The sequence below is a fragment of the Streptomyces sp. NPDC034670 genome, from assembly GCF_055574875.1.
This window is the reverse complement of the sequence record NZ_JBVITR010000005.1, coordinates 38679-94743: the sequence shown is the minus strand read 5'-3', so window position 1 is coordinate 94743 and position 56065 is coordinate 38679. Positions and strand designations below refer to the sequence as shown.

Genomic DNA, 56065 nt, shown 5'->3' with positions numbered 1-56065 from the left:
GCACCGGCCACGGGGACCGCGGGCTCACCCTCGCCGTCCCGTCGGACGGCTCGGGCCCGGACCGGGTGATCGACGAGGCGGCCGAGTCCGGCTGGGGCCTGCTGGAGCTGCCCGCCCGGCACACCCCGCGCACGGATCCGGAGGCGGTGCGGGCGGTGGCGGCGGTGGTGCGCAGGCTGCTGGACCGCGGCGGCGCGACGACGTCCGAGCGGTCGGCGGACCCCGCCCCGCTGACCGCCGGCCGGATCGCCGTCGGCACCGCGCACCGGGACCAGGCGGCGGCGGTGCGGGCGGCGCTCGCGGAGCTGGGCGTGAGGGACGTCACGGTCGACACGGCGAACCGTCTCCAGGGCCGGGAGTACGACGTCACGGTGGTCCTGCACCCGCTCTCCGGCCGCCCCGACGCCACCGCCTTCCACCTGGAGACGGGCCGGCTGTGCGTGCTCGCCTCCCGGCACCGGCACGCGTGCATCGTGGTGTGCCGGGCGGGGGTGGGCGACCTGCTGGACGACTACCCGTCCACGGAACCGGTCCGGCTCGGCACCCTCGTGAAGTTCCCGGACGGCTGGGAGGCCAACCACGCGGTCCTCGCGCACCTCGCCGAACACCGCGTGCGGTGGCGGCCCTGACCGGCGCCGCGGCCGCCGGGCGGGACGCACCGGCCCTCCCCCGCCCCTCGCCGGGCACCGCGTGCGGCCCCGGCCCCGGCCGGGGGACGAGGCCCTCTTGCGCGGGCGCGGGACAATGGACGGTGGCCCGCCTCCCCGGGTGACCCCCGCTCGCGGGGGAGGACCGCCCCGGCGGGCCGACCGAGACGCACGAGAAGGAGAGATCATGGCGGAGCCCACGCCGCGTCGGGACGAACCGCGGCTACGCCCCGCGCCCCTGCTGTTCGAGCCCGCGGCGGCCGCCGCCGATCCGGAGCACTTCTTCGACCTGGAGTCGATCGACGATCCGCGCGCGCTGCTGGAGCGGGCGACCGAGCTGACGCTCGCGTTCCGGGCCGCGGCGGACCGGGCGATGGAGTTCCAGGCGGTGGCGGCGGCCCAGCTGGCCGACCCCCGGCGCTTCGACCGGCTGACGACGGCCGACATCGCGGAGCGCGCCGAGTGGACCGAGGACTACGCGAAGAAGATGGTGGAGTTCGGGCGGGGCCTCATGCGCGACGGCGAGGGCCCGGGGGACACCGGCCCGGCGTGAGCCCCGCGGCCCCGCGGCTTCCGGGGCCCGCGCGCCCGGCCCGAGCCGGGCCTGGCATATGCCAGGCGGGCACGATACCCCCTCCCCCGGCGCCGCGTCCCGGGTTTCGGCAACCCGGGGAAACCGTTCCCTCACGGCGGGTAGACCTGTGCGTCATGAGCAGCACACGGAATGCCTCCGACATCAGCGGCGTCACCCCGGACGGCGCCGCCTGGCTCGCCTCGGCGGGGACGTCCGCGCGCAGCACGCTCTCGCACTGGGCGGAGCGTGCGGCCGCCCCGGTCGTCCTGCCCTGCGGCACGGCCTTCGACGTGGTGAGCGTGCCCGCGGTCTTCGGGCGCCGGATGCTGGACCGGCTGTGGGAGGAGGGGCCGGGTTCCGGGCCGGTGGCGGAGTTCCGGGGCCGGATGCTGCTGTTCGCGTCGCCGGGGACGGCCCAGCGGCTGCCGGCCCTGCTGGAGTGGGAGGAGTGGGACGCGCACGACCGCGGGCCCGGCCGCACCGGCGGTGTCCCGCCGCTGCTGTGCCACGGCGCCGGCGACGCGGTGACGGTGCCGGCCCCCCTCGGCGCCACGGCCGCCGCGGACCGCTCCGGCTCGCGCTGGCTGGTCGCCCCGGACACGCGTCGTCCCTGGTTGCCGGGCCCGGAGGTGCTGCTCTGGGCGGCCGTACGGGCGGCCCGCGCGGCCGTGCGGATATCGATTTTTCCTCCCGCCGACCAGGGTGCTAATGTCTACGACGTCAGCAGGCGCCGCTAGCTCAGTTGGTTAGAGCAGCTGACTCTTAATCAGCGGGTCCGGGGTTCGAGTCCCTGGCGGCGCACGACACGCAGAAGGCCTCCTGTGAGAGCAGGGGGCCTTTCGCGTGTGCGCCCCGCCGGCGGTCAGCCCGTGGTGATCTTCACCGTCCACGCCCCCGAGGCCGTGCGTCCCTCCACCTCCACCCGTACGGACTCCCCGGGCACCGTGAAGCTCTCGCCGAGGGCGACCGGGGCGTCGGCGAGGGGCGGGTAGACCGAGTCCGTCGGGCAGGCCTCGGTGTGCGGGTGGGCGTCGACGACCTCGATGGGGCCGTCGCCGGACTGGGTGCCGCTGCGCACCCGGTAGACCAGCACTCCCTGCCGGCAGGCCGCCGCGTCGTTGCCGACCGGGCCGCGGGCCTCGAAGGCGAGCACGCTGTCGGTGCCGGTCCGCACGACCGCGAGCTTGGTGCCCCGGCCGAGCCCGAAGGACGGCGTCCCGGCCGCGCCCGTCACCGGCACCCCCGGCCCCGCCCCCAGCGGCTCCAGCGTCAGCCGCACCGGGCCCGGGCCCCGCACGCACCGCACCTGCCGCGGGTCCAGCCAGCCCAGTTTCCACTTGTGCCAGCCGAACAGGTCGGGCGCCAGGGCGAACTGGCTGCCCATCAGGTCCCAGTCGCCGACGTGGGTGTCCCAGTCGCCCTTGCCGTCCACGGGCCGGTGGTAGAGGTCGGGCAGGTCGAAGACGTGCCCGGTCTCGTGGGCGAGGACCAGCCGGTCCGGGGGGTGGTTCTCGAAGACCGTGACGACCCGGCGGATGTCGGTGCCGTCGGCCCGCAGCGGGGTGTCGAGGTTGACGACCTTGGTGGCGTCGGAGTCCACGCCCGGGGCGTCCGGGTCGGCGACGAGGTAGACGACGTCGTACCGCGAGAAGTCGACCTGCCCGTCGGTCACGGCGAGCGCGTCGCGCAGGTAGGCCGCCCGGTGGGGGACGGCCCAGTCGCGCCGTATGGCGTACGCGGTGGACGGGCGCGGCATCCGGATCCAGTGCCGCAGGGCGTGCGGGCGCAGGGTGAACCTGCCGTAGGAGGACCGCTGGAAGAAGTGGCTCGTGGCCGGGAAGTGGTCGGCGGCGAGTTCCTCGGGCGTGGTCAGCGGGTGCGAGTCCGGGAAGGACAGGAACACCATCACCGCGTCCAGGCTGCGGGACGGACGGGGATAGGCCCTGTTCCAGGTGTCCAGGCCCTCGGAGTGGTGCGCGTCGGTGCGGGTCAGGGCGCAGGGCGCCGGGGAGAAGGGCCCGGCGGAGGAGGGGACGGACACCATCGAGGTCGCCGCGAGCGCCGACATGGTGGTGCACATCGCCGCCGTGCTGCGCAGCCGGGGCCGTACACCCGGACGGCGCAGCGCCCGGAGGGTTTCCCGGCCGGGTCCTCGTCCTCTCAGGGGGAACTGGCGCGGCACGGAGACCTCCGGGAGACGGTTCACGGAACACCGCACCCAGAGTGTGTGCGTTTGTCGTATTGCGCCCTGTTCAACTGCACCGGACGGGTGAGGGAGCCGGGCCCTTCCGCCGGGCCCGGGTCCGGGGCGCCCCGGACCCGGGCGCCGCATACGGAGCGTCACAACCGTGCGGAGGCCTGTCGAAGCCGTCCATCGAACGGACGGAAACGGTCGGGAAGAGATGCGGGACCGCCCCGGAGACCGGACAGTGGCGAAAAGGGCCCGATGTCGGCCTCTATGATCGACAGACTTTCCTGTGCGGACAGCGATCGAGTGCACTGCGGGAGCGAGAGGTGAGCGGAACGTCCGAAGGGCCGGCGCCCGCAACGGATCTCGACCGACCAGTCGTCACGGGGAGTGAGACCGTCACGTCCTCCCGTACCGGGTCCCCGCCGCCCCCGCCGCCCCTCCCGCCCGCCCCGCCCCCTTCGTCCCCGGCCTCCCCGGCTCCCCCGGCCCCTCCGCCGTACCGTGCCGCCTTCGCGGCCGCGCCGCTCGCCATGGCCGTGGTCGACCGCGCGGGCACGGTGGTCAGCGCCAACGGCAGCCTCGCCGCCCTGCTGGGCAGCGACCCGGACGCCCTGACCGGCGCCGTCGCCGCCGATCTGGTGGACCTCTCCTCCGACGCCCGCGTCTGGCACGCCTACCGCGAGGTGCTGCGCGGACGGCGGGCGAAGCTGCGCTGCACGCGCCGGCTGAAGCACCCCGAGGGGCGCGTGCTGTGGGTACGGGTGACGGTCGCCCCGCTGCCCGCCGACGGCGAGGGCGTCCTGCTCTCGGTCACCGACATCAGCGCCCGCCGCGAGCTCCAGGCGCGGCTGCGGCACGCGCGGATGCACGACCCGGTGACCCGGCTGCCCAACCGCGCCCTGTTCCTCGAACGGCTGACGGCGGCCCTGGACGCGGAGTCCTGCGAGCGGAGCGGCACCGGCCGGATCGGTCTGTGCCACCTGGACCTGGACGGGTTCAAGGCCGTCAACGACACCCTCGGCCACCGCGTGGGCGACCGGCTGCTGGCCGCCGTCGCCGAGCGCCTGACGCGCTGCGCGCAGGAGGCCGGACGCACCAGGAACGGCGCCCCGCTGGTCGCCCGGCTCGGCGGGGACGAGTTCGCCCTGCTGGTGGAGGACTCCACCGGCACCGAACAGCTCGCCGACCTCGCCGAGTCGGTGCTCGAGGCGGTCCAGGCCCCCTTCGACCTCTGCGGCCGGCGGCTGTCGGTCTCCGCCTCCATCGGGGTGGTCGAGCGGCACGCCGCCGGGACCACGCCCACCGCGCTGATGCAGGCCGCCGACACCACGCTGTACTGGGCGAAGGCCGACGGCAAGGCCCGCTGGACCCTGTTCGACCCGGAGCGCAACGCCCACCGGGTGACCCGCCAGGCCCTCGCCTCCACCCTCCGCCCGGCCATCGAGCGGGGCGAGTTCGCGCTGGAGTACCAGCCGCTGGTCGGCATGGAGGACGACCGGGTGCACGGCGTGGAGGCCCTGGTGCGCTGGAACCACCCCCGGTTCGGCACCCTGACGCCGAATCGATTCATCGGGCTCGCGGAGGAGGACGGCTCGATCGTGCCGCTCGGCCGCTGGGTGCTGCGCACCGCCTGCCGCCAGGCCCGCCGCTGGCAGCAGGAGCACCCCGGGGAGCCGCCGATCTTCGTCAGCGTGAACGTGGCGGTGCGCCAGATCTGGGACTCCGACCTGGTGGCGGACGTCGCCGGGGTCCTGGCGGACACCGGTCTCGCGCCGCGGCTGCTGCAGCTGGAGCTGACGGAGTCGGCGGTGATGGGCTCGGCCGGCCGGCCGCTGCGGGTCCTGCAGGAGCTCAGCGCGATGGGCGTGCGCATCGCCATCGACGACTTCGGCACCGGCTACTCGAACCTGGCGTACCTGAGCCGGCTGCCGGTGTCCGTCCTCAAGCTGGACGGTGCCTTCGTCCGGGGCTTCCCCTACGAGGAGCGCGGCGCCGCCCCGCCGAACCCGGCCGACGAGGTGATCGTCGAGGCGATGGTCCAGCTCGCCCACCGGCTCGGCCTCACGGTCACCGCGGAGTGCGTGGAGACCGCGGCGCAGGCCACCCGGCTGCGCCGGATCGGGTGCGACACCGGTCAGGGCTGGCTGTACTCCCGTCCGGTGCCGCCGGACCGCATCTCCGAGCTGCTGGGCGCGCCCGGGGTTCAGGCGGGGAGCGGCAACCCGTAGGAGTCGGCGATGAGTTCGTAGGAGCGCAGCCGCGCCCCGCCGCTGTGCGCGTTGGCCGTGAGCATCAGCTCGTCGGCGCCGGTGCGCTTGTGCAGGTCGTCCAGTCCGGCGCGGACCTCGTCCGGGGTGCCGTGGACGACGTTGGCGTTCCAGGAGTCGACGAACTCCCGCTCCATGGGGGTGAAGGGGTACGCCTCCGCCTCCTCGGGGGTGGGGACCAGGCCCGGGCGGCCGGTGCGCAGCCGGACCATGTTCAGGGCGGCGGCCAGCACCTGCCGGCGGGCCTCCTTCTCGTCGTCGGCCGCGAGCGCGGAGACGCCGATCAGGGCGTAGGGCGCGTCGAGGACCTCGCTGGGCCGGAAGCTCTCGCGGTACAGGTCTAGGGCGGGGAGGGTGTTCTGCGCCGAGAAGTGGTGGGCGAAGGCGAACGGCAGGCCGAGCAGGCCGGCCAGCCGGGCGCTGAAGCCGGAGGAGCCGAGCAGCCAGACCGGCGGGCGGTGCGGGGACTGCACCCCGCCGGGCGAGGTGCCCTGCACCGGACCGGGCACGGCGTGGATCCGGCGGTAGGGGTGCCCGTCGGGGAAGTCGTCGTCCAGGAAGCGGGTCAGCTCGGCGAGCTGCTGGGGGAAGTCGTCGGCGCCCTCGTTCAGCCGCTCGGCGCGGCGCAGGGCCGCCGCCGTGGCGCCGTCGGTGCCGGGGGCGCGGCCGAGGCCGAGGTCGATCCGCCCGGGGGCCATGGCCTCCAGGGTGCCGAACTGCTCGGCGATGACGAGCGGCGCGTGGTTGGGGAGCATGACGCCGCCGGAGCCGAGCCGTATGCGCTCGGTGCGGGCGGCGAGGTGGGCCAGGATCACGGCGGGGGACGAGGAGGCCACGCCCGGCATCGAGTGGTGCTCGGCGACCCAGTAGCGGTGGTAGCCGCGCGCCTCGGCGAGGCGCGCGATGTCCACGCTGGTCCGCAGGGCGTCGCTCGCCGTGCTGCCGGCGCCCACGGTGACCAGGTCGAGCACCGACAGCGGGACGGGGGCGGTGCCCCGGGCCGTGCCTCGGATCTCGTCGGCTGCGGTGTCGTCTGCGGCCACGGTGCGGTGCCTCCTGTGTGTCGCCGTGCGTGGTCGGCGCGCCGTCCGCGCGCCCTCACTCCGGCCGACAACAGGGGGCGGCCCCCGCTTATTCCTCCGGTGCGGGGGCCCGCCGCGCGCCCCGGCGCGGGGTGCTCACACCTGCACGACCGGCTCCCGGGTGAACAGCGCGCCCAGTTCCGGGGCGTTCACCCGGCGGTCGGCCAGGCGCAGCCCTTCCCAGACCGTGACCTGGTTGGCGGTGAGGACCGGCTTGCCCAGCTCCTCCTCCAGGGCCGGGATGTGGGCGACCGTGTGCAGCGCCGTGTCCGGCAGGAGCAGCGCCCGGGCGTCCGGGGTGTCGGCCGCGCGGGCCAGGGCGAACAGCTCGGTCCCGCCCCAGGCGCCCGCCTCCTCCGCCGTGGTCATCCCGCAGGCGCGCACCCGGGTCACCTCCGCCCCGCCGGCCCGCAGGAAGTCGGCGAAGAGCCCGGCCACGTCGTCCGGGTAGGTGGCCCCGACGGCGACCCGCCGCACCCCGATCTCCCGCAGCGCGTGCACGAAGGCGAAGGACGTGGACGAGGCGGGCATGCCGGCCGCCAGGGCGAGGCCGCGCACCTGCTCGTGGGCGCCGTCCCAGCCGTGCGCGAAGCTGCCCCTGGTGCTGGCCCACACCACGGCCTCGGCGCCCGAGAGCCGCAGGTCCTGCAGCCCGGCCGCCAGCCGCTCCGGCGAGCCCGTCTCCCGCAGCGCGTCCACGCCGCTGTCGGTGTGCACCAGGTCCACCCGGATGTCGCTGCCCAGCAACTGCTCCATGCGTGGGTAGTCGTCCTCCGCGGAGTGGCCCGGATAGAGGAATCCCAGTGCGGTCATGTCCAGCCTTCCTGCTGCTTCTCCTCCTCCGGCACCACCGCGCCGGACCCCCTGGCCCGGCGGCGCGGTCCCGGAGCGCGCCGTCACGTCGGCCGGCGCCCGATACGGTCCCACCGCCCGGGTACCCCGTCGGCGCAACGCCGCTCCCGTGATCACCCGGTCGACCGGGATGCCCGGTATGCGAAGTCCCGCCTCCGGCGGGGGATCACGTCGCGGGCCGGTGCGTCGCGGGCCGGTGCACGGCGGGAGCGGCGCGCCGGGGCGGCGATCGCCGGTGCCGCGCCCGCCCGGCTGCCCGCCCCGCGCCCCGCGCGCCCGCCCGCGACGCCGCCGACGGAGCCGCCCGGCGTCGCGGGCGGGGGCGACGGCCCCGGGAACGGCCGTGTTGACGACGGCGGGTCCGGGTGCGAGCGTGGTCGGTCCGCGTGTCCCGGAGCATCCGGAACCACGAAGACTCCCGGCCATCCTGGAGGACCGGCGGCCCATGACCCCTCCCACGCTGCTCGTCCTGGACGCCGACCCGCTCCCCCGTCTCGGCCGGCTCACCGGCCGGGTCCGGATCGAGCACGCCGACGCCTCGACGCTCGCCGAGCGCCTCCCGCACGCGGACGTGCTGCTGGTGTGGGACTTCACCTCCCACGCGGTCCGCGAGGCGTGGCCCGGCGAGGGCCCCCGTCCGCGCTGGGTGCACGCGGCGAGCGCCGGCGTGGACCACCTGCTCGGTCCGGAACTGGCCGCCTCCGACACGGTGGTCACCAACGCGCGCGGGGTCTTCGACCGGCCGGTCGCCGAGTACGTCGCGGCCCTCGTCCTCGCCTTCGCCAAGGACCTGCCGCGGACGCTGGAGTTGCAGCGGGAGCGGACCTGGCGGCACCGGGAGACGCGCCGGGTCGCCGGGACCCGGGCCGTCGTGGTCGGCTCCGGGCCGATCGGCCGGGCGATCGCCGGCACGCTCACGGCGCTCGGCGTCACCACCGCCCTGGTCGGCCGCACCGGGCGCACGGGCGTGCACGGCCCCGAGCACCTGGACCGGCTGATCGCCGGCGCGGACTGGGTGATCGCCGCCGCGCCCCTGACGGACCGGACGCGGGGCATGTTCGACGCCCGCCGCTTCGGCGTGATGCAGCCCTCCGCCCACTTCGTCAACGTCGGCCGCGGGCAGCTGGTCGTGGAGGAGGCGCTCGCCGAGGCGCTGCGGCGGCGCTGGATCGCGGGCGCGGCGCTGGACGTGTTCGCGTCCGAGCCGCTCGCCCCCGACAGCCCGCTGTGGCGGGTGCCGGGGCTGGTCGTGTCACCGCACATGAGCGGCGACACGGTGGGCTGGCGGGACGAACTCGCCGCTCAGTTCGTGGAGTTGTACGAGCTGTGGGCGGCGGGCAAGCCACTGGTGAACGTGGTCGACAAACGGCGCGGATACGTCCCCGGGCCCTGACGCCCCGTGCGGGGCCCCCGGCGCCGCACGGGGCGGGGGCGGGCCTCGCGTCCGCCGGAAGCCGAGCGCCTCCCCGGCCCCTCCCGCGCGCCCCGGCCCCGCCCGAGCACCACGGGCCGTCGCAGCCCTCGGCCACGGCCTCCGGGCCCTCCGCCGCCTGCCCCGGGGGGCGGGGCCCGGTACCCGGCCGACGTCGCCGTCCGGCAGCGGATCGTTCCGCTCGCGGAAGCGGGCCGGGTCCGCGCGGGTGGTGCCGGGGCGGACCTCGCGGTCGTGACCGTGGGCCGTGGCGCCGTGGACCGTGGAGCCGGGGCCGTGGGGCCGTGGCCCGGTTCGGCGCCCGGAGGGGGAACAGCGGAGATCTCCGGCAAGGGGCGTGACGGCCGGATCCTCCGGCGGCGGCCCGGATGCCGCGAAGGGTGGGAACAGGGGCGTGCATCCCGTTGCGCGCGTGCGGCGTGATGGACGTCACCGGACGGCGGGAGGGAGTTCCGGACCGCGGCGCGGGTGACGGGCGCCCGGTCGCCGGACCGTCGGGCCGTGCGGGTGATTCCGCGTTTGACCAGCGCGAGCTCGAGATACCGGTCAGCCATGCGTCCCCTGTTCCCGCGCCGGTCGGGACGGCCCGACCGCCGAGCGGGGCCGGAACCGGCCGGAATAACTCGCATCGCATCGGGTAGCGGCGCCGCCATGGCTCCACCACTGCATCCATTCCGACATCGGAGAACCTCCGGGCCCTCCCGCCGGTCGCTGCTCGCGGGGGTCGCGGCGCTCGGCGCGCTGGGCGCCGCGGGCTGTTCCCGCGTCCCCACCGAGGCGAGCACGAACGGCGGTGACCTGCTGGACCGCCTCAGGGCGGCGGGCGTCGTCCGCCTGGGCATCGCCGGGGAGATACCCTTCGGCTACATCGACAAGGACGGCGAGCTCACCGGCGAGGCGCCGGAACTGGCCAAGGTCATCTTCAAGCGGCTGGGCGTGGACCGGGTCCAGCCCGTGCCGACCGAGTTCGGCTCGCTGATCCCGGGGCTGAACTCCCAGCAGTTCGACGTCGTGGCCGCCGGGATGTACATCAACCCCGACCGCTGCGAGCAGGTCATCTTCTCCGACCCCGACTACCAGATGCTCGACTCCTTCATCGTGCGCAAGGGCAACCCGCTGGGACTGCGCGACTACCGGGACGTCGTCGAGAAGAAGGCGAGGTTCGCCACCGGCACCGGGTACGCGGAGATCGCGTACGCCGTGGAGGCCGGGTACGCGGAGAGCGACATCCTCATCGTCCCCGACCAGGTCGCCGGGCTGAACGCCGTGGAGGCCGGGCGCGTGGACGTCTTCGCCGGCACCGCGCTCACCACCCGCGAGGTGGTGAAGAAGTCGCGCAAGGCCGAGGTCACGGAGCCGTTCAAGCCGATCGTCGGCGGCAAGCCGCACGTGGACGGCGGCGGCTTCGCCTTCCGGCCGACCGAGACGAGGCTGCGGGACGCCTTCAACGTCGAGCTGCGGGGACTCAAGGAGAGCGGCGAGCTGCTGCGCATCCTGAAGCCGTTCGGGTTCACCGAGGACGAGATGACGGATCTGACCGCGAAGGAGCTGTGCGGCGGATGACCCCGGGACTCTGGGAACTCGTACTCGAAGGCGCCTGGGTCACGGTCCAGCTCCTCGTCCTCAGCGCGCTGCTGGCGACGGCGGTGTCCTTCGTGGTCGGCGTGGCGCGCACCCACCACCGGTGGATCGTCCGCTTCCTCGCGGGCCTCTACACCGAGGTGTTCCGCGGGACCTCGGCCCTGGTGATGATCTTCTGGGTGTTCTTCGTGCTGCCCCCGGCCTTCGGCTGGCAGCTGGTGCCGCTGTGGGCGGGCACGCTGGCGCTCGGCCTGACCTACGGGGCGTACGGCTCGGAGATCGTGCGCGGCGCCCTCGCCGCGGTCGACCCGGCCCAGCGCGAGGGCGGCATCGCGCTGAGCTTCACGCCCTGGCAGCGGATGCGGCTGATCCTGCTGCCGCAGGCGGTGCCGGAGATGATCCCGCCGTTCTCCAACCTGCTGGTCGAGCTGCTCAAGGGCACCGCCCTGGTGTCGATCATGGGCATGGGCGACCTGGCGTTCAGCGGCAACCTGGTGCGCCTCGCCCTCCAGGAGAGCGCGGAGATCTACACGTACATCCTGCTGATCTACTTCGTGATCGCCTTCCTGCTGACCCGCCTGATGCGCGGCCTGGAGAAGAAGCTGAAGGCGGGCGTCGGCAAGAGGCAGCAGGCGGCCCCGGCCCGCGTGCCCGAGGGGAGTGGTGTCTCGTGACGTGGGACTGGAGCGCGGTCGCCGACTTCATGCCGCACTTCTGGGAAGGCCTGCTGGTCACCCTGCAGATCCTGGTCCTCGGCTCGCTGATCTCGTTCGTGCTGGGCCTGGTGTGGGCGCTGCTGATGCGGGTGCCGACGCGCTGGGTGACCTGGCCGGTCGGGGCGCTGACGGAGTTCGTCCGCAACACCCCGCTGCTGGTGCAGCTGTTCTTCCTCTTCTACGTGCTGCCCGAGTGGGGGTTCACCTTCTCGGCGCTGACCACCGGCGTCTTCGCCATCGGCCTGCACTACTCGACGTACACGATGCAGGTCTACCGGGCCGGCATCGAGGCCGTGCCGGCGGGCCAGTGGGAGGCGGCGACGGCGCTGAACCTGCCGCTGCGCCGGACGTGGACCGCGGTGATCCTGCCGCAGGCCGTGCGCAGGGTGGTGCCCGCGCTCGGCAACTACGTCATCTCGATGCTGAAGGACACCCCGATGCTGATGGCGATCACCGTGCTGGAGATGCTCGGCGAGGCGCGGCTGTTCGCCCAGCAGAACTTCCAGTTCACCGAGCCCCTGACGGTGATCGGTCTCGCCTTCATCGTCATCTCCTACCTGGCCTCCCTTGCCCTGCGAGCCCTGGAGCGACGCCTTGTCCACTGACACCCACGCCCCGTTCGGGAAGAAGCCCGGCAGTCCGAGGAGCACCGGCGAGCTGATCCGTCTGGAGCGGGTCACCAAGCGGTTCGGGGACCACACGGTCCTGGACCACCTGGACTTCTCCGTGGACGCCGGCCGGCACGTCACCCTGATCGGCCCGTCCGGATCGGGCAAGACCACGATCCTGCGGCTGCTGATGACGCTGCTGAAGCCGGACGAGGGCACCATCACCGTCGACGGGGACCGGCTGTTCCCCGCGCCCGAGAAGCAGGTCCGCGAGGTCCGCAAGAAGATCGGGATGGTGTTCCAGCAGTTCAACCTGTTCCCGAACATGACGGTGCTGAGGAACATCACCGAGGCCCCGGTCACCGTGCTCGGCCTGTCCAGGGACGAGGCCGAGGAGCGGGCGCGGGAGCTGCTGGAGCTGGTCGGCCTGTCGAGCCACGTCGACAAGCACCCCGCGCAGCTGTCCGGCGGCCAGCAGCAGCGGGTGGCGATCGCGCGGGCGCTGGCGATGCGGCCGCAGGTGCTGCTGCTGGACGAGGTGACCTCGGCGCTGGACCCGGAGCTGGTCGCGGGCGTCCTGGACGTGCTGCGGGACATCGCCCGCTCCACCGACATCACCATGCTCTGCGTGACCCACGAGATGAACTTCGCCCGGGACATCTCGGACCAGGTGCTGATGTTCGACTCCGGCCGGGTCATCGAGGCGGGCGCGCCGGAGAAGATCTTCAACGAGCCGGAGCACGACCGGACGCGGGAGTTCCTCAGCGCGGTCCTGTGACCACGGGGCGGGTGCGGGCGAACGTCCCGGCTCCCCGCTCCGGCGCATACCTCTGGCATGTGTCAAGGGGCCTGCCGTGCAGTTGGGAGGGGTCGCGGTCTTGTCAAGCCCCGCTTCCGCGGAGCCGTTCGACGGCTATCGTGGAGGGGATGCTCCGACCGGATCGCGGCCCCGGAAGCGCCCGAGGGGGGAACCGCGGCGCCGCTGCGCCGTCCCGGGGGACGGCCACCGGGTCTCCGGCCGAACCCGCTCATACCCTGCACGACCACGCGAGGTGAGCCGTCATGAGGTGGGAGCCGACCGCCCCGCGCCACTCGGTCCAGGACGCGCTGCGCGTCCTGGAGACGGTGGCCCGGCGCACCGCAGGAGTCACCGACACCGAACTCGCCCGCCAGACCGGCCTCGGCACGGAGCGGCTGACCACGCTCCTGCGGATGCTGCGCCGCGAGGCCTACGTCGAGCAGACCGCCGACGGCGCCTACGCCACCGGGCCGGCCTTCGCCCGCCTCGGCGCGGCCCAGGGCCGTGAGGAGGCCCAGCGCGACACGCTCCAGCGCACCCTGGACCGGCTGCGCGACTCCGTGGGGGCCGCCGTCTACCTGAGCCGGTACGTGGACGGCGAGGTCAGGGTCACGCAGTACGCCGACAGCCCGGCCACCCCGAAGGTGAACGAGTGGGTGGACTTCCGCTGCTCGGCGCACGCCACCGCGCTCGGCAAGAGCCTGCTCACCCAGCTCGACCACGACGGCCGCCGCGACCACCTCGCCCGGTACCGGATGGCCCGGCTCACCTCGCGCACCATCACCAGCGACAAGCTGCTGCTCTCCCGGCTGGAGGCGCAGCCGCCCACCGTCCCGGTCCTGGACCTCCAGGAGTACGCGGTCGGCACGGTCTGCGCGGCCGTCCCGATCACGGCCGGCTCCTCGGTGGGCTGCCTGGCCCTGTCCCTGCCGGTCCGGCACGCCCACCGGCTGCGCCGGGCCGCGGACGCCCTGAACCGCAACGCGGCCCCGGTGCTGCTCTCGCTGACGATCTAGGTGTGCTGTCCCGGGACGCCCGTGTCGCGTGGTCGGGAGCACCCCGCGGGGCGGGTACTATTTACTCCGTCGCCGCCCGCGCAAGCGGACGGCGGGAGTCATGCGCCGCTAGCTCAGTTGGTTAGAGCAGCTGACTCTTAATCAGCGGGTCCGGGGTTCGAGTCCCTGGCGGCGCACAGCGAAGGGCCTCTCGCGGGAGCGGGAGGCCCTTGTGCGTTGCCCTCCGGCGCCGGAGGGGGCGGGGCGTGCCTCAGAACGTGACGTCCGAGCAGGCGTAGAACGCGTTGCCCGTGTCGTGGACCGTCCACACCGCGAGGATCACGTGGTGTCCGCTCAGCCCGGAGGGCAGCCGGCCGCTGTGCGAGAGCGTCTGCGGCGGCTGCTGGCCGTTGTAGGGCACGGTCAGGAACGGGGTGAGGTTGAGGGCGGAACGGGACAGCTTCTGGTTCTGGTTCCAGCCCGGCTTGGTGACGTAGTACCGGAAGTCGGTGGTGGCGTGCCGGGCCGTGAACTGCCACCGGAAGGTGTAGTTCTGTCCGCCGGTCACCCGGGTGGTGGGCCAGTCCGCGCCCGACGGCGTCTTCGGGCTGTCGAGCTGCGCGAACCGCGTGTTGTTGGCCGAGCAGAGCTGCCCGTCGGCGGGGCCGGAGGCGGGGAAGCCCTTCGGGCCCTCGACGCTCTGCGGCTCCCACTGGATGGAGCCGCAGTTGGCCACCGCGCCGTTCTGGCAGAGCTTCTGCCGGCTGACCGGGAGATCGGTGTAGCCGTGGCCGCTGGCACCGCCGGAGGAGAGCACGAGCGCTCCGGTCGTGGCCAGTCCCACCGCGGCTGAGTACAGCTTGGTCCGTGTGCGCATGCTGCCGCTCCTGGAGGACGTGGGGAGGGTGAGGCGTGCAGGTAGGTCTAGACCAAGTCACAGAGTAGGGGCAGGGATTGAGCATGTCCATACCAATCACACAAGTCCGTGCCCCGGCCGTTCACCCCTCCGCCTCCCCCCGTCCCGCGCAGAACGCCACCGTCAGGTCCTTCACCAGCGCCTTGCGTTCGCAGTCGTCCAGCTCCACCAGCCCCCGCATGGTCAGCCGGGTCACCGTGTCCTCCACCGAGTCCACGACCGAGGTCAGCACGCTCGCCCGGTGCTCGGCGTCCAGCGCGGCGATCCGGCGCCGGTGCATCGCGGCGGCCACCTCGGGCGCGTACTCCACCCGGACCGGCCGCACCGCGAACACCTCGAGCCCCACCGGCGCGGCGTCCTGGGCCACCAGCCGGGTCAGCGCGTCCTCCGTCAGGTCCGTCGCGGCCTGCCCCGCGCCGGGCGCCGCCACCGGCACCCGGAGCAGCGCCGCCTCGACGCACGCGCGCAGGTACCCCTCGTGGTCCTCGACCACCAGCGTCGCCCGCGCGGTGTCCCGCACCCGCCACACCACCAGGACGGCCGCCCGCAGCGCCACCCCGCCCCGGTCGGCCGCCTGCACCGGCTCGCTGCGCCAGTGCCGCAGCCGCACGTCCGCCCGGCGGCGCAGCAGCACCGGGTTGACCCACAGCAGCCCGGTCCGCCGGACCGTCCCCCGGTAGCGGCCGAACAGGCCGAGCACCCAGGCCTGCCCGGTCCGCCCGCGGGCCAGCCCGCCGAACCCGAACAGTCCGAGGGTCCCGGCCGCCGCGTACGCCGCCCACTGCGCGGGGCCGAGCCCGGCCGCGCCGCCGTGCGCCGGGCCCGCGAGCGCCCCGGCGGTGAACGGCGGCAGCACCCCCGCCCACCAGGAGGTGGCCACGCAGCCCGCCGCCCCGCACATCCCGGCGAGCACCCCCGCGAGACCGGGCAGCACCCGGGCCGGCCGCTCCACCAGCCCGGGGTCCACCCGGGGCACGGACCTCCGGGGCCGTACGGCGCCCGGGCGCCGCGGATACGGCCGCTCCCCCGGCCGCTTCCCGAAACGCTCCTCCGTCCGTTCCCCCGTCCGTTCCCCCGCTCGCTCCTCCGTCCGCTCCGCCGCCTGCTCCCCCGCGCGCTCCCCCCTCCGCTCCGCCGCGCCCGGCCGGCGGCCGGCGGCCGCGGGCCGCAGCCGCACCGGCACCGGGCCGGAGTCGTCGCGGAACAGCAGGTGGGCGGGGATCTCGGTGGTGGAGTCGGTGTGGATGAGCCGGACCGGACGGGGCGCCGGGGCGCCGTCCGGCGGCCGCCCGGACTCGGGGACGGGGGAAGTGGTCGTGGTCATGCGTGCCTCCAGCCTCCGCGCCAGACGCGTCACATCGGGAGTGCCCCGGGTCCGGGCCCGGGGGGCCGCGAGCCCGAGGGCCCGGCGGGGCGCGGGCCCGGAGGTCCGGTGGGCCGCGGCCCCGTGGGTCCGTGGATCATGAGAAGAGCCGCCGCCAGGTCTCCGGGCCCACACGGCCGTCCGCCGCGCCGCCGCGCCAGCCCTGGGCGCGCTGGAAGGCCTCCACGCCGCGGCGGTGCCCCTCGCTCCAGCGCGGCCCCGGCCCCCCGGTGAGGTAGCGGCCGAACCCCTTCTCCACCAGCCGCCTCCCCAGCCGGGCGACGTGGGCGTTGTCGGCGCCGGGTCCGAACGGCGCCCGGCCCGGGTAGCCCGGCACCCCGTGCGAGGAGGGTGCGGTGCCGCCCGGCCGGAATCCGCCCCCGGTGTCCTCCCCGCTCCCCCCGCTCCCCCCGGTGCTTTCCCGGCTCTCCCCCGCGCGTCTTGCGGGACTTCCGGCCCCTTCGTCCCCGGGTGGCCCCCACACCGTCGGGGCACCGCCCGGACGGCCTCGCCGGCCACCGCCGGACCGGTGCGCGGTCGTGCCGTACGGGACCCTCTCGGTGACCCAGGTCCGGGCCCGCTCGAGGAGGGCCGCCCGGCCACCGGGACCGGGCGGCACAGCACGCGGCCCCCGCGGAACCGCAGGGGCCTCGCCCGCAAGGACACGGGAAGCGGCCGGGGCCCGGTGCGCCGCCGGACGACCGGGAGGGCGTCCGTCCGGGGCGTGCGGCGGGACCCGCCGCCGGCGGACGCAGCCGGGGCAGTCGCACTCGCCCTCCGGGTCGAATTCCTCGCATACCGGTGACCCCATGCGTCACCCCTCACCCTGTGGTCGAAAAACTCCGCTCCTGTGCACGACGGCAGTTTCACCACCGTTCTCGCCCCGCGCATGCCGGACGGTCCGGACGACGTACGCCCGGTGCGCCGTCCGGGGGACGGGGCCGTCCTCCCGGAAGACGTCGGCGGCCGGTGGTCGGGAGCACCCCCCGGCGTCCTGTAGAGTTGATCCGTCAGCGCGCGCCGCTAGCTCAGTTGGTTAGAGCAGCTGACTCTTAATCAGCGGGTCCGGGGTTCGAGTCCCTGGCGGCGCACCGACAGGACGGGCTCCTCGTGCAGACGAGGGGCCCGTCGGTTTTTGGCCGGATCCCCTCTCGCGCCCGCTGAACGGGACCCGCTCGTCCCACGTATGGAACATGGGCCCCACGGGCTTCCCCCAGAGGTCACCATGGGCGCCTATGACCGGTGAACACCGTGTTTCGCACCTTGCGATCATGATGGACACCGGACACCCTGGTTTCTTCACAAAGCCGCCGATGTGCGGCTGGTGGGGGGGGCGGGGAACCGGTTGCCGCGGCACGGGGCGAGGGGCCTCGTCCGCGGGGGATGCCGAGGGGGCATCATGCAACCGGAAGACGGCTGTTCCATGTCTATAAGGTGTGGATGACGTGGAGGCGGCGGTCTGCCACTGATGACGTCCGTGGAGGTCGTGGGGCCCTGCGCGGACGGAAGGAAGCGAGACGACACACGGCGTCGCCGTGTGCGGGGGGATGACTCATGACGTCGACACCGACGGGCGCCCGGGGGGACGACGACCCGTCCCGGACCACCCAGCTCAGGGTGCCTTCGCACCGGAACTGGAACACGGGCGCGTTCCGCCGGATCAAGAAGACGCTGCCGAGGTACGACTACGAGCACTACAGCCGGCTCGCGGGTCCCCTCACCCAGCCCGATCCGAACAAGCCGTACAAGGTCCAGTACCGCTCGCTGATCTCGCAGGAGCCGCACCGCATCCGCATCGCGCTGATGCTGGCCGCGGCCCCGGTGCTGTCGCTGGTGCTGCTGGTGTGGCTGCTGCAGCCCGCGCACTGGACCGAGCGCGACTACCCGGCGTTCGAGTGGCTGCCCGCCCTCGACGTCGTCATGCTCGTCTCGATCGGTCTGATCGAGTTCTTCCGCTGCATGAACGTGCTGTCGAACGCGCACGCCACGCTGGTCGCCCGCGACCCGGTCCCGGTGGTGCCGGAGACCGGCACCCGCGTGGCCTTCCTCACCTCCTTCGTGCCCGGCAAGGAGCCGCTGGAGATGGTGACGAAGACCCTGGAGGCGGCCGTCAGGATCCGCCACCGGGGCGTCATGCACGTCTGGCTGCTCGACGAGGGCGACGACCCCGAGGTGAAGGAGGTCTGCGCCCGGCTCGGCGTGCGCCACTTCTCCCGCAAGGGCGTCGCGAAGTGGAACCAGGCCAAGGGCCCGCACCGCGCCAAGACCAAGCACGGCAACTACAACGCCTGGCTCGACGCGCACGGCGACGACTACGACTTCTTCGCCTCGGTCGACACCGACCACGTGCCGCTGCCGAACTACCTGGAGCGGATGCTCGGCTTCTTCCGCGACCCGGACGTCGGCTTCGTCATCGGCCCGCAGGTGTACGGCAACTACGACAACTTCGTCACCAAGGCCGCCGAGTCGCAGCAGTTCCTCTTCCACGCACTGATCCAGCGGGCCGGCAACCGCTACGGCTCGCCCATGTTCGTGGGCACCTCCAACGCCGTGCGCATCAAGGCGCTCAAGCAGATCGGCGGGCTGTACGACTCGATCACCGAGGACATGGCGACCGGGTTCGAGATGCACCGCGCCAAGAACCCGGAGACGGGCCGGAAGTGGCGCTCGGTCTACACCCCGGACGTGCTCGCGGTCGGTGAGGGCCCCAACGCCTGGACCGACTTCTTCACCCAGCAGATGCGCTGGTCGCGGGGCACGTACGAGACGATCCTCAAGCAGTACTGGAAGGGCTGGTACTCGCTCCCGCCGAGCAAGCTCTTCAACTACACGATGATGATCATCTTCTACCCGATGTCCGCCCTGAACTGGATCCTCGCGGCGCTGAGCTGCGCGCTGTTCCTGGGCCTGGGCGCCTCGGGCGTGAACATCGACCCGGCCGTCTGGCTGATGCTCTACGGCAACGCCTCCGCGCTGCAGATCGGCCTGTACGTCTGGAACCGCCGCCACAACGTCTCGCCGCACGAGCCGGAGGGCTCCGGCGGCGTGGCCGGCATGGTGATGTCCGCGCTGTCGGCACCGCTCTACGCGAAGGCGCTGATCGACTCCGTCCTGCGCAGGAAGAGCAAGTTCGTGGTCACCCCCAAGGGCGACTCGGCCAGCCCGGACACCTGGTTCGGAACCTTCCGGTACCACTGGTACTTCATCCTGATCTTCGGTGGCTCCATCGTCGCCGGCTTCGTCTACGGCCACTCGCACCCGGCCATGGTCATCTGGGCCACCTTCGCCCTGCTGATCACCGCGGCGCCGATGTTCGCCTGGCGCCACGAGATGCGCCAGGACAAGAAGAAGCCGCCGGGCGCCCACGCCGCGGGACAGCGGCAGGACGCCGCCGAGGCGCCCCGGACGCAGCCGCTGCCGCAGATGCCGCAGCCGCACGCCCCGCAGGACCGGCCCGGCTGGGCCGACCCGCACGGCGGACCGGGAGGAACCGGGCACGCCCCGGGCAACGACCAGACCATGCAGATCGCCCTTGGTGGACTTGGGGGACGTAAGGAATGACTGACCGTGCAGGCCGCCGTCGGGCCCGTCGGTTCGCGATAGGCACGGCGGTGGTACTCGCGCTGGCCGGGATGAACGGGCCGTGGCTGTACCGCTTCGGGACCGAGAAGTACCACGCGTACAAGATCGACCGACCCGAGTACAAGGCCGCCAACGGCAAGTGGGAGATCATCGAGTTCCCCGAGGAGTACCGGCAGAACACCATCCACGCGGCGCTGCTGCGCACCGGCAAGGTGCTGCTCGTCGCGGGCTCGGGCAACGACAAGGACAACTTCGACGCCAAGAAGTACGACACCCGGGTCTGGGACCCGGTCAAGGGCACCATCAAGAAGGTCCCGACGCCGAGCGACCTGTTCTGCACCGGCCACACCCAGCTCGCCAACGGCAACCTGCTGATCGCGGGCGGCACCAAGCGGTACGAGAAGCTCAAGGGCGACGTGAAGAAGGCCGGCGGCCTGATGATCGTCCACAACGAGAACCCGGACAAGCCGATGACCCTGCCCGCGGGGACGAGGTTCACGGGCAAGGAGAACGGCAAGACCTTCGTCTCGAAGGACCCGGTGCTCGTCCCGCGGGCGAAGAAGAACTTCGACAAGGCCACCGGCAGGTTCCTGGGCAACACCCCGGGCTACGGCCGCGTCTACGTCGAGGCGCAGAAGGAGGGCGCCGAGTACGAGACCGGCACGCAGGACAACTACACCGTGCAGGGCCTCACCGGCGACGACGCGCGCAACACGTACGGCATCGCCGAGAAGCTCGCCCTGGACAAGAAGGACTTCCAGGGCATCGACGACGCCTTCGAGTTCGACCCGGTCGCCGAGAAGTACATCAAGGTCGACCCGATGAAGGAGTCCCGCTGGTACCCGACGCTCACCACCCTGAGCGACGGCAGGATCCTCAGCGTCTCCGGCCTCGACGACATCGGCCAGCTGGTCCCGGGCAAGAACGAGATCTACGACCCGCAGACCAGGAAGTGGACCTACACGGACAAGGTCCGCCAGTTCCCGACCTACCCGGCGCTGTTCCTGATGCAGAACGGCAAGGTCTTCTACTCGGGTTCGAACGCGGGCTACGGACCGGCCGACGAGGGCCGCGACCCGGGCGTCTGGGACGTGGAGACCAACGAGTTCACCGAGGTCCCCGGGCTGAGCGACCCGGACCTGATGGAGACGTCCGCCACGGTGCTGCTGCCCCCGGCGCAGGACGAGAAGTACATGGTGATCGGCGGCGGCGGGGTCGGCGAGTCCCGGAAGTCCAGCGAGAAGACCCGGATCGTCGACCTCAAGGCCGACGACCCGAAGTTCGTCGACGGCCCCTCGCTGGACAAGGGCACCCGCTACCCGCAGGCGTCGATCCTGCCGAACGACGACATCCTGGTCTCCGGCGGTTCGGAGGACTACCGCGGCCGCAGCGACTCCAACATCCTCGAGGCGCGGATCTACGACACGGAGAAGAACGAGTTCCGGCGGGTCGCCGACCCGCTGGTGGGCCGCAACTACCACGCGGGCTCGATCCTGCTGCCCGACGGCCGCGTGATGTTCTTCGGCTCGGACTCGCTCTACGGCGACAAGGCCAACACCAAGCCGGGCGAGTTCGAGCAGCGCATCGAGATCTACACGCCGCCGTACCTGCACGGCGACCGCGAGCAGCCCGAACTGTCCGACGGCCCGGAGACCATCGAGCGCGGTGAGTCGGGCACCTTCACCTCGAAGGACGCCGCGCGCGTCAAGAGCGTCCGCCTGATCCGGCCGAGCGCCTCGACCCACGTCACCGACGTGGACCAGCGGTCGATCGCGCTGGACTTCGAGGCCGACGGCGACCGGCTGACCGTGACGGTGCCGGAGAACCGGAACCTGGTCCAGGCCGGCTGGTACATGCTGTTCGTCACCGACGCCGACGGCACGCCGAGCAAGGCCCGGTGGGTCCAGGTGCCGTGACCGCCGTACGGCACGGCAGGGACGGCAGAGAAAGGGGAGAGGGCGCCCTCCGTCGCGGAGGGCGCCCTCTCCCCTTCTCGTTCCCGCCGCCGCCCCGTCGCCGCTGCGGCGTGTTGGCCCGAAACAATCTTGTCCGGGCGCGGCGCCTGGTGTGACCTCTGGGGGACGTCGCTGACGCATCGGGCCAACGGTTTCGGGGGAGACGGAAGATGGCCGAGCCGAGCGCATCGGACCGGACGGCCGAGGAGGTCCTCGCGGCCGCGACCGTCCAGGTCGCGGCCGCCGACGGCCACATCGGCGGCCTGGGCGTGCTGATCGCGCCCACCCTGGTGCTGACGTGCGCCCACGTCGTCCTGGGCGCCGCGCGCCTGCCCCTCACCCGTGCCGAGCCGCCCGACGCGCCCGTGCGGGTCCGCCTGGCCCTGGCGGCAAACGGCGAGGAGACGGGGGCCGTCGTCCGGCACTGGGTGCCGGTGCGCGGGGACGGCAGCGGGGACGTCGCCGTCCTGTCGCTGGACCGTCCGCCGGCGGGCGCCCGGCCGGTCCTCATGGTGGCGCCCCGCGCCGTGTGGGACCACCGGGCGATGGTTTTCGGACTGCCGGACGACGGTACCGGGGGCGGCTGGCACACCGCGGTGCTGCGCGGCCGCACCGGCACCGGGCGGCTGCAGATGTCGCCGCTCGACGCGCAGGCCGACCCGGTCCAGCCCGGGTTCAGCGGTTCCGCCGTCTGGGACCTGGAACTGGGCGCCGTGGTGGGCGTCGTGGCGTCCGTCTCGTCGCCGCGCCGCGGGCAGAGCTTCTGCATCCCGACCCGCACGGTGCTCGACGAGGTCCCGGAGCTGGCCGAGCTGCTCGCCCCGGCGTCCCCGTTCCCGGGGCTGCGCCCCTTCACCGAGGAGGACAGCACCCACTTCTTCGGCCGGGACGAGGACGTCGACGCCGTCACCGCCCTGCTGTGTCCGCAGGGGCCGCCCGAGGGCTGCGTGACGCTGACCGGGCCCTCCGGGTCCGGCAAGTCCTCCCTCCTCATGGCCGGGGTGCTGCCCCGGCTGAGGGAGCGGGGGACGAAGGGCGTCGTCCTGCGCGCCGAGGGCCGGCTGCCGGACGCCGGCGCGGTCCGCGACGCCCTGGAGCGCCACCGGTCGGCGCCCGGCCTCGTGCTGGCCCTGGACCAGGCGGAGGCCCTGCTCCTGCGCCCCGAGGAGGACCTGCGCGCACTGGTGGACCGTCTCCTGGAGGCCGGCGCCCTTCCCGGGGTCGGCGTCCTCGTGGCCCTGCGGGCCGACTTCCAGGACGCGGCGCTGCGGCACCCGCAGCTGAGCAGACTGGTCGGCGGCGCGCCCGCCCACCAGCTGGGCCTCATGACCCGCGAGCAGCTCACCGAGGTGGTCCGGCTGCCGCTGCGCGCCTTCCCCGGCGTGGAGTACGACAGCGGCCTGGCCGACCTCCTCGTCGAGGACGCGGCCGGCCGGCCCGGGGCCCTGCCCCTGCTGGGGTTCGTCCTGGAGATCCTGTGGGAACGGCAGACCGGTGGCCGGCTCCGCCTGGACACCTACCGCGAACTGGGCGGCGTCGGCGGCGTGCTGAGCAGCCGGGCGGACTCGGCCTGGCGGCGCGCGCTGCACGGCGCGCCGCCCGGGGCCGCGGCCGGACTCCTGCGCGCGCTGATCCAGGTCCCGCCGGGCGGCACGACCGCGCTGCGCGCCCGGCTCGCCCGCCGCGACGCGGGCGAGGAGCGGTGGGCCATCGCCCGGAACCTGGCCGAGGCCCGCGTCCTCGTGCTCGGCGCGGACCCCGAGCGGGGCGAGACGGTCGAGCTGGCCCACGAGGCCCTGATCGAGCACTGGCAGCCGCTGGCGGAGCAGCTCCGCGACGACCGCGCGTTCCTCGCCTGGCGCGGCGAACTGCGCTACGACCGGGCCCGCTGGTGGCGGGAGGGCCGGCCGGACGGCGCCCTGCTGGAGGACCCCGCGCTGCGGACGGCCGAGCAGTGGCTCGCCGAGCGCGGTGACGAATTGACCGACGAGGACCGGGAGTTCATCGCGGCGGGCGTCGCCCTGCGGGAGCGCCAGCAGCGTGAGGCCGCGCGGTCCGGGCGCATCCGGCGGTACCTGCGGTTCCTGGGGGTGGGGGTCACCGTCCTGGCCGTGGCGGCGGCGTCGGTGGTGTCGGTGCTGTACCTCAACATGCTGGAGGAGCAGCGCCGGCTGGCGTCCGACCGGCTGGCCCGGCAGGCCGTCACCTACGACGACGTGTCGCTGGTGACCTCCTCCCTGTACACCGCGGCCGCGTACCGCACCGCCGACCGCCCGGACGCGCGCTCCGCGCTGCTCGCGCAGTACCTGCGGTTCCGGGACGTGGAGCGGATCGCCGTGGAGAACCGCGAGGAGGTCGGGCACGTCGCGCTCACCGAGGACGGCGAGCGGCTGTACGCGCTGCTGCGGAGCGGCGACTTCGTGGAGGTGGACCTGCGGGGGAAGGACCGGCCCAAGCCGCTCCGGCTCACCAGGAACGACGACAACCGCCGCATCGCCGTCTCGCCCGACGGGCGGATCGTGGCCCGGGCGAGCGACTGGGGCCTGATCTCCCTCGGCGTGCGGGACGCCGCCGGCCCCGGCGCACGCGCCCCTCGCCTCCTCCCCCTGCGCAGGGCCGAGGACACCGGGAGGAACCCGCGCGGCGTCCACGACCTGCGCTTCGACGGCGCGGGGAAGCGGATCCTCGCCGCGATCCCCCGCGAGGGGGTCCTCGTCTGGCGCACCGGGGACGGCCGGCGCACCGGCCGCACCCTCGCCCCGCCGCGCGGCTGGGACGCGGCGCAGGCCTGGTTCGGTGCGGACGGCACGGTGGTGGCGCGGATCGTGCCCTCCGGGGCCGGCGCCGAGGACGGGCGCGGCCGGCTGGTCTCCTGGGACCTGGACCGGGGCACCCTCCACCGCCCCTGGGGCGAGCGGGCCGCGGCCTCCGCGACGGTCAGCGGCAACGGACGCGTCCTGGTCACCTGTACCGGACAGGGCACCCTGGAGGCCTGGCGGCTGGGCACGGCGCCCCGCCGCTTCCAGAGCTGGGAGAACAGCTCCTTCCCGGGACTGTGCCCGCTGTACACGCCCCGTCTCGACGCGTCGGGCCGCTACCTGGTCAACCCCACCGGCCGGATCGGCACCGATCTCGGCCGGGTGCGCTTCCTCGTCGTCGACCTGGAGAAGGGCTGGCCCGCCACCTTCGACACCCCCGCCGCCGCGGCCGAGGACCAGAACGTCACCGGCCGCACGTTCGCACCGCCGGTCGCCCTCGTGGGGCCCCCCGGGAACCTGCGGGCCGCGGTCGCCACCGGCGGGAGCATCGTGACCGTGCGGGTCCGGCCGCCCACCGAGTTCGACGTCAACGCCCTGATCCACCGCGTCCGCACGCCGGACGCGCCGCACGACCGGCTGGCGGTCGTCGGGACCGACGGCACCGTCCTGCAGCTGTGGGACCTGACCGGGCGGAAGTTCCTCGCGTCGGCGCGGGCGTCACGGCCGCTGGCCGCCCTGTACGCCGCCTTCACCCCGGACGGCCGGCGGGTGCTGACCGTCGCCGAGGACCAGCGCACGGTCCTCGTCTGGCGGATCTCCGAGGAGGCGGGCGGGACCGCGCTCACCGAGGAGCACGTCCTGGAACTGCCCTCCCCGCCCGGTCTGACCGCCGCCGGACCCGACCCGCGCACGGGCCTCACCCCGGCCTGGATCAACATCGGCTTCCCCGACGACGACCACGCCGTGATCTCGGGCCTGTCGTACGTCTCCCGCTGGCGGCTCGACACCGGCAAGGAGGCCGGGAGGAGGTTCCAGCCCCCGGTCCAGGAGCCGGAGCAGCTCGCCAACGAGGCGGCGGGGACCTTCGCCGGCGCGGTCCCGGGCATGCCGCGGGCGGTGGTGCGGACGGTGGACGGGATCGGGCTCTGGGACTTCGACTCCGGCGAGTTCACGCGACTCAAGAGCGAGGCGTTCGACCGGTCGGCCCGTTCGGTCCGGGCGGTCCTCCTCTCCCCCGACGGCGAGCAGCTGGCCGTGCAGCACGCGGGCGGCGCAGTGCGTCTGTGGGACCTCCGGAAGAGGAAGGAGAACGGCGTCCTCACCCACGACCGGGTGCACTGGCTCGGCCGCTTCCTGGACGACCGGGCCCTGCACACCACCACCGAGGCCGGCGAACAGCTGGTGTGGGACGTCGCGGGGCACCGGGAGCTGTACCGCTACCACGTGGGGCACGGCTCGGTGATCTCGCCGGGCGCCGACGGGAAGTCCCTCACGATCCTCGACGGATCGCGGGCCGCCGTCGTCCCGCTCGCCCCCGAGCGGTGGACCGAGCGGGTGTGCGCCTTGGCGCAGCGCGAACTGAACGGGGAGGAGCGGCGGTTGGCGGCCGACCGCGGTGAGGTCGAGGACGTGTGCCCCGGCCGGTGACCCGGCGGGGTCAGTCGCCGGCCCGGGCGAGCTCCAGCGCGTACTCCGGCCACCACTGGCCCGCCTTGGGCCCGCCCTTGCACTCGCCGTCCGACTCGCCGGGCCGCTTCACCCACAGGTAGGCGTCGACCAGCGGGTCCGCGGTCCTCACCGTCGGGGGCTCGCCGAGCGCGCGGCCGGGCGGGTTGCACCAGCGTTCGTCCGCGGCGCCCCCGGTGTAGGGGCCGTTGCCGTTGCGGCTGGTGTCGATGACGAAGGGCTTGCCGCCGATCTTGGCGGAGAGCGTCTTGCCGTAGGCGATGGAGTCCTCGGTGGAGTAGAAGTTGGAGACGTTCACCGAGAAGCCGTCGGCCCGGTCCACGCCCGCCCGCGTGAGCGGTTCGAAGATCTGGTCGGGGTCGCCCCAGCCGGCGTTGCCGGCGTCCAGGTAGACCTTGGTGTTCTTCAGGGACTTCAGCTTGGTCACGGCGCCCTCGAGGAGGTCGTAGCGCTCCTCGTGGTACTCGTCCGGGGTGCAGCCGTCCACCAGGTGCAGCACCGCGTCGGGTTCGAGGATCACGGTCGCCGGCCGGTCCCCGATGCCCCGGGCGACGCCGTCGACGAAGGCGCGGTAGGCGTCACCGTCGGCGGCCCCGCCCTGCGAGTACTGGCCGCAGTCGCGGTGCGGGATGTTGTAGAGGACCAGCAGCGCGGTGCGGCCCGCCTCGTCGGCGGCCTCGGTGAAGTCGCGGGCCTGCTCCTCGGGGTTCTCCGGGCTGATCCACTCGCCGACGGGCTGCTCGGCTATCTTGCGGATCTGCTCGGCCTCCGCCTCCTTGCCGGCCTTCTCCAGTTCGGCGACCTGCCGCGCGGCGGTGCCGTCCGGGTTGACCCAGAAGGGATCGGCCTCCTTCGGCTGCTGCGTGATGCCCGCGCCGGCCTCCGGCTCCTCCCCCTCGCCGTCGGCGGAGGAACACCCCGTGATCAGCAGCGCCGCCCCCAGCGCCACCGCGGCCGCCCGCCTCCCGGCGAAGGCCCCGACCCCCCTGCTGCCGTACATCCAACCCCCCTTGGGTGCACTTGTTCCAAGTGTTCCGGGCCCCATCCTGACACACCCCCGGCGGCACCCACGAGGACGAGCCCTCCGTCGTCCGCGGGCTCCCGCGGGCCGCGCCCGCGCGGCCGGGGACCGGCCCGGGCGGGGCGGGCGGGGCCGTGGTGCGGGCGGGCGGGGCCGTCGTGCGGACGGGGGACGGCCCTGCCCCGGCGTGGTCAGTCCGTTCCGCCGCTCCGCCGGAGGCGGTCGCGCACGACGGCCACCACCGCGGTCCCCGCGAGCGCCAGGCCGGTCACCGTCTGGGCCGTGTTGGGGCCGTGCGCGCGGGAGGCGTCGGCGGCGGGGGTGTGGACGGCGGGGGCGGCGGGCCGGGCGGCGTGGGGCACGACGACGGAACCCGCCGTCCCGCCGGGCCTTCGCGCGGGGGTGACCTCGAGGGTGCCCCTGCGTTCGGTCCCGCCGCAGTCGACCCGCACGTCGTACGTCCCCGCGGTGAGCGGGGACCGGACGCGGCTCTCGCCGGCGAGCACGCCGTCCGCGGCGGTGAGCCGCACGTCGGAGACGAACGCCGGGGACACGGCGAGCGCCGTCCGCCCGGCGCACCCGGCCACCGCGAGGGCGACGTCGGCGCCGGGCGGGGAGGCCGCCGGGGCCACCGAGACGCCCTCGCCGTCCGCCGCGTACGCCGCCGGTGCGAGCGCGGCCACGGCGAGGGCGCCGGTACAGAGAACGAGCCGCAGGGAACCCATCGTGAACCTCCAGACACCCGGAGCGTCCCCCGCGGCCCGCGGCACCGCACCCTCGGGTCCCGGTGATTGCTCCGTACGGGTGGGCACGGGCGGGCACGGGCGGCGCCCCGGGCGGCGGCGGGTCAGACGAGGTCGACGAGGTCCGCGATGGAGTCCACGACCCTGGACGGCCGGTAGGGGAAGTCCTCCACCTGCTCCGGCCGGGTCAGGCCGGTGAGCACCAGGAACGTCCGCATCCCGGCCTCCATGCCGGCCAGGACGTCGGTGTCCATGCGGTCGCCGATCATCGCGCTGGTCTCGGAGTGGGCCCCGAGGGCGTTGAGCCCGGTGCGCATCATCAGCGGGTTGGGCTTGCCGGCGAAGTACGGCTGCCTGCCGGTCGCCTTGGTGATCAGCGCGGCCACGGCGCCGGTCGCCGGGAGCGGCCCCTCGGTGGAGGGGCCGGTCTCGTCGGGGTTGGTGCAGATGAAGCGGGCGCCGGCGTTGATCAGCCGTACGGCCTTGGTCATGGCCTCGAAGGAGTAGGTGCGGGTCTCCCCGAGGACGACGTAGTCCGGGTCGTGGTCGGTGAGGACGTAGCCGATGTCGTGCAGCGCGGTGGTCAGCCCGGCCTCGCCGATGACGTAGGCGGAGCCGTCCGGGCGCTGGTCCTCGAGGAACTGGGCGGTGGCGAGGGCGGAGGTCCAGATGTTCTCGATCGGCACGTCCAGGCCCATGCGGCGCAGCCGGGCGTGCAGGTCGCGCGGGGTGTAGATCGAGTTGTTGGTGAGGACCAGGAAGGGCTTGCCCAGCTCGCGGAGCTTCTTCAGGAAGGCATCGGCGCCGGGGATCGGCACCCCTTCGTGGATGAGCACCCCGTCCATGTCGGTGAGCCACGACTCGATGGGCTTGCGGTCTGCCATGTGCGGGATCTCCTGCCGTACGCGGTTCTCCGTGTGTCCCAGCCTAGACAGACCCGGATCTTGGGTGAACGGGCCCCGGGCCACCGCCGCGGACCGGGGCCCGGGATCCGGCGGGGGTCAGCGGCGCCGCCGGGCGAGCAGCACGGCGGCCGTGCCGCCGGCGAGCAGCGCCGCCGCGGTGACGGCGAGGGCCCGCCGGCCGCTTCCGGTACGGGCGAGCTCGTCGGCGAAGGGGAGGGCGTCCCGGTCCTCGCCGGAGAGGGGGGAGGCGGCGCCGTCCCGCGGCCCGGGTGCGGCCTCGACGCGGAACCGGTAGCCGTTCGACTGGCCGACCCAGTCGCCGTCGTCCTTGTGGCGCTGCACGACGGCGGCGTGGGCGGTGACCTCGCCCGGCACGGCGTCCGGGGCGAACGCGAGACGGACCTCCACGGTGAGGGTCCGGCCGGGCCCGACGGTGAACCCGGAGAAGCCCGCGTCGTCGTCGGCGAAGGGCCCGACGAGCTCGTCCCGGTCGGTGGTCTCGAACCGGACGGGGTGGTGCCGCCCCCCGTCGAGGAACTCCAGGCGGAGCTGCGAGGGCAGCAGCGCCCGCCCCTCGTCGACGAGCACGACGACGGGGTGGATGCCGGTGCAGGCGCGGTCGGTGGTGTTGGTCAGCTCCAGGTCCCAGGTCCCGAACCCGCCGCCGGCCGGATAGGCGGCGGGGCCGCCGTGGAGGCGGGCGGTGAGCGGGAAGGCGCGGTCCCCGGCGGAGGCGCAGGCGGGCAGCGGGGCCTCCGCGCGCACGGGGGCCCGCGCGTGGGCCGGCACCGCGGCGGGGAGGACGGCGGTCATCGCCGCCAGGCAGAGGGACGCGTGCGTGGAGGGTCGCATGAATACATGACCCTGCCGGACACCCGGCGACCCCGCCCGCCGGGACCCGGCCGCTTCCGGCCGTCCGGGGCGTGCCTGCGCCCGTTCGGCCGAGGAGCGGATCCGTCCACCGTCTCGCCGGGGAGGAGCCTGCGGGCCTGGGAAGGAGAGCCCTCCCCCGAGTGGGAGGGCCCCCTTCCCCCCGGGGGAGTGCCCCTATCCGTCCCCCCGCCCGAACACCGGTGCCAGCGCCAGGTGGGCCGCGCCCTCGGCGACGCCGCGTCCGTCGCCGGCGGCGAGGCGGACGGGGACGGGTGCGTCCCCGGTGCGCCGGGCCCGGGCCTCCAGGACGGCCCGTACGCCGTGCACGAACGGCTCCGGGGCGGCCTCGATCGTGCGGCCGCCGAGCAGGACGCGGTCGATGTCCAGCAGGCCCACGAGGTTCGCGGCGCCGGTGCCCAGCACCCGGGCCGCCTCCGCCGTCTCGCCCCGCGTCACGGCGCCCAGGCACAGGGCCTCCACGCAGCCGCGGTCGCCGCATCCGCAGGGCGGTCCGTCCAGTTGCACCACCTGGTGCCCGAACTCCCCCGCCCCGGTCCGCGGCCCCCGGTGCACGCTGCCCCCGATCACCAGTCCGGCCCCGAGCCCGGTGCCGAGGTGCAGGTAGGCGAAGGACCCGCCCTCGCCCCCGACCGCCAGCCCGAGCGCCACCGCGTTGGTGTCCTTGTCGACGACCACGGGCACCTCCCCCAGCCGCTCGGCCAGCGCGTCGCGCAGCGGGAAGCCGTCCCACTCGGGGAACCCGGTCACCCGGTGCAGCACGCCCCGTTCGTGGTCGAGCGGCCCGGGCAGCGCGACCCCGACGCCGAGCAGCGGGCGCGCCCGCCCGGCCGGCCCGTCCCCCGCCCGCAGCGCCTCGACCACCGCGGCCACCCGCGCCAGCACCGCCTCCGCCCCGGCGCCCAGGTCCAGCGGAGCGCGCCGCCGGGCCACCACCGTCCCGTCGAGGTCGGCCAGCACGGCCCGCAGCTCGTCCCGGTCCAGGTGCACGCCCACCGCGTGGCCCGCCTCCGGCACCAGGCGCAGGACCGTCCGCGGCTTGCCGCCCGTGGACGCCCGGCGCCCCGCCTGTGCCGCGAGGCCGTCCTCGCGCAGCCGGGCCGTTATCTTGCTGACCGCCTGCGGGGTGAGCCCGGTGCGCTCGGCGAGCTCCAGCCGGCTGATGCCCTCCGGGCCCGCCGTCCGCAGCAGGTCGAGCACGAGCGCGGTGTTGTGGCTGCGCAGGGCGAGGAGGTTGACCCCGCCGGTCGCTCCCCGCATCCCCGGGCCGTTCGTCCTGTTCACCCGCCCATTGTCCCCCGCGCTTGCACTTTGGCAACAGCGTTGCGAAAGTAGGGTCATGACTGGCACTCCCCTCCGCGTCGGCCTCGTCGGCTACGGCCTCGCGGGCTCCGTGTTCCACGCCCCGCTGATCGCCGCGACCGAGGGCCTCGCGCTCGACACCGTGGTCACCTCGAACCCCGAGCGGCAGCGGCAGGCCCGCGCCGAGTTCCCGGACGTCCGCGTCGCCGCGACCCCGGACGAGCTGTTCGGCCGCGCCGGCGAGCTCGACCTGATCGTCGTCGCGTCGCCGAACCGGACGCACGTCCCGCTCGCCACCGCCGCCCTGAAGGCCGGCCTGCCGGTCGTCGTCGACAAGCCGATCGCCGGCACGGCCGCCGAGGCGCGCGAGCTGGCGGCGCTCGCCGAGGAGCGCGGCCTGCTCCTCTCCGTCTTCCAGAACCGCCGCTGGGACAACGACTTCCTCACCCTGCGGGCGCTGATCGCCGAGGGCGCGCTCGGCGACGTGTACCGCTTCGAGTCCCGCTTCGAGCGCTGGCGGCCGCAGCTCAAGGGCGGCTGGCGGGAGTCCGGCGACCCCGCGGAGATCGGCGGCCTGCTCTACGACCTCGGCAGCCACGTCGTCGACCAGGCGCTCGTCCTGTTCGGCCCGGTGACCTCCGTCTACGCCGAGGTGGACGTCCGCCGCGACGGGGCGCGGACCGACGACGACACCTTCCTCGCGCTCACCCACGCCGGCGGCGTCCGCTCCCACCTCTACGTCTCCGCGACCACGGCCCAGCTCGGCCCGCGGTTCCGCGTCCTGGGCTCGAAGGCCGGCTACGTCAAGCACGGCCTCGACCCGCAGGAGGCCGCCCTGCGCGACGGCCTGCGGCCCGGCGCCGCGGGCGGCGACTGGGGCACGGAGCCCGAGGAGCTGTGGGGCCGCGTCGGCGCCGGCGAGTCCCCGGTGACCGGCGGCGGACGCCCCGAGCCGACCCTGCCGGGCGACTACCCCGCCTACTACGCGGCCGTGGCGAAGGCCCTGCGGGAGGGCGGCCCCAACCCGGTGACCGCGCTGGAGGCCGCCGCCGCCCTGGACGTGCTGGAGGCGGCCCGCCGTTCGGCCCTCGAGAAGGTGACGGTGACGCTGTGACCACCGACCCGTCCCGCAAGCCGGAACCCGCCCCGGGCGTGGAGGAGCTGGAGGCGCAGGAACGCCGCCTGGTCTTCCGGCGCTTCACCCACGAGGACGCCTGGGAGCTGGGCTCGCTCCTCGTCGAGATGGCCCGGGAGCGGCGGGCGCCGGTCGCCGTCGACATCCACCGCGCCGGCCAGCAGCTCTTCCACGCCGCGCTCCCCGGCTCCACCCCCGACAACGACGCCTGGATCGCCCGCAAGCGCCGGGTCGTGGAGCGCTACGGCAGCGCGTCCTACCTGGTGGGCGCCCGCCACCGGGCCAAGGGCACCACGTTCGAGGACTCCTCGCGCCTCGACCCGGACCGGTACGCGGCGCACGGCGGCTCGTTCCCGGTCACCGTCGAGGGCGTGGGCGTGATCGGCGCGGTCACGGTCTCCGGCCTCCCCCAGCTCGAGGACCACCGCTTCGTGGTGGAGGCCCTGGAGCGGTTCCTGGCCGACCGTTAGGCCCCTGCCGGGTCCCCCGTCCGGCCGTACCGGGGATTACCGGTGCCCTGCGCGGGGTTGGTGCCTGGCACAGGCGTGATCAGCCACGGCAGGCACCGCACCCCGTCACGGAGGGATCCGGAAACGATGAGCGACACCGCGAACGTCCCGAAGCAGGAGATCGGCCGGTACGGCATCTGGAGCGTCGGGCTGCGCTCGGAGGACCCCTCCCGGCGCGGTGAGATCGCCGAGGCCGCCGCCGAGCTGGAGGAACTCGGCTTCGGCGCGGCCTGGCTGGGCGGCAGCAGCGCCGTCCGCCACGCGGTGCCGCTCGTCGAGGCGACCTCGACGCTCACCGTCGGCACCAGCATCCAGAGCATCTGGGACCACGGGGCCGAGGAGACCGCCGCGGCCTTCACCGAGCTGGAGGCGACCCGTCCCGGCCGCTTCCTGCTCGGCATCGGCGTCAGCCACGCCAAGCTCACCGACCGGTACCGCCGCCCCTACTCGGCCCTCGTCGCCTACCTCGACGCGCTGGACGGGGCCGGGGTCCCGGCCGGCCGCCGGGTCGTCGCCGCCCTCGGCCCGAGGACCCTGGAGCTCTCCCGCGACCGGGCGCTCGGCGTGATCCCGTACCTGGTCACCCCGGAGCACACGGCGCGGGCGCGCGGCATCCTCGGCGAGGCCCCGCTGCTCGCGCCCGAGCTGAAGGTGGTCCTCGAGCCGGACCCGGGCCGGGCCCGCGCGCTCGCCCGCACGAGCCTGGCGCCGTACCTCGCGCTGCCCAACTACACGAACAACTTCCTCCGGCTCGGCTTCACCGAGGACGACCTGGCGAACGGCGGCAGCGACCGCCTGGTCGACGCGGTGTTCGCGTGGGGCGAGGAGGCCAGGATCCGCGACCGCGTCGACACCTTCCTCTCGGCGGGCGCGGACCACGTGGCCCTCCAGATCGTCGACGACGCCCCGCGGGACGCCCTGCCCCGGGAGGCCTGGCGCCGGCTCGCCTCCCTCCTGGCGTGAGCCGGGCCGGTGTGAGCCGCGCCGGTGTGAGCCGGCCCCGGCGTGGGCCGGCCCGCCGGGGGCGCGCCCGGGCCCCCGAGCGGCCGGCGGCCGACGGCCGTCATCCGCCGGCCGCCATCCGTCTCTCCGCCGTCACCGGGCGCCCTCCGCCGTCACCGGTACACGTCACCGGTACAGGACGGCCCGTTCCACCACGCTCCAGGTCGTGCTGGTGACCACGTACAGCGCGGCGGCCAGCGGCACCACCGCCACGGTGACCAGCGTCAGGAAGGACATGAAGGGCATGACCCTGGTCATCGCGGCCATCCCCGGCACCTGCTGCTCCCCGCCGCCGCCCCCGGCCGCCGTCAGGGCCGCGTTCGCGTCCATCGCCCGCCTCGTCAGCCGGTAGCTGACGGCGGCGACGACGGCGACCAGCGCGAACAGTCCGGCGTAGACGAGCCCCGGACCGCCGAACGGGCCGCCCGCGCCCAGCGCGTCGGTCCACCGCCCGCCGAGCGGCGCGGCGAACAGCTCGTGCCCGAGCAGCTCGTTGTCCCGCCCGCCGATCTCCTCGCTGGAGAAGAGGTGGTACAGCAGGAAGAACGCCGGCAGCTGGAACAGGCTCGGCAGGCACCCGGACAGCGGCGACACCTTCTCCCGGGCGTGCAGCTCCAGCACGGCCCGCTGGAGCTTCTCGGGGTTCTTCCCGTGTCTGCGGCGCAGCTCGGCGATCTTCGGCTGGAGCGCGGCCCGGGCCTTCTGCCCGCGTGCGGCGGCCCGGGACAGGGGGTGGACGAGGAGGCGTACGAGCGCGGTGAACAGGACGATCGCGGCGGCGGCCGCCGAGGCGCCGAACAGCGGCCGGAGCAGGTCGGCCAGGTGCTCGACCAGGCTGGCGAAGACGGACATGGGTGAGCCCTCCGGGGGTCTCGTCGTGCCGGGGTCCCGGACGCACCGGGACGGGAAGGGGGGATGACGGCATGACGACCCGCGCGGGGCCTGCTGGACGGACGGAGCCGGTGCCCTACGCGGCGGTCGCCGGGAGGGCGTGTCCGGGTGCCCGGGGCCGGGTGCGCCCCCGGGCGTCGGGGTCGCGCTGCGGCAGGAAGGCGGTGCGCCGGTCACGGTCGCGCAGGGCCGTGCGCACCCGGGTCGGCGGCACGGCGGGCGCGCAGCGCGCGGCGACCAGGGCGCAGACGGCGAGCGCGGCACCGGCCGCGGCGGTCGCGGCGAGCGTGACACCGGCGGTCAGGCCACCGGCGTCCGGCAGGAGGAACAGGACCACCAGGCCGATCGGCAGCAGCCGCAGGAGCGGGAGGAACAGGGCGGGAACGGCGGAACGCGGCATCGTCCGGCTGCGGCTCACTCGCCCTCCCTCCTCCACTGCGGACCGGCACCCCCTACAACGCCCGTGAGCGCACGGCGGTTCCCGGCGGAGCGTCCGCCGCGCGGCCGGGCCCCGCACCGGCACGGCGAACCGCAGGGTCCGGTACGGCCGTTCGTTCCCCGCGCGACACCCCGGCGCCCCCTCCCCGGGCCGGTGCGCCCTCCGCCCCCCGGCCGTCTCACCTTTGTCGGCCGTCGGCAGTACGGTGTCCCCCATGCGCCCCGACACGCCCGCCGAAAACGTCGACCACACCTCCGAAGCGGCACGCCTGGAGCGGACCGCCGAGCTGTACCCCGAGGACGCCGAGGCCCTGCTGCTGCGCGCCGCCGCCCACCGGGAGCTCGCCGGCGACCGCCCCGCCGCGACCGCCCTCTACGACCGCCTGCTGGCCTCCGGCGCCGTGCTGGAGAACCCCGCCCTGGTCCGCGCCCTGAAGGCCTCGAACCTCTGGGAGTACGGCCACGAGGCGGAGGCCCGCGCGATCATCGACGGCATCCGCGCGGCGTCCCCGCGCGACCCGGCCCCCTGGGTGATCGCCGCGGAGGCCCTGGAGGCCCACGACGAACTGGAGCAGGCGCACGAGACGTTCACGCAGGCGGTCCGCCTGCTGCTGACCGACGGGGCGGAGCCCCCGCGCGCCACCCGCCCCCTCCTCTTCGGCCGCCACCGCGTCCGCCGGATGCTGGGCGCGGCCCACGACGAGTGGGACGCCCTGGCCGACTCCGTGCACACCCTCCCGATCACCCTGGACGAGCTCCACGACCCCAAGCGCGTGTGGACCCTGGGCTCGGAGAACCCGGCGGAGCTCCAGGCGGAGATCACGCGGCTGCGGGCGGAAGTGGGCGCGTACCGGGAGGCCCTGTCCCGCCCCTTCCCGGTGGCGGTCCTCCACTGGCCGGCGGACGAGCTGGCGGAACTGACCGAGGCCCACCCGGAGCTGGCCCGGGAGTACCCGTCCTACGGGGAGCACCTCGCGACCATAGAGGCGGCCCTGCGGGAGCTGGCGGCGTCGGGCACCCCGAACCTGGGCGTCGTCACGGGCACGGTCCCGTCGTACGAGGCCTTCGCCGCGTCGGAGGGCGCGGCGCCCGGGGACGCGACGCTGCTGCCGCAGTACGCGACCACGCTGGCCGCCCGGGGCCGGGCGGTCGCCTGGCCCCCGGAGCCGGGGGCGGCGTGCTGGTGCGGGTCGGGGCGGGCGTACGGGGAGTGCCACGGGGCGGGGTGACCGGCGCCCGCACCCGCGTCCGCGGGGCGCCGGGCCGGGCGACCGGCCCCGGCGCCTCCCCCGCGCGGGGGAGGCGGATCCCCCGCGCACGGGATCCTCCCGCACCGGGGCGGCGGCTGTACTGAGGGCAGCCGACGTCAAGGGAAGGACACCCGATGCACCTCTGGACGAGACGACGCCTGCTGCTCTCGACCGCCTCGGCGGCCTCGGCGGCCGCTCTCGCCGCGGCGGCGTCCGCACCGGCCCGCGCCCTGACCGGGGCGCCCCCCGCGCCCGCCGCCGACGACGACATCGTGCGGCGCCTGAACTCCCTGCCGGGCGTGCGGATCGTGGAGGAACGGCCGGACGCCGGACCGGGGCACCGCTTCTTCGTGCTCGGGCTGCGCCAGCCGGTCGACCACACCGACCCCTCGGCCGGCACGTTCGAGCAGCGCCTCACCCTGCTCCACGCGTCCACCGAGCGCCCCACCGTCCTGTTCACGACCGGGTACGAAGCCGTGCTCACGTCCCGGCTCACCGAACCGACCGTCCTCCTGGGCGGCAACCAACTCCAGGTCGAGCACCGCTACTTCGGCACCTCACGCCCCAGCGCCCACGACTACTCCTTCCTCACCGTCCGCCAGGCCGCCGACGACCACCACCGCGTCGTGCGCACCTTCCGCCGGCTCTACCCCGGCGCGTGGATCTCCACCGGCGGCAGCAAGGGCGGCATGGCGAGCGTCTACCACCGCCGCTTCCACCCCCACGACGTGGACGGCACCGTGGCCTACGCGGCCCCGCACAACGTCGACGACCGCGACGACTCCGCCTACCTCCGCTTCCTGGAGACCGTGGGCACGGCCGCCGACCGCGAGGCCATCGGGAACGCCCAGCGCCGGCTCCTGCAGCACCGCGCGGAACTGGTCGCCCGCTACGAGGCCGAGACGACCGCCGCCGGGGACACCTTCCGCATCGTCGGCAGCGCCGACAAGGCGTTCGAGATCGCCGTCCTGCGCGCCCCGTTCATGTTCTGGCAGAACGGCGGCGGCGCGGCGGACCGCGCCGCCCTCCCCGGCCCGGACGCCACCGCCGACCAGCTCTACACCTGGCTGGACGACACCGCGGGCCTGGCCCTCTACTCCGACGCGGTCGCCCGCGTGTACATCCCGTACTGGTACCAGCTCGGCACGGAGATGGGCTACCTCGACGTCCCCACCGCCCACCTGGCCGACCTGCTGCGCCACCCGGGCGCCATCGAGCCGCGCTCCTTCGTCCCCCGCGACGTCCCCCTGCGCTTCGACCCGGACGCGATGCGGGACATCGACCGCTGGGTCCGCCGCCGCGGCAGCCGCCTGCTGTTCGTCAACGGGACGCAGGACCCCTCGGTCGCCGAGTCCTTCCCGCCCGGCCGCCACGACTCCCGCGTCCTGTGGGTGCCCGGCGCCAACCACCACACCGACATCGCCGCCCTCCCCGCCACGGACCGCGCCGAGGCCACCGCCATGCTCACCCGCTGGACCGCCCGCACCTGAACGGCGGTTCCCCGTCCCGGTCACGCGGCCACCGCAGGACTGCGTGACCGGGGCGGGGTCGTGGGGCCGTGGCCCCGTGGGGCCGTGGCCCCGTGGGGCCGTGGCCCCGTGGGGCCGTGGGGCCGTGGGGCCGTGGGGCCGTGGGGCCGTGGGGCCGTCCGGCCACTCGGCCGGAAAGGCGAGCGGGGCGTCGGTGGCCTTCCGGACATCGCTCCCCTTCACCGGCGGCCAGGACGGAGCCACGGCGGACCCCACCCCCATACCGATAGCCTGCGCCTCCATGACACGCGTGTGGATCCTGCCGATGCTGCTGGTGCTCTGCGGCTCGGCTCTCGCCGTCGGTCCGGTCCTCAGGGGGAACTTCGGCACGGCCGCGGCACTCCTGCTGTTCTTCACCCTGTTCGCCTGCCTGAACTCACCCCTGATCTTCCCGAGGTCGGTCAGCGCGTCGGAGGCACGACGCCGCAGCGCGGCCGACGGCCGCCCGATCGTCTTCTGGCGCCCGGGCTGCACGTACTGCCTGCGCCTGCGCATCCGCCTGGGCCGCAGCGCCCGCCGGCTGCACTGGGTCGACATCTGGCGCGATCCGGCCGGAGCGGCGACGGTGCGGGAGGCGAACGACGGCAACGAGACCGTACCGACCGTCATCGTGGCGGGCCGCCCGCACACCAACCCCGACCCGGAGTGGGTGCGCGAGCAGCTTTCGTCTTCCGGATGACCGTGAAGGGCGCCCTGCCGAAGAGACGCCTGCGAGCTCCAAGGACCACCAGCCGGTCGACGCTTCCCGAGGCTGCCGTTTCCTCGTCCGCGTCGAGGAAGCAGCGCTTTACCACGCCTTCGAAGCTCCTCGGTAGGGACCCTCTGCTCCCCGTACTTCCGGTGGTAGCGAAGGCACTCCGGGTGAACTCGATGACCCTCCTTCACCGTGAGCTCGGGCAAGAGCTTCACGCCCGACAGGTCAGCCCGCACGATGACGGACCAGTCTTCGTCCACCACGACGCCGCCGACGTCGAGCCGCACACGGCAGTCAGAGGTCATCTCATACCGAGATCGCCGCTCGGCGCCCCCGGACGACCCGCCGTACGCGAGAAGGTCCGCCTCCCCACCCGTGAGTCAGGACATCACCTCGCGGAGGATTCGGGATCAATCCCCCCACCTCGCAGTTCAACCGTCTCTATGTCCGACCTTTGCAGTACGGTCACACAGACCAACCGATCCGGAGGGCCGTCACGCGCTGAGCAGGCCCAGACCTGTGTACGCGAGGAAGCACGATGACCTACGAGCCCGGCACCGTCTGGCAGTACGAGGTCCCCACGACCGGCAGCACCCATCTGCCCCCGGACGCCGGCTACGGCAAGGCTCTGACCAACCAGGGCTACGGCTTCGAGGTCGCCATCGCCGACCTGATCGACAACTCCATCGACGCCGGCGCCGACGAGATCGTCGTGCACTTCCTGCGTGACGCCAAGCGCATCCTCACCCTCCTGATCATCGACAACGGCAAGGGCATGGACGACGCAGGCCTGGACGCCGCCATGACGGTGGGACGGCGCCGGGACTACGGCGAGAGCGCCCTCGGCATGTACGGCACAGGCCTGAAGGCCGCCTCGCTGTCCCATGCGTCATCGCTGACCGTGGTCAGCCGTACCAAGCGCAGTCGTGCCGCGGGGCGCCGTCTCACCGCGGAGGGCCTCGAGGACGGCTTCCGCTGTGACACCGTCGACCCTCGCTACGCACAGGAGCTCGTGGACCGGTACGACGGCATCATCGAGTGGCACGGCACGATCGTGCGCTGGGACCAGGTGCGGGTCTTCGAGACGGTGACGACCGGTCAGAGCGACCACTACCTGTCAAAGGCGATCGCGCGCCTGGAAACGCATCTCGGCCTCTACCTGCACCGGTTCCTTCAGAACGGCCTCAAGCTCGACATCGCCGTGTGGGACGTGAGCAGCGGCGAGGGCCGGCTCGGCGAGGAAGTGGACCACATCGCTGTCGAGGCGCTGGACCCCTTCGGTTACAAGGTGCCCGGGAAAGCGGGCTACCCCCGTACGTTCACGGCCCCCGTAGAAGGCCTGGGAGACGTACGGCTGACCGCACACATCTGGCCCGCCAAGTCGAAGCAGGCCGGCTTCCGGCAGATCGGATCCCTCGCCGACCGTCAGGGCTTCTACTTCTACCGCAACGACCGCCTCGTCCAGGCCGGTGGCTGGAACGGCCTGCGCAACCCTGAAGGCCACCTCGCTCTTGCTCGCGTGGCCGTCGACCTCCCGCCCCACGAGAACAGTGTCCTGAGTCTCGACGTGAAGAAGGAGAGTGTCACCGTCACACCCGCCTTCACGCTCGGCGTCGAGAAGGCCGTGGACGCCTCCGGAAACACCTTCCACGGGTTCCTCGGCGACGCCGAGGCTGCCTACCGGGAGGGCGCGAAGCGCACGGAGATCGTCCGCAAGCCCGTGACGCTCCCGGGCAAGGGGATGGACCCGAGGGTCAAGCGGGTCGTCAAGGAGGAGCTGCCCGAGAAGCCGGGTGAGGAGCCCATCGCGTTCGCCTGGGTCTCCCTCCCCGATGACAAGTTCTTCGACCTGGACCGCGAGAACAACACCGTCCTCCTCAACAAGGCCTTCCGCAGCGACTTCAACGACGGGAGGCGCGGCGGAAGCAACGACGCTCCCGTCACGAAGACCTTGCTGTACCTGCTGCTCGAGGACTGCTTCGGTCTCGGGCGCTGGGAGCGGGGCCGCCAGGACCGGGTGGACTACTGGAACGCCATCCTTCTGGCAGCGGCAGGCGCGCACCGCGACCGCCGCGCACAGGCAACCGACTGATTCGGTACCGCTCTCGCTCCCGGCCTCTCTGGCCCCTGACCGAGGACAAGAGATGACCAACACTCCGTCCGGTGTGCTCCTCGACATCCACACCTCCGCGCTGGCGGGGATGGGCAGCATGCCGCGTCACTTCGAACGCTGGGCGGCGCTTGCCGCGGATGATTCACACCCCGACGCGGACCTGAGCGAAGAGCTGTTCCGCTCCCTTCTCATCAGCGGTGACGATGCGCTGACCGCTCTGTGGGACCGCCACCTGACCGCCTGGGACTTCGCGGAGAACCCGCAGTGGGGAGCGGACTCCCCGGCGCGCACCGACGAGCGGCGTGCCGTGGTGTACGAACGGCTCCGGTTCGGAAGTGAACTGCGCAAGGCCCTGGACGAGGCCGTACCCGTGGCGAAGGTGCCCGGTGCGACGGTGATCACCCGGGAGTTCACCCCGTGGTACACCCCGGAACGTGCGGCGGCCAGGTCCTTCTACTGGACGGCGTACGAGCAGAAGCTCCGCGACAAGGGATGGTCCGAGGCCGCCGTCGCCAGCCTTGACCAGGCGAGTCGGGCAGTCGTCGAGCGCCTCACCGATCCCGAGCAGCCGACGGCCCGTCAGGCGAAGGGCCTGGTCGTCGGCTATGTCCAGTCCGGCAAGACGGCGAACTTCACCGGCGTGACCGCGAAGGCCATTGACGCCGGCTACCGCCTCGTCATCGTCCTGGGGGGCACCCTCAACCTGCTGCGCGCCCAGACCCAGCGGCGCCTCGACATGGAGCTGATCGGCCAGGAGAACATCCTGCGGGGCGCGGATGTCACAGACGTGGATTCCCTGGTCGGTGTGGACTACGTGGGTGACGACGAGGACTGGCCGGAGTTCGTACGACACGGTGGCCGTCCCTCCACGCTCGGCGCGTTCGACATCGAGCGCCTGACCACACGCGACAACGACTACAAGAGCCTGGCCCAGGGCATCCGGGCGCTGGAGTTCGAGAAGCGCGTCCCCACCCGCCCGCTGCACGATCCGGCGAACCTCCACCACGCCGCAGCGCGGATCCTCGTGGTGAAGAAGAACAAGGCCGTCCTCACGAAGCTCGTCAAGGACCTCAAGCAGATCCACGGGATCCTGGGAGAGCTGCCGACCCTCATCATCGACGACGAGTCCGACCAGGCCTCCGTGAACACCTCGGACCCGAAGAAGTGGGAACGGGGGAGCACCGAGCGCACGGCCATCAACGGCTTGATATCCAAGCTCCTGGGACTGCTTCCGCGCGCTCAGTACGTCGGCTACACCGCGACGCCCTTCGCCAACGTCTTCATCGATCCGGGTGACGAGGAGGACATTTTTCCCAGCGACTTCCTGATCTCTCTCCCGCGCCCGGCCGACTACATGGGTGTCCAGGATTTCCACGACCTGAACTCGCCCGTGCCTGTACAGGAGCGTACGTACGCCAACTCTCAGGAGAAGGCTCACGTGCGAGGAATCTACGATTCCACGGGCGACAGACTCCAGGAGGCCATGGACGCCTTTGTTCTGTCAGGCGCCCTGAAGCTCTACCGGACTGACCATGGCGTGTCCGGCGCCAACTTCCGGCATCACACGATGCTCGTCCATGAGTCGGTACGTCAGGATGATCACGCCGATCTGGCGCTGCGCATCAACTCCATGTGGCACCAGGCTGGTTACCACTCGGCGGCGGGACACGAGCGTCTTGCTGCACTGTGGGAGGCGGATTTCGCACCGGTGAGCGCGGCTCACGCTAGCGACCTTCCCTCGCCGTCCTCTTACGGCGATCTGCAACCGTACGTCAACCGCGCACGGCAACGCATCGGCAGCGGAGGCCAGCCGGTCATCGTCGTGAATGGGGACACCGACCGCTACTTCGCCCAGCTCGACCTGGATTTCGACCGGACGCCGAACGTCTGGAAGATCCTCGTGGGCGGCACGAAGCTTTCCCGCGGTTTCACTGTTGAGGGCCTGACCGTCACCTACTACCGCCGTACCACTCAGCAGGCTGACACCCTCATGCAGATGGGGCGCTGGTTCGGTTTCCGTTCCGGATACCGGGACCTGGTCCGGCTGTACATCGGCCGGGAGGAGCCGTTCGGTCGTAATAAGTTCATCGACCTCTACGAGGCTTACGAAGCCGTCTGCCGTGACGAGGAGACCTTCCGGGAGCAGCTAGCCCAGTACGCCGCGATGGTGGACGGGGAGCCCCAGGTCACCCCTGTGCAGATCCCGCCTCTGGTGGCACAGCACCTGCCATGGCTCAAGCCCTCAGCCCGCAACAAGATGTTCAACGCAGAACTCGTGGAGATCCGGTCCCCGGGCCGGCCCATCGAGCCCGCCTCCTACCCGCTGAACAGCACCTTGACCAAGCGCAACACCGAGCGCTGGCGACCGCTGCTGCGAGCACTGGATGCGACCCCTGTGTCGTTCAGCAACCCTCCGGACAACTCGAGCACGCTTACGCGAACCTTCACGGCACTCACTGGAACCGTTGCTCATGGTGATCTCCTCAGCGTGCTGTCCGGTCTTGAATGGGAGCGCCCCCGGTACTTTGACCCTCACCTGACCTATCTCCGCCAGCTTGACGGCACCCTTGCACAGGTCGATGACTGGCTGCTCATCTCACCCAGGCTTGCTTCGGACAGTCGCATCGAGGCCAGTATCCTCGGCTCGGTCCCGCTGTCCCTGGTCCGACGGAGCATTCAGGACGGCAAGAGTTCCTTCGGCCGTATCGCCAGCGTCGAGCACCGAACCGCGGCACAGCGGCTTATCAACGAAGCCGCCGCCGGAACAGATACGGAGATCGGCTCCAGGACTGGAGTCGCACTGATCTACCCAGTAGTGGAGGGGAGCAGCCCTGACAGCGTCCGGGCAGCTGCCCGCAATGGAGTCGCCGACCCATCAAAAGTCGTGATGGCCTTCACTCTCATCCCCCCAAGGTCAGCCGCCAGCGCAGACCGCCGCCTGGTGCGTTTCCGCGCCAAGGACTCACGTCATCACAATGAAGCCACTATCCCGATCAGTTGACCCAGCGGGGAGGGAATCGCACTTGTTACCCATTGACATATCTGCCGCACTGAACATTGCCTCAGCTCAGGAGTTCGGGCAGGATTCCGAGCTCCTAGCCGTGTACGCGGAGCTGAAAAACCTGGACCCTAAGGGCGAAAGATTCGCAACCGTTCTGCGGAACACTATCGACCAGCTCCTGAACGGCGAAATCACAGGTCGCTACGACTGGAACACTCTGTACAAAACTGAGAGGACCCACGCCGGGACTCTTGTCGAGATTAACTTGCAGCGCGAATTCAGATTCGCCGACGGTCTCGCGATGGACTATCGAATTGCAGACGTTGAAGTAGACTGCAAATACTCGCAGAGGTTCGGCGGGTGGATGATCCCCCCAGAAGCCAAGGGCCACCTATGCCTGCTCGTCTGGGCGGATGATTACAAAAGTCAATGGAGCGCCGGACTCTTTAGAATTCGCGAAGATTGGCTGAACCAAGGAAGCAACCGTGACGCGAAGCTCACTATAAAGTCCGAGCACCGCAGCAAAATCATGTGGCTCTGGAAGGACGAGGAACTTGCAGAAAATATTCTGCTGCACATGAACTCAGCCGATCGTGCAGCAATTTATGCTTTGAATTCTGGACAGCGGCGAGTCAATGAACTCTTTCGACGCACCCAGAGGCGCCGCATAGGACGGAACGTAGTCCGTACAGTTGCGCAGCAGAAGGACTACATGAAGCGCGTCCGCGGCAACGGAGGATCGCGCTCAGCCCTCAGACCCGAGGGGATTATCATCATGGGTGACTACGACAGTCATCGTTTGGTAGCAGAACAGCTCGGCCTCCCAGCTCCCCGCGAAGGGGAGTTTGTGAGTGCCCGGGTCGCAAGGCTTCGGCCTCATCATCAAGGGGCGCGGCAGGTTCTCCTAGATGGGCAGACTTGGGTACTCGCCACTCCTGCTGACCCTCCCGAAGAAGCACCTTCACTCCCGTCTCACACAAAGTAAGCGAGAATTGAGATGAGCGCCTCAGCCGCTACCCAGCTTCTCGGCTGGAAGAAGCTGAAAAAGTCAGGCGACCTAGTCCCTAACAGTGCCGACAGCGACAGCAGTACATCGAGAGCACTGGCTGGGAGGATTCTTGAGTTTCTTGGTGTCACAACCGAGGAAATCGTTCCAGATGCCCCAGGTAATCTGGGTCCCGCCTTGGAACAGGCAGTCAGCACCGACCTGAAAAAGCTCCTGCCCGAGATCGACCAGTCCCGCCCCTGGCGTGTTGAGCATAACAAAATTGTTTCCGACTTTTCCCAGTACTCACACCTTCGCAAGATCGCAGACGTCGTGAGGGCTAATCCTACCCTCCGTACGGACCTGGGAAGTGACTACCTCATCCGGCCTGATGTCACTGTCGGAATTCCTACAGCATCAACTGCGCAGGAATTTAAGCCTTTCCTGCACGCAGCCGTATCCTGTAAGTGGACGATACGCTCCGACCGCGTACAGAACATCCGGCACGAATTCCTGCAGATGATCCGTCACAGGCGGGGCCGTCTTCCGCACCTGGTGACGGTGACCGCTGAACCTATGCCAAGCAGGATTGCTTCCATCGCACGAGGCACTGGTGAAGTTGATGCTGTCTACCACATCGCCTTCGATGCACTGCGGGCAGCGGTAGCTGAAGTGGGCAGCAAACAGCAGAAGGATGACCTGGCAGAGTGTATCGGTCAGGGGCGTCTCCGCCCTTATGAGGAGCTCGCCTCTACCCTGGCAACCTGGTAGACACGAACCACTATGGACACTCCATCACGCGCTCCCTCCGGCCCTGATAGCGACTGGTCACCGCCGTCCGGCTCGTGGGCTTCTTCTGCTGCACGGCGCCGGAACATGCAGGCGATCCGAAACCGGGACACCAAGCCGGAGCGGCTGATCCGAAGGCTCGTGCACGCAAAGGGCCTCCGTTATCGGGTCGCTGCCAAGCCCCTGCCTGATCTGCGTCGCACTGCGGACATGGTCTTCCGCCCCGTGAAGGTTGCAGTGTTCATTGACGGCTGCTACTGGCACGGTTGCCCGGAGCACTACGTTCCTCCGAAAACAAACCCGGGTTACTGGTCAGACAAAGTGGCCAGGAATATGGCCCGCGACCGGGACACTGATCAGCAACTCGCAAAAGCTGGCTGGACGGTGCTCCGGTTCTGGGAACATGAGCCGGCGGCGGATTGCGCGGCACGGATCGCAACTGAGGTCGAGAAGCGCCGCGCCATCCGCCACGGAGACCAGGGGAACAGTTAATCAGCTGTTCTCCTGGTCACGCTCCCTCGCCGCCCTGAGCACTTCGATGATTGACTCCCCCACCGCCTTGGCCACAGGCGGTGGGAAAGCGTTTCCCACCTGCCGGTACTGTGCAGTCTTACCCCCGGAGAAGTTCCATTCCGGCGGGAATCCCTGGACGATCGCAGCTTGCTGAACAGTGAGCATCGGCCCGTCCGGGCCAAAAAGGTCACGCTCCTCGGTACCTTTAAGCCTGCACGTAGCATTGTCATTGGCCACGCCTAGCCCGGAGACACCCAGCAGCTTCCAGGCAGCTTTTGCCCGGCTCGGCCCCAGATCCGCTCCGCCGTGCTTCTTCGAGCCGCCCACGAGGGTCGGCGCGATACCACCGCCTCTGCCCTTGAGTTCCATGTCACGTTCGCGGGCCCTGTTCAGCCAGCGCTCATATGCCTGCCGCGCGCGTTCAGCGTGCGTGCCCTCGAAATACGGTGCATAGCGTTCGTACATAGACGGCTGCAGGCATTCAGCGATGCTGACCGGATCTTCATGAGTTGCCGTCGGCCACTCGTATTTGAGATCTTCGATCACGTCCTTACGAAATGCAACCAAGATGGCACGCGGGCGAAGCTGGGGAACACCGAAGTCGCTGGCTTCCAAGACGTCCCACTTACAAACGGTGTAGCCGAGGCCCGGGTCCGACATCATCTGGCCGTCCACGGCCCGGTAGGAGCCGCCCTGCAGCCTCGCCTTAATCCAGTCACGGTAATCCGAGAACTTGGGGTCCATGATGCCCCGGACATTCTCAATCATCACCGCGCGAGGCTCCAGCTTTTCCACAAGCTTCAGCATGTGCGGGAAGAGGTCACGCTCGTCGTCCCGGCCGAGTTGCTTGCCAGCGTGCGAGAACGGAGGGCAGGGCACGCCGCCTGCAAGAAGGTCCAGCCCGCGTTCCTGGAGGATTTTGCTGCTCTTCTTGAGATCCCTGTCAGGCTTGAACTCCTTGACGTCCGTTGGCGGAAGGAGGTCACAATGCGTTCTCTCCCAGGCCCACGATTCCCGCTCCTTGATGTTCCTCTCAAGCGTGGCAACCGCATGGGAGTCGATCTCCACCAGGGCAAGGTGGCCAAAGCCAGCCTGATGAAGGCCGATTGCCTGTCCGCCAGCCCCGGCACAGATCTCAATCGAGGTGTACTCAGGGTCCCTGAGTCCTTCAGCAGCGGGTCCAGGTTCGTTCATGTGGGTCATGCCCCCTCCTTACAACCGTGCAGCGGTAGACACATCCTGCAGTCCACCATCACTGAGGGTGACAGACCCCACTGACAACGTGACTCGACCAAGTGTGCAGCATGCCCCGTCATCCGTTGAACGCACCCTCCTTCAAGCCGAACACACATACGATATTGCTCATGCGGAGCCCTGCGTGGACTGAGGATGAGCTCGTACTGGCCGGCGCGCTGGTCGTAGAGAACGGGTGGCGAGAGCTGAGGACGGGCGACCGGGAAGTACAGGAGCTCTCCGAGCTGCTGCGCTCGCTGCCTCTGCATCCCCCGGAAGCCCGGGCTCTCCCCGAGTTCCGGTCGCCAGACAGCATCAGCCGCAAGACGGCAGACTTCGCCACAAACTACAGCCGTTACCAGGGGGGCCGCACTCGGTGCGGTCAGCTGACGCTTCGGATGATCGAAGCCTTCACCCAGCGTGAGTCTGAGATGCTTCAGGCTGCCCGAGCGATCGAAGAAGGCATCGGCTCGGGCGAACTGCAGCTCCTCCCCCAGCAGCCTGACGAACTTGACGAAGACGGGTTCACTGCCATTGAAGGACGGCTCCTCCTTCGTCGGGCGCTCGTCCGGGAACGGGACCCGAAACTCCGGAAACTCAAGATCCAGAAAGTCCGACAAAGCAGCCAGCCACTCCGATGCGAGGTCTGCCACTTCGACTTTGCCCGCTTCTATGGGGATCTCGGCTCCAGGTACATCGAGGTGCACCACGTCACTCCTCTCTACGCGTCCGGGATGCGGAAGACTGCCCTGGACGACCTTGCCTGCCTCTGCGCTAACTGCCACCGCATGTGCCACAGGAGCTATCTCGGGGAATCCTGGCGTACACCTGCTGCTCTCCGGGAGCTGATACAAGACCCTGCCAGGGCAGTCACCCGTTAAGCAGCGTCCGCTTCGGCCTCGTAGTGCATCTGGGCCCGGTCCAGTACGTCATCCGGGTCCATGCCTCGCGCGGAGGTCCAGTGCAGCAAGTCGACGATCAACTCGATCGCTGACTCTTCCAGAGCCGCCTCGTGTCGCCGCCCTTCCGGAGCCGCGCCACCGTGTCCTTGGTAGCTCTCCAACGCCTCAACAGCGCGCTGCACTCGGCGGCATGCGGCCCCAGCGCCCAGTTCGATCTCGCACCAGACCGCCTTGCCGGGCGCCGTGACAACGATCCCCCAGTCCACTGCCATGGCTGCGATCATGTGCAGGCCGCGGCCGCACTCAGCATCGCAGTCGGCACCACGCAGGGCGGGGAGCGTGCGGCTCTTGTCGTGCATTTCGACACGTAGCCGCTCGCGCTTCCACTCCAGGATCAGTGTCGCCAGCGTGCCCTCGCCCACATGCTTGATGACGTTCGTCGCCAGTTCCGTAACGAGAAGCCTCGCCTCATCACCGGCTGTCGGCACACCCCACTGGTCCAGTTGCGCGGTGGCAGCCCTCCGCAGCAGCCGCACCTCCGCCGGCAGCGCCGCAAAAGGCAGAACACAGCGGTGCTGGCGGCCCCTGGTGTCGATAGCGGGCATGAGCATTCCTCCCTCCCGAGCCACGCGCATGCTGCGCCCGCCGTATCCGTACGGCTGCATTGCGTAGCGACCTGTACGTGAGAATGACACAGAGAACTCTCACTGTGTAACTTCTCATGACTCTCTATCGAGTGAATCCCGTAGTGAGCCGGCTGCCGCGCTGCCTAGCCTGTCCAAGTCCCGGACAGTTGCCCGGGGTTACGCACAGAGGAGTCCCATGTCCGTAAGGACCACCACACGCCGCCGTCAACTGGGCGCGATGCTGCGCAAGTTGCGCGCTCGCAAGGGGATGACCCTGGAGGAGGCCGGGCAACTGGTCGGCGTATCGAAAGCGACGGTCAGCCGGTATGAGACTCAGGCGGGTCCGGTGAAGTGGATCGTCGTCGACGCGCTGTGCCGTGAGTACGGAGCCACGGACGCCGAGCGGGAGGCCGTCGTAAGACTGGCCAAGGACGCCAAGCAGCAAGGCTGGTGGAGCTCGTTCGCCGACTCCATCCCGGAGAGCATGAACCTGCTGCTCACGCTGGAGGACGAGGCCGTACGCGAGGACCACTTCTCTTGTGTCTACGTCCCTGGTCTCCTCCAGACTCGCGCCTACAGCACCGCTCTGCAGAAGGCGAACGAGATTCCTCTGGAGCCGGCCGAGATCGAGCGGCTGGTGGACATCCGCATGAAGCGGCAGGAGATCCTCACCCGGCCGGAGCCGTTCCGGCTGTGGGCCATCCTCGATGAGTCCGTGATCCGCCGGGTCGTGGGCTCGCCGGAGACCATGAAGGAGCAACTCGGGCGACTCCTCGAAGTAAACGAGTCACCTCACATCACCTTGCAAGTGCTGCCGTTCTCGAACGGAGCCCATGGTGCTGCTCTCGGCAGCTTCGTGATCATCGGTGGTACGGAGTCAGCCCTTGACGTGGTTTACGTGGACTTCCACACCGGCTCCCTCTTCCTGGAGAAGGACGAGGAGCTGGAGCGATACAGACTTGCGTTCGAGTACCTTCGCGCACAAGCGTTGGACATGGAGGCTTCCTCCGCCCTGATCCATCGCGCACGCAAGGAGCTGTAGATGCCCGCCCGTTCTCCCGCCCTTCATGAGCTCGCATGGTTCAAGTCGTCTTACAGCGGCGCGAACACAACCGAGTGCGTGGAGTGCGCGCATGTCATGTATGGCGTGCTCATACGTGACTCCAAAGACGCGGACGGCTCTGTCATCCCTGTCGGCGCCAGTGCGTGGGGGTGTTTCGTGAACGGGTTGCGCCAGCACCAGCCCGGCACGTCCGTATGACTGCCTGCGGAGTGACGATGACAGCGGCCCCCAGCCCTCAGTGGTTCAAGTCCTCCTACAGCGGGGGCAGCGGCACCGAGTGCGTGGAGTGCGCGATCGGCGGAAGCCAGACCCACGTCCGCGACTCCAAGGACACGCAAGGCCGTGTGATCACGGTGGGGCACCACGCCTGGGTGTCCTTCGTGCAGGGAATCCGGGGAGAACGGTCGGCACGCCGACCCGAGTTCCGAGGTGGAGCGATGCCGGGACACGCGCCTACGCCCCAGGGGTGGCACACGGCCCCAAAAGCGTGAGCACTTTGACTACCGCTGTCCTGATGCTGCTCGTTTGAGCGCCCATGTGACACATGCCCGTCGACTGCTCACGCTTTTCCACGAGGCGTCCGTCTCCGGCCCCGCAGCGCAGGGGTCGCGTAAATCTTCCACATCACCTGGCGGGACACCCCCGTAGATGGCCTGAAGAGAGCGGGTCGCCTCACCGGCCATCGGCGAGCATCGAAGGAAGAAGTTCACGCAAGTCGGCAGTGTGCGTTGCTGATCAGATGCAAGTCCGTCGTGAAGGAGTACTCGAAGTGAACGCCGTAAAGCCCGCGGGGGTTCCTCTGATGTGGTTCACGTCGTCGTACAGCAACGGTGCGGGAGGGGAGTGCGTCGAGTGCGCGCTCGCCGAGGAGCGCGTCCACGTACGTGACTCCAAGGACACGGGAGTGCCCGAGGTCACCGTGGGGCACCGCGCCTGGACGTCCTTCGTCCGAGCCCTCAAGGACGATCGCCGGTCACCCTGACCTGCCGGGCCGCGTCCTCGGTGCCGCCCTTCCCCTCCGGTGCCCGCACAGCGTCGCCCCGCCGCTCGGCCCGACGGGTCCGGCGGCGGGGTGACGGGCTCGTCGTCGCGGCGGGAGGGAACGCCTCAGTGGTAGTCACCGTGGCGGCCGAGGGTCTGTACGGGGGTCGCGCCGGGGCGGGTCCACTGGGGGACGGGGCGGCTGGTCGGGCCCCAGGTGGCGTTCCCGTCCGCGTCCGTGCGCCAGTACCAGCACGCGTGGCGTCCCTCGGGCCAGCTCTCGGGCTTGTCCTCCCACGCCTCGCCGCGGCCGAAGGGAGTCAGGTCGAGCAGGCCGAAGGAGCTGTTGGCCGGCTCGATGCCGCGACCCGTCGTGGAGTAGGTGAGGAACGCGCGGTCGCCGTCGCGCAGGAAGCAGGCGAGGTGGCCCATCTCCCCGCCGACCGGCTCGTCCACGTCGCGCACCGAGTACCAGGGCTGGGTGTAGCCCATGAACTCGGTGTAGGAGGCCACCTCGTCCCACCGGCCCGTGGTCAGGACGGCGAAGGAGACGCCGCGGGCGTTGAGGTAGACGGCGTCCTTCAGGTGCCAGGCCGCGGTGGTGCAGCCCTCGCACTGCCCCTGGTGCGGTGCTCCGTCGTACCACATGTGCTTGTAGACCACGAGCTCGTCGCGGCCCTGGAACAGGTCCAGGAACGGGACCGGGCCGTCGGGTCCGACGGCCTCGGCCGTCCCGTCGAACTCCACCATCGGCAGCCGGCGGCGGGCCGCGGCGAGGGCGTCGCCCGCGCGGGTGTGGGCCTTCTCGCGGACCAGGAGCTCGTCCCGGGCGGCCTGCCAGGTGGCGAGGTCGACCACGGGCGGGCGGCCGGGCGGTGCGGTGGTCGGGTCACTCGGTGTGTTCGTCATGGCGTTCTCCGGGGTGCCTCGTGCCGGGCGGCGTCGTACGACGGGGCACGACGCCGTCCTGCGACGGTCACCAGGAAAGACTCGCGATCCGGCCGGAACTCATCGCGGGTGGTGAGCCGAACCGGCCGGTGCTCCGGCACCGGCCCCCGGCCGCGTCGGTGCGGGTGGCACACGACGGCGCGGAAGCCGGCCCCTCGAACCGGCACCGGCGCCGCACCCCGGAACGGGGCGCGGCGCCGGGAGTGCCGCCGGGCGGGTCAGGACACCACGCGCAGGTGGGTCGGCCAGCCGATGCGGTCGAGGAGGCCGAACATCTTCTTGATGTCGGTCGGGTTCAGCTTCACGCAGCCGTTGGACTTGTAGTCACCGGCCCCGTCCCAGCGGCGGGGCTCGGTGCGCCCCTGGCTGCCGTCGCGGTTCATCTCCGAGTGGATGAACATCTCCGTGCGGGTCGCGGTGCGCTTGGAGCACCGCATGTCCTGCAGGTAGACGGCGTACCCCTTGATGACGTTGCCGTTGTAGGCGCGGGTCTTGGACCTGATCTTCCAGTTGCCGTTCGGCATCCAGCCCCGGGAGAGGGCGCAGTCGTCCTTGACGCCGACCCCCGATCCGGCCCGGTAGGTGGCCATGAGCTTCCTGCCCTGGTAGACCGAGAGCCTCGAGTTGGTGGGGTCCCCCTGGTTCTTGTCGAACACCAGGGTGGTCGCCGCGGCCGCGCCGCTCGCGGATCCGGCGGCGGGGCCGCCCGCGGCGGCGGCCGGGGCGAGGGCCAGGGTGGTCGTCAGCACCCCTGCCGTCAGGAGGCCGCGCAGGAAACCGTTGCTCGCGTTCATGTCCTTCTCCTCGTTCTTCCCTCGGGGCCGACGTCGGTCGGCCCCGCGTCTGTGGGTGGGAGGGGCGGATGCGGTCGTTCCGACCTTCGTCATCCGCCCCGGCGGCCGGTCGCCGGCCGGGGACCCGGTGGCGTGCCGCTGCGCCGCCACCGGCCGTGCCCGGCACGGGGCGCCGGGCACGGCAACCAGACTGCCCGGGGGGACGAGGTGCGAGGAGTCGTTTCCGGGGGCCTGCATAGGGGCATCCATGCAGGTTCCGTGCATCCTGAGGGAGAGGGCTCCGACCTGCGGTTATGTCCTGGGGAGGGGGAGTTGCGCGCCATGCGGGGCGGGGCGGGCGGCATGGGAGCGGGCCGTCGGGGCGGGTCTCCCCCGCGGCGGCCGACGCGGTCCGCTCACACCGACGCGGTCCACCCGTGCCGGCACGACCCACTCACGCCGGCACGGTCGGTTCGTTCACGCCGGCACGGCCCGTCCGTTCACGTCGGCACGGTCGGTCCGTTCGCGTCGGCACGGCTCGTTCGTTCTCACCGGCACGGTCCGCTCACGCCGACGCGGAGGGGAGCGGGCTCGTGCTCCTCTGGTACCCGGGGGCGTGGGCGGGCGGGTCCTGGAAGACCAGCAGGGCCAGCCAGGTCTGCACGTCCGGTCGGCCGGTCGGCGTCAGGCCGTGGCTGCGCTGGAAGAACTTCAGGTCCTCGGAGGTCGCCGCGGTGAACCTCCCCGACACCTCCGTGCCCCCCTGGCCCGCGTTGTTCAGCAGTTCCTGGAGGGCCAGGACCGCGTCGCCCTCGGCTCCGGGTCCGACCTCCTTCACCAGTTCGGGCCAGGTGTGCTTGCCGACCTTGCCGTCGGGCGACAGATGCTTCCTGCGCTGGAAGTCCATGACGGCGTCCCGGGTCTCGTCCGTGAAGAACCCGTCCGCCCTCACCCGGTAACCGTGTTCCCTCAGCAGGTGCTGCAGGGCGCGGCCCCGGCTGAAGTGGTCCTCCTTCTGCTTCATCAGCAGCGGCCACTCGAGCGCCCACGCGGTCGGCGGGCCGCTCGCCGGTGCGGCTCCGGCCGCCCCGCCGTCGGCGGGCGTCCGGGATCCGGAGACGTACTGGTCGCGCACCACCGCCCCGGCGAGGAAGGCCAGCACCACCGCCGCGGCCACCAGCGCCGGGACCGCCCACCGGGACCGGAACCGGCGGCCCCAGGTACCGCGCCCGTCCCCGCCGTCCTCGTCGCCCGTGCCGGCCGCGCCGTTCCCGGCGCCGGTTCCTCCGGCGGGCTCCGGCCCGTGGGCGGCGGCTCCCTGACGGTTGTTCTCCTCCAGGGCCGCCCGGCACAGCTCCCGGGCCCGTGCCAGCTCCGCCTCCGGGGCGCGCAGGTGGGTGTGGAGCGCCTCCACCACCCTCGGCGGGGCGGTCGAGGTGTGCTTCGGGTTGAGGTAGCGCGAGAGCGTCGTCTGGTCGATGCCGACCTTCGCGGCCAGCGCCTGCTGGGTGGGCCGGGTGCCGCCGGGTGTGTTCCCGGCCTCCTCCCACCAGCGGCGCAGCAGCCGCGCCAGCTGCACCCCCGGCCGCTGCTCCCGGTCCCGGTCCCGGCCCGTCGACTCGTGCGCCATGTCCGTGTCTCTCCCCCTGGTCGTGCGGAACGGCCGGCGTACCCGGCGTCTGCATCGCCGCATAACGGCAGGTCAGCCGCGTGCATGACGGCAAGCCCGGATGCATCGGCCCACAGTGGCGCAGATCGTAGCGAGGGTGGGTGAAAGGTCCGGCGCCCCCGCCCGGGCCGTCCGCGTCCCCGCGGGGTGCCGGGCGTCCCGCGTCCCGGTGCGTCACCGGTCGTCCCGGGCCTTTCGCGGAGCCGCGCCGGGGACGGGCCGGGGCGGGTCCGGGGAGCACGCGTTCACCTGGAAGAGTGCCGGCGCGGCGGGCTCCCGGGGCGCGTCCCTCACCCACAGGGAGGACGGTGCGGTTACGGGGGGAGGGAGGGCGGTGCGGTTACCGGGTCCCGGTGATCCGGGCCACCGCCTCCCGGGTCAGTTCCCGGTCGGGCGGGGTGTCGTCCAGGGCCCGGTGCAGGGTCAGGCCCTCGATCAGGGCGTCCAGCTGGCGGGCCGTGGACGGGTCGAAGTGGTGCTCCAGGAGGTCGCGGCTGCGCCTCATCCACTTCCGGCAGAGCTGCCGGTAGGACTCGTGGCGGGCGGCCAGGGTGTAGAGCTCCTGGGCCAGGACCAGGTCGCGGCCGGGGGTCCCGGAGAGGGTGTGGATGAGGTCGGTGACCGCCTCGCGGGCCTGGTCGGCGGTGCGGGCGCCGCCGAGGTGCCGCTCGAAGACGGCCACGATGTGGTCGGCGTGGCCGGTGAACGCCTCGTGCAGCAGGTCGTCGATGCCGGTGAAGTGGTAGGTCATCGAGCCCAGGGGCACCTGCGCGCGGGTGGCGATCTTGCGGTGGGAGACACCGGCGACGCCCTCCTCGACGATCAGGTCGAGTGTGGCGGCGAGGATGCGCGCGCGGCGCTGCGGGTCGGTGTGTCCGGTGGCCATGGCGCAAGGGTGTCAGAGCGTGCGGACCGGGCGGGCCGGGTTGCCGACGGCGACGACGCCCGCGGGAACGTCCTTGGTGACGACGGCGCCGGCGCCGACGACGGAGTCGTCGCCGATGGTCACTCCGGGGCAGACGGTCACTCCGCCGCCGAGCCAGACGTTGTCGCCGATGGTGATGGGGCGGGCGGCCTCGAGCTTGTCGCGGCGGGGCTGCGGTTCCACGGGGTGGGTGGGGGTGAGGAGTTGGACGTTCGGGCCGATCTGGCAGTCCTCGCCGATGGTGATCCGCGCGACGTCCAGCGCGGTCAGGTGGTAGTTGACGAAGGTGCGGGCCCCGATGGAGATGTTGCTGCCGTAGTCGACGTACAGCGGCGGGCGGACGTCGACGCCCTCGCCGACGGAGCCGAGGAGTTCGGCGAGGACCGACCCGGCCTCGGCGGGGTCCTCGAGGTAGACGGCCTGGTAGCGGGCCGCCAGCCGCATGGCGTCGCGCAGCCGGCGGGCGATCTCCGGGTCGTCGGCGATGTAGAGGTCGCCCGCGAGCATGCGTTCCAGGTTGGTGCGGGGATCGCCCGCAAAGTGGTCCGTCGCCATGCGTACGAGCGTACGCTCCGAAGGCGTGCGCGGAGGGGCGAACCGGCCGACGGGTTCACCGGGGCGGCCCGGCGGGCGGCGTCAGCCCCGTTCGCCCCGTTCCACGCAGAACTCGTTCCCCTCCGGGTCGGCCAGGACGACCCAGCCCGTGCCGTCGGGGCGGGTGCGGTCCGCGATCCGGCGGGCGCCGAGCGCGAGGGCGCGGGCCACCTCCTCCTCGCGGGTGCGGTCCGTCGGCCTCAGGTCGAAGTGGAGGCGGTTCTTGGCGGTCTTGCCCTCCTCCACCCGGACGAAGAGCAGGCCCGGACCGCCGTCCGGGTCCTCGACCAGGGCCTCCGGGTCGCCCGGCTTGTCGTCGTCGGAGAGCGGGTGGCCCAGCAGCGCGCTCCAGAAGGAGGCGAGGTCGTACGGGTCTCCGGTGCAGTCGAAGGTGATGTGGCGGATGACGGGGTTCCTCAACGGCCCTCCCGGGGCGGTCGGTCGGCGGGATGCGCGTTCACAGGATGTCCTGCGGGGAGGGCGGCGTCGAACCGTTTACCGGGGGGAGGCGGGAGCGGGGCCCGGGGGGGGGGGGGGGGGCGCGGCGGGGCCGGGAGGGGGCGGTGGGGGGGGGGGGGGGGGGGGGGGGGGCTGGGAGGGAGGAAAGGGGGGGGGTGGGGGGTGGGTTCTCCTGG

49 protein-coding genes, 3 tRNA genes and 1 pseudogene (1 of these 53 running past the window's edge) are annotated in these 56065 nt (G+C 72.2%); 32 read left to right on the top strand and 21 right to left on the bottom strand.

The features are described from left to right. The 4 genes from ACZ56B_RS05465 to ACZ56B_RS05450 all read left to right on the top strand — a co-directional run. On the top strand, positions 1–629 hold the 3' end of the coding sequence (locus ACZ56B_RS05465; RefSeq protein WP_468786521.1) for an AAA family ATPase. The gene continues 727 nt to the left of window position 1, outside the view; the window shows 629 of its 1356 coding nt (coding positions 728–1356); its start codon lies beyond the left edge, outside the window; the stop codon is at positions 627–629. A gap of 205 nt (positions 630–834) precedes the next feature. Continuing rightward, positions 835–1200, top strand: coding sequence for a hypothetical protein (locus ACZ56B_RS05460; protein WP_468786519.1), 366 nt, complete (start codon positions 835–837; stop codon positions 1198–1200). A gap of 155 nt (positions 1201–1355) precedes the next feature. Beyond that, positions 1356–1958, top strand: coding sequence for a bifunctional DNA primase/polymerase (locus tag ACZ56B_RS05455; protein WP_468786517.1), 603 nt, complete (start codon positions 1356–1358; stop codon positions 1956–1958). Next, positions 1949–2022: transfer RNA gene (locus ACZ56B_RS05450), tRNA-Lys, on the top strand. The genes ACZ56B_RS05455 and ACZ56B_RS05450 overlap by 10 nt, the downstream gene beginning before the upstream one ends. Before the next feature lie 61 nt (positions 2023–2083). Here ACZ56B_RS05450 and ACZ56B_RS05445 read toward each other — a convergent pair. Continuing rightward, positions 2084–3301 (bottom strand): M6 family metalloprotease domain-containing protein, encoded by a 1218-nt coding sequence (locus tag ACZ56B_RS05445; protein ID WP_468786515.1) that lies wholly within the window; start codon positions 3299–3301, stop codon positions 2084–2086. Between the two features lie 434 nt (positions 3302–3735). Here ACZ56B_RS05445 and ACZ56B_RS05440 point away from each other — a divergent pair, with 434 nt between their 5' ends. After that, a complete protein-coding gene (locus tag ACZ56B_RS05440; protein ID WP_468786513.1) occupies positions 3736–5640 on the top strand; it encodes a putative bifunctional diguanylate cyclase/phosphodiesterase in 1905 nt (634 codons plus the stop codon). Here ACZ56B_RS05440 and ACZ56B_RS05435 read toward each other — a convergent pair. After that, positions 5616–6722 carry an LLM class flavin-dependent oxidoreductase gene (locus ACZ56B_RS05435; protein WP_468786511.1) on the bottom strand — a complete coding sequence of 369 codons (1107 nt, stop codon included), beginning with the start codon at positions 6720–6722 and terminating at the stop codon, positions 5616–5618. The genes ACZ56B_RS05440 and ACZ56B_RS05435 overlap by 25 nt on opposite strands. A gap of 135 nt (positions 6723–6857) precedes the next feature. Further along, entirely contained in the window at positions 6858–7574 is a 717-nt protein-coding gene (locus ACZ56B_RS05430; protein ID WP_468786509.1) for a maleate cis-trans isomerase family protein, read from the bottom strand. Between the two features lie 484 nt (positions 7575–8058). Here ACZ56B_RS05430 and ACZ56B_RS05425 point away from each other — a divergent pair, with 484 nt between their 5' ends. From ACZ56B_RS05425 to ACZ56B_RS05395, 7 genes are all read left to right on the top strand, one after another. After that, complete coding sequence (locus ACZ56B_RS05425; protein ID WP_468786507.1) at positions 8059–9006, top strand: D-2-hydroxyacid dehydrogenase; 948 nt, start codon at positions 8059–8061, stop codon at positions 9004–9006. A gap of 690 nt (positions 9007–9696) precedes the next feature. Continuing rightward, entirely contained in the window at positions 9697–10608 is a 912-nt protein-coding gene (ehuB, locus tag ACZ56B_RS05420) for an ectoine/hydroxyectoine ABC transporter substrate-binding protein EhuB (RefSeq protein WP_468786505.1), read from the top strand. Next, positions 10605–11300: an ectoine/hydroxyectoine ABC transporter permease subunit EhuC gene (ehuC, locus tag ACZ56B_RS05415; protein ID WP_468786503.1), complete on the top strand. Its 696-nt coding sequence runs from the start codon at positions 10605–10607 to the stop codon at positions 11298–11300. The genes ehuB and ehuC overlap by 4 nt, the downstream gene beginning before the upstream one ends. Further along, positions 11297–11947 (top strand): ectoine/hydroxyectoine ABC transporter permease subunit EhuD, encoded by a 651-nt coding sequence (ehuD, locus tag ACZ56B_RS05410; RefSeq protein ID WP_468786501.1) that lies wholly within the window; start codon positions 11297–11299, stop codon positions 11945–11947. The genes ehuC and ehuD overlap by 4 nt, the downstream gene beginning before the upstream one ends. After that, positions 11937–12728, top strand: coding sequence for an ectoine/hydroxyectoine ABC transporter ATP-binding protein EhuA (gene ehuA / locus ACZ56B_RS05405; RefSeq protein WP_468786499.1), 792 nt, complete (start codon positions 11937–11939; stop codon positions 12726–12728). Before ehuD ends, ehuA begins: the two co-directional genes overlap by 11 nt. A gap of 284 nt (positions 12729–13012) precedes the next feature. Beyond that, a complete protein-coding gene (locus tag ACZ56B_RS05400) occupies positions 13013–13765 on the top strand; it encodes an IclR family transcriptional regulator (RefSeq protein ID WP_468786497.1) in 753 nt (250 codons plus the stop codon). Positions 13766–13867: 102 nt separating this feature from the next. After that, positions 13868–13941, top strand: a tRNA-Lys gene (locus ACZ56B_RS05395). A gap of 74 nt (positions 13942–14015) precedes the next feature. Here the strand turns inward: ACZ56B_RS05395 and ACZ56B_RS05390 are convergent. The 3 genes and pseudogenes from ACZ56B_RS05390 to ACZ56B_RS05380 all read right to left on the bottom strand — a co-directional run. Continuing rightward, on the bottom strand, positions 14016–14621 hold the full coding sequence (locus tag ACZ56B_RS05390; RefSeq protein WP_468786495.1) for a lytic polysaccharide monooxygenase auxiliary activity family 9 protein: 606 nt from the start codon (positions 14619–14621) through the stop codon (positions 14016–14018). A gap of 121 nt (positions 14622–14742) precedes the next feature. Next, the gene (locus ACZ56B_RS05385) at positions 14743–15984 is read right to left on the bottom strand and encodes an SPFH domain-containing protein (protein ID WP_468786493.1); all 1242 of its coding nucleotides are present in this window, start codon (positions 15982–15984) and stop codon (positions 14743–14745) included. 136 nt (positions 15985–16120) lie between these two features. Continuing rightward, positions 16121–16423, bottom strand: a pseudogene (locus tag ACZ56B_RS05380) (peptidoglycan-binding protein); the annotation flags it as partial. Positions 16424–17040: 617 nt separating this feature from the next. Here ACZ56B_RS05380 and ACZ56B_RS05375 point away from each other — a divergent pair. The 4 genes from ACZ56B_RS05375 to ACZ56B_RS05360 all read left to right on the top strand — a co-directional run bounded on the left by ACZ56B_RS05375 (position 17041) and on the right by ACZ56B_RS05360 (position 25966). Next, a tRNA-Lys gene (locus ACZ56B_RS05375) sits at positions 17041–17114 on the top strand. 463 nt (positions 17115–17577) lie between these two features. Then, positions 17578–19584, top strand: a complete 2007-nt coding sequence (locus tag ACZ56B_RS05370; protein ID WP_468786491.1) for a glycosyltransferase family 2 protein — start codon at positions 17578–17580, stop codon at positions 19582–19584. Beyond that, positions 19581–21521 (top strand): radical copper oxidase GlxA, encoded by a 1941-nt coding sequence (glxA, locus tag ACZ56B_RS05365; RefSeq protein ID WP_468786489.1) that lies wholly within the window; start codon positions 19581–19583, stop codon positions 21519–21521. Before ACZ56B_RS05370 ends, glxA begins: the two co-directional genes overlap by 4 nt. Before the next feature lie 209 nt (positions 21522–21730). Then, on the top strand, positions 21731–25966 hold the full coding sequence (locus tag ACZ56B_RS05360; RefSeq protein ID WP_468786487.1) for an nSTAND1 domain-containing NTPase: 4236 nt from the start codon (positions 21731–21733) through the stop codon (positions 25964–25966). Between the two features lie 10 nt (positions 25967–25976). Here the strand turns inward: ACZ56B_RS05360 and ACZ56B_RS05355 are convergent, their stop codons facing one another. The 5 genes from ACZ56B_RS05355 to ACZ56B_RS05335 form a co-directional block, all read right to left on the bottom strand. Next, on the bottom strand, positions 25977–27005 hold the full coding sequence (locus ACZ56B_RS05355; protein WP_468786485.1) for a glycoside hydrolase family 6 protein: 1029 nt from the start codon (positions 27003–27005) through the stop codon (positions 25977–25979). A gap of 212 nt (positions 27006–27217) precedes the next feature. After that, a complete protein-coding gene (locus ACZ56B_RS05350) occupies positions 27218–27751 on the bottom strand; it encodes a hypothetical protein (RefSeq protein WP_468786483.1) in 534 nt (177 codons plus the stop codon). Between the two features lie 122 nt (positions 27752–27873). Continuing rightward, positions 27874–28653 carry an HAD-IIA family hydrolase gene (locus ACZ56B_RS05345; RefSeq protein WP_468786481.1) on the bottom strand — a complete coding sequence of 260 codons (780 nt, stop codon included), beginning with the start codon at positions 28651–28653 and terminating at the stop codon, positions 27874–27876. 117 nt (positions 28654–28770) lie between these two features. Continuing rightward, on the bottom strand, positions 28771–29526 hold the full coding sequence (locus ACZ56B_RS05340; RefSeq protein ID WP_468786479.1) for a hypothetical protein: 756 nt from the start codon (positions 29524–29526) through the stop codon (positions 28771–28773). Between the two features lie 195 nt (positions 29527–29721). Continuing rightward, positions 29722–30825 carry an ROK family transcriptional regulator gene (locus tag ACZ56B_RS05335; RefSeq protein WP_468786760.1) on the bottom strand — a complete coding sequence of 368 codons (1104 nt, stop codon included), beginning with the start codon at positions 30823–30825 and terminating at the stop codon, positions 29722–29724. 79 nt (positions 30826–30904) lie between these two features. On the opposite strand from ACZ56B_RS05335, the gene ACZ56B_RS05330 reads away from it, so the two are divergent. From ACZ56B_RS05330 to ACZ56B_RS05320, 3 genes are all read left to right on the top strand, one after another. Next, on the top strand, positions 30905–31981 hold the full coding sequence (locus ACZ56B_RS05330) for a Gfo/Idh/MocA family protein (protein ID WP_468786477.1): 1077 nt from the start codon (positions 30905–30907) through the stop codon (positions 31979–31981). Beyond that, positions 31978–32472: a heme-degrading domain-containing protein gene (locus ACZ56B_RS05325; RefSeq protein ID WP_468786475.1), complete on the top strand. Its 495-nt coding sequence runs from the start codon at positions 31978–31980 to the stop codon at positions 32470–32472. Before ACZ56B_RS05330 ends, ACZ56B_RS05325 begins: the two co-directional genes overlap by 4 nt. 126 nt (positions 32473–32598) lie before the next feature. Then, on the top strand, positions 32599–33474 hold the full coding sequence (locus ACZ56B_RS05320) for an LLM class F420-dependent oxidoreductase (RefSeq protein ID WP_468786473.1): 876 nt from the start codon (positions 32599–32601) through the stop codon (positions 33472–33474). A 165-nt stretch (positions 33475–33639) separates the two neighbouring features. On the opposite strand, the gene ACZ56B_RS05315 is transcribed toward ACZ56B_RS05320, so the two are convergent. Both ACZ56B_RS05315 and ACZ56B_RS05310 read right to left on the bottom strand, forming a co-directional pair. Next, positions 33640–34365 (bottom strand): YidC/Oxa1 family membrane protein insertase, encoded by a 726-nt coding sequence (locus ACZ56B_RS05315; protein ID WP_468786471.1) that lies wholly within the window; start codon positions 34363–34365, stop codon positions 33640–33642. 115 nt (positions 34366–34480) lie between these two features. Then, the gene (locus ACZ56B_RS05310) at positions 34481–34822 is read right to left on the bottom strand and encodes a DUF6412 domain-containing protein (RefSeq protein WP_468786469.1); all 342 of its coding nucleotides are present in this window, start codon (positions 34820–34822) and stop codon (positions 34481–34483) included. Positions 34823–35057: 235 nt separating this feature from the next. On the opposite strand from ACZ56B_RS05310, the gene ACZ56B_RS05305 reads away from it, so the two are divergent. From ACZ56B_RS05305 to ACZ56B_RS05270, 8 genes are all read left to right on the top strand, one after another. Next, a complete protein-coding gene (locus ACZ56B_RS05305; protein WP_468786467.1) occupies positions 35058–36071 on the top strand; it encodes an SEC-C domain-containing protein in 1014 nt (337 codons plus the stop codon). Between the two features lie 155 nt (positions 36072–36226). Next, positions 36227–37582, top strand: a complete 1356-nt coding sequence (locus ACZ56B_RS05300; protein WP_468786465.1) for a S28 family serine protease — start codon at positions 36227–36229, stop codon at positions 37580–37582. A gap of 280 nt (positions 37583–37862) precedes the next feature. Further along, a complete protein-coding gene (locus tag ACZ56B_RS05295; protein ID WP_468786463.1) occupies positions 37863–38300 on the top strand; it encodes a glutaredoxin domain-containing protein in 438 nt (145 codons plus the stop codon). 553 nt (positions 38301–38853) lie between these two features. Beyond that, positions 38854–40407 (top strand): ATP-binding protein, encoded by a 1554-nt coding sequence (locus tag ACZ56B_RS05290; protein ID WP_468786461.1) that lies wholly within the window; start codon positions 38854–38856, stop codon positions 40405–40407. 52 nt (positions 40408–40459) lie between these two features. Further along, on the top strand, positions 40460–43429 hold the full coding sequence (locus ACZ56B_RS05285; protein ID WP_468786459.1) for a Z1 domain-containing protein: 2970 nt from the start codon (positions 40460–40462) through the stop codon (positions 43427–43429). 22 nt (positions 43430–43451) lie between these two features. Next, a complete protein-coding gene (locus ACZ56B_RS05280; protein ID WP_468786457.1) occupies positions 43452–44414 on the top strand; it encodes a NaeI family type II restriction endonuclease in 963 nt (320 codons plus the stop codon). 12 nt (positions 44415–44426) lie between these two features. Continuing rightward, positions 44427–45185, top strand: a complete 759-nt coding sequence (locus ACZ56B_RS05275) for an NgoMIV family type II restriction endonuclease (RefSeq protein WP_468786455.1) — start codon at positions 44427–44429, stop codon at positions 45183–45185. 12 nt (positions 45186–45197) lie between these two features. Beyond that, positions 45198–45695: a very short patch repair endonuclease gene (locus tag ACZ56B_RS05270; protein ID WP_468786453.1), complete on the top strand. Its 498-nt coding sequence runs from the start codon at positions 45198–45200 to the stop codon at positions 45693–45695. On the opposite strand, the gene ACZ56B_RS05265 is transcribed toward ACZ56B_RS05270, so the two are convergent. Next, positions 45696–46919: a DNA cytosine methyltransferase gene (locus ACZ56B_RS05265; RefSeq protein ID WP_468786451.1), complete on the bottom strand. Its 1224-nt coding sequence runs from the start codon at positions 46917–46919 to the stop codon at positions 45696–45698. 161 nt (positions 46920–47080) lie between these two features. Here ACZ56B_RS05265 and ACZ56B_RS05260 point away from each other — a divergent pair, with 161 nt between their 5' ends. After that, entirely contained in the window at positions 47081–47830 is a 750-nt protein-coding gene (locus ACZ56B_RS05260; RefSeq protein ID WP_468786449.1) for an HNH endonuclease, read from the top strand. Here the strand turns inward: ACZ56B_RS05260 and ACZ56B_RS05255 are convergent. Further along, positions 47827–48456: an ATP-binding protein gene (locus tag ACZ56B_RS05255; RefSeq protein WP_468786447.1), complete on the bottom strand. Its 630-nt coding sequence runs from the start codon at positions 48454–48456 to the stop codon at positions 47827–47829. The genes ACZ56B_RS05260 and ACZ56B_RS05255 overlap by 4 nt on opposite strands. A gap of 217 nt (positions 48457–48673) precedes the next feature. Between ACZ56B_RS05255 and ACZ56B_RS05250 the strand changes: the two genes are divergently transcribed. The 4 genes from ACZ56B_RS05250 (at position 48674) to ACZ56B_RS05235 (ending at position 50522) form a co-directional block, all read left to right on the top strand. Beyond that, positions 48674–49519, top strand: a complete 846-nt coding sequence (locus ACZ56B_RS05250; RefSeq protein WP_468786445.1) for a helix-turn-helix domain-containing protein — start codon at positions 48674–48676, stop codon at positions 49517–49519. Next, positions 49520–49738, top strand: a complete 219-nt coding sequence (locus tag ACZ56B_RS05245) for a DUF397 domain-containing protein (RefSeq protein WP_468786443.1) — start codon at positions 49520–49522, stop codon at positions 49736–49738. Then, on the top strand, positions 49735–50031 hold the full coding sequence (locus ACZ56B_RS05240; RefSeq protein ID WP_468786441.1) for a DUF397 domain-containing protein: 297 nt from the start codon (positions 49735–49737) through the stop codon (positions 50029–50031). Before ACZ56B_RS05245 ends, ACZ56B_RS05240 begins: the two co-directional genes overlap by 4 nt. Positions 50032–50309: 278 nt before the next feature. After that, on the top strand, positions 50310–50522 hold the full coding sequence (locus ACZ56B_RS05235) for a DUF397 domain-containing protein (RefSeq protein WP_468786439.1): 213 nt from the start codon (positions 50310–50312) through the stop codon (positions 50520–50522). 125 nt (positions 50523–50647) lie between these two features. Here ACZ56B_RS05235 and ACZ56B_RS05230 read toward each other — a convergent pair whose 3' ends face one another. The 6 genes from ACZ56B_RS05230 to ACZ56B_RS05205 form a co-directional block, all read right to left on the bottom strand. After that, positions 50648–51430 (bottom strand): DUF899 family protein, encoded by a 783-nt coding sequence (locus tag ACZ56B_RS05230; RefSeq protein WP_468786437.1) that lies wholly within the window; start codon positions 51428–51430, stop codon positions 50648–50650. Positions 51431–51687: 257 nt separating this feature from the next. Continuing rightward, the gene (locus ACZ56B_RS05225) at positions 51688–52263 is read right to left on the bottom strand and encodes a L,D-transpeptidase family protein (RefSeq protein ID WP_468786435.1); all 576 of its coding nucleotides are present in this window, start codon (positions 52261–52263) and stop codon (positions 51688–51690) included. Positions 52264–52807: 544 nt separating this feature from the next. Next, positions 52808–53872: a peptidoglycan-binding protein gene (locus ACZ56B_RS05220; RefSeq protein ID WP_468786433.1), complete on the bottom strand. Its 1065-nt coding sequence runs from the start codon at positions 53870–53872 to the stop codon at positions 52808–52810. 379 nt (positions 53873–54251) lie between these two features. Next, a complete protein-coding gene (locus ACZ56B_RS05215) occupies positions 54252–54797 on the bottom strand; it encodes a TetR/AcrR family transcriptional regulator (protein ID WP_468786431.1) in 546 nt (181 codons plus the stop codon). A 12-nt stretch (positions 54798–54809) separates the two neighbouring features. Continuing rightward, entirely contained in the window at positions 54810–55391 is a 582-nt protein-coding gene (locus ACZ56B_RS05210) for a sugar O-acetyltransferase (protein WP_468786429.1), read from the bottom strand. Between the two features lie 81 nt (positions 55392–55472). Then, positions 55473–55850, bottom strand: a complete 378-nt coding sequence (locus tag ACZ56B_RS05205; protein WP_468786427.1) for a VOC family protein — start codon at positions 55848–55850, stop codon at positions 55473–55475. Positions 55851–56065: the final 215 nt, after the last annotated feature.

What these genes read in the sequence shown, in the direction of transcription:
- ACZ56B_RS05400 (WP_468786497.1), top strand. Translation starts at nt 13,013, where the DNA reads ATGAGGTGGGAGCCGACCGCCCCGCGCCACTCGGTCCAGGACGCGCTG.
- ACZ56B_RS05425 (WP_468786507.1), top strand. Translation starts at nt 8,059, where the DNA reads ATGACCCCTCCCACGCTGCTCGTCCTGGACGCCGACCCGCTCCCCCGT.
- ACZ56B_RS05460 (WP_468786519.1), top strand. Translation starts at nt 835, where the DNA reads ATGGCGGAGCCCACGCCGCGTCGGGACGAACCGCGGCTACGCCCCGCG.
- ACZ56B_RS05295 (WP_468786463.1), top strand. Translation starts at nt 37,863, where the DNA reads ATGACACGCGTGTGGATCCTGCCGATGCTGCTGGTGCTCTGCGGCTCG.
- ACZ56B_RS05355 (WP_468786485.1), bottom strand. Translation starts at nt 27,005, where the DNA reads ATGTACGGCAGCAGGGGGGTCGGGGCCTTCGCCGGGAGGCGGGCGGCC.
- ACZ56B_RS05335 (WP_468786760.1), bottom strand. Translation starts at nt 30,825, where the DNA reads ATGCGGGGAGCGACCGGCGGGGTCAACCTCCTCGCCCTGCGCAGCCAC.
- ACZ56B_RS05305 (WP_468786467.1), top strand. Translation starts at nt 35,058, where the DNA reads ATGCGCCCCGACACGCCCGCCGAAAACGTCGACCACACCTCCGAAGCG.
- glxA (WP_468786489.1), top strand. Translation starts at nt 19,581, where the DNA reads ATGACTGACCGTGCAGGCCGCCGTCGGGCCCGTCGGTTCGCGATAGGC.
- ACZ56B_RS05240 (WP_468786441.1), top strand. Translation starts at nt 49,735, where the DNA reads ATGACTGCCTGCGGAGTGACGATGACAGCGGCCCCCAGCCCTCAGTGG.
- ACZ56B_RS05275 (WP_468786455.1), top strand. Translation starts at nt 44,427, where the DNA reads ATGAGCGCCTCAGCCGCTACCCAGCTTCTCGGCTGGAAGAAGCTGAAA.
- ACZ56B_RS05360 (WP_468786487.1), top strand. Translation starts at nt 21,731, where the DNA reads ATGGCCGAGCCGAGCGCATCGGACCGGACGGCCGAGGAGGTCCTCGCG.
- ACZ56B_RS05245 (WP_468786443.1), top strand. Translation starts at nt 49,520, where the DNA reads ATGCCCGCCCGTTCTCCCGCCCTTCATGAGCTCGCATGGTTCAAGTCG.
- ACZ56B_RS05390 (WP_468786495.1), bottom strand. Translation starts at nt 14,621, where the DNA reads ATGCGCACACGGACCAAGCTGTACTCAGCCGCGGTGGGACTGGCCACG.
- ACZ56B_RS05265 (WP_468786451.1), bottom strand. Translation starts at nt 46,919, where the DNA reads ATGACCCACATGAACGAACCTGGACCCGCTGCTGAAGGACTCAGGGAC.
- ACZ56B_RS05255 (WP_468786447.1), bottom strand. Translation starts at nt 48,456, where the DNA reads ATGCCCGCTATCGACACCAGGGGCCGCCAGCACCGCTGTGTTCTGCCT.
- ACZ56B_RS05215 (WP_468786431.1), bottom strand. Translation starts at nt 54,797, where the DNA reads ATGGCCACCGGACACACCGACCCGCAGCGCCGCGCGCGCATCCTCGCC.
- ACZ56B_RS05225 (WP_468786435.1), bottom strand. Translation starts at nt 52,263, where the DNA reads ATGAACGCGAGCAACGGTTTCCTGCGCGGCCTCCTGACGGCAGGGGTG.
- ACZ56B_RS05300 (WP_468786465.1), top strand. Translation starts at nt 36,227, where the DNA reads ATGCACCTCTGGACGAGACGACGCCTGCTGCTCTCGACCGCCTCGGCG.
- ACZ56B_RS05270 (WP_468786453.1), top strand. Translation starts at nt 45,198, where the DNA reads ATGGACACTCCATCACGCGCTCCCTCCGGCCCTGATAGCGACTGGTCA.
- ACZ56B_RS05350 (WP_468786483.1), bottom strand. Translation starts at nt 27,751, where the DNA reads ATGGGTTCCCTGCGGCTCGTTCTCTGTACCGGCGCCCTCGCCGTGGCC.
- ACZ56B_RS05220 (WP_468786433.1), bottom strand. Translation starts at nt 53,872, where the DNA reads ATGGCGCACGAGTCGACGGGCCGGGACCGGGACCGGGAGCAGCGGCCG.
- ACZ56B_RS05330 (WP_468786477.1), top strand. Translation starts at nt 30,905, where the DNA reads ATGACTGGCACTCCCCTCCGCGTCGGCCTCGTCGGCTACGGCCTCGCG.
- ACZ56B_RS05385 (WP_468786493.1), bottom strand. Translation starts at nt 15,984, where the DNA reads ATGACCACGACCACTTCCCCCGTCCCCGAGTCCGGGCGGCCGCCGGAC.
- ACZ56B_RS05445 (WP_468786515.1), bottom strand. Translation starts at nt 3,301, where the DNA reads ATGTGCACCACCATGTCGGCGCTCGCGGCGACCTCGATGGTGTCCGTC.
- ehuB (WP_468786505.1), top strand. Translation starts at nt 9,697, where the DNA reads ATGGCTCCACCACTGCATCCATTCCGACATCGGAGAACCTCCGGGCCC.
- ACZ56B_RS05370 (WP_468786491.1), top strand. Translation starts at nt 17,578, where the DNA reads ATGACGTCGACACCGACGGGCGCCCGGGGGGACGACGACCCGTCCCGG.
- ACZ56B_RS05315 (WP_468786471.1), bottom strand. Translation starts at nt 34,365, where the DNA reads ATGTCCGTCTTCGCCAGCCTGGTCGAGCACCTGGCCGACCTGCTCCGG.
- ACZ56B_RS05260 (WP_468786449.1), top strand. Translation starts at nt 47,081, where the DNA reads ATGCGGAGCCCTGCGTGGACTGAGGATGAGCTCGTACTGGCCGGCGCG.
- ACZ56B_RS05250 (WP_468786445.1), top strand. Translation starts at nt 48,674, where the DNA reads ATGTCCGTAAGGACCACCACACGCCGCCGTCAACTGGGCGCGATGCTG.
- ehuC (WP_468786503.1), top strand. Translation starts at nt 10,605, where the DNA reads ATGACCCCGGGACTCTGGGAACTCGTACTCGAAGGCGCCTGGGTCACG.
- ACZ56B_RS05210 (WP_468786429.1), bottom strand. Translation starts at nt 55,391, where the DNA reads ATGGCGACGGACCACTTTGCGGGCGATCCCCGCACCAACCTGGAACGC.
- ACZ56B_RS05430 (WP_468786509.1), bottom strand. Translation starts at nt 7,574, where the DNA reads ATGACCGCACTGGGATTCCTCTATCCGGGCCACTCCGCGGAGGACGAC.
- ACZ56B_RS05455 (WP_468786517.1), top strand. Translation starts at nt 1,356, where the DNA reads ATGAGCAGCACACGGAATGCCTCCGACATCAGCGGCGTCACCCCGGAC.
- ACZ56B_RS05340 (WP_468786479.1), bottom strand. Translation starts at nt 29,526, where the DNA reads ATGCGACCCTCCACGCACGCGTCCCTCTGCCTGGCGGCGATGACCGCC.
- ACZ56B_RS05230 (WP_468786437.1), bottom strand. Translation starts at nt 51,430, where the DNA reads ATGACGAACACACCGAGTGACCCGACCACCGCACCGCCCGGCCGCCCG.
- ACZ56B_RS05320 (WP_468786473.1), top strand. Translation starts at nt 32,599, where the DNA reads ATGAGCGACACCGCGAACGTCCCGAAGCAGGAGATCGGCCGGTACGGC.
- ACZ56B_RS05290 (WP_468786461.1), top strand. Translation starts at nt 38,854, where the DNA reads ATGACCTACGAGCCCGGCACCGTCTGGCAGTACGAGGTCCCCACGACC.
- ACZ56B_RS05345 (WP_468786481.1), bottom strand. Translation starts at nt 28,653, where the DNA reads ATGGCAGACCGCAAGCCCATCGAGTCGTGGCTCACCGACATGGACGGG.
- ACZ56B_RS05285 (WP_468786459.1), top strand. Translation starts at nt 40,460, where the DNA reads ATGACCAACACTCCGTCCGGTGTGCTCCTCGACATCCACACCTCCGCG.